Genomic DNA, 56,396 nt, shown 5'->3' with positions numbered 1-56,396 from the left:
CGGCGAGCGCGGGCCTAGCCGTGGGCCCCCCGCCCCTGGTACGAGTCGCCCCGGACGGCCACATCGCCCTCGCCGACCACATCGCCACCGCGGAAGCCCGCTACCACCGCACCATTCGCGACACGCGAACCCTCCCCGCGACCACCGAACCCACCCACCCGCGTCCCACGCTGGACGGGCACGACACCACGCCGCCGAGCACATCGGCCACCACCCCCTTCGAGCCGACAGCCGAATCGGCCACCGGCCCTGCGGTCGCCACCGATTCGGTGCCCACCCGATCGGCCGGTTCAGAGCCCACCCGCTCAGGCAGCACGGTGCTCAGCCGATCCGACGACTCGGCAGCGACCGGGTCCGACGACTCCACAACCATCACGTCCAGTGCCTCGGCAACCACCGGCACCGGCCGACCATCCGGCGACTCGGCAATCACCGGCACCGGCCGCGCAGTGTCACCATCGGAACCTCCAGCGGCGGATCCACAGAACGCAAGGGCCGCAACGGCGATTCGAACCGTGCGCGGTTCGTCCGCGCAATCCGCCCGCTCGGCGACGGTTCCGGGTTCGGCGGATGAGCGAACCGTCGGCGCTGACGGACAGCCCACGGTATTCGTGCGGATGGCCGATGCGGGCGATCTGTATCTGTCCTGGCACTGGGCCGGGGAGGTGGATACGCCTGGGGTGGCGGTGATTCCCGAGGGGCAGGTGGAGGCGGCGGTCGCCCGGTTCGCCGCGGCGCTGCCTCGGCCCGAGATGCCCGGTGGGCTCGAATCCGCCTTCATCAGCGGCGAGTTGGCCACATTCGACGCCGAAAATGAACTGGCCCAGTACCTTTCGCGGGTGTTTCTCCCGTTCCGGTTGGGGGAGCAGTTGCATCGGCTGTGGACGAGCGGGGTGCGGCCGTATGTGCGGTGGCAGCCGTCGCCACGGGTGGCCCGGATTCCGTGGGAGTTGCTCGCACCGGATCCGGAGGTGCGGCTGCTCGATATCGCCGATATCGGCACGCTCGCACCCACGGGATTGGTGCACGCGCCGGGGCGGGTGGCGCGGTCCTGGGCGGCGGATCGCGCGTTGCCGGTCGTGGCCGTACTCGATCCGCGGGTGCCGGGCTTCCGGGCCGACTCCCCGCTGGGTTCGGTGCTGGGCCGGATGGACGGACAGGCCCCGCTGGCGCGCCGCGTCGCGGAATACGGCGACCGGTTGCGGCCGGCGGTCGGCGATCCGGTCGACGCCTTTCGGCGCACCGATATCGATCGCGACTGGCTCGGGCACGCGCTGCGGGCGGGTGCCGCACGGTTGGTCTACGTGGGGCATGTGACGGCGGCGGCGCCGGAATCCGGACGCAGCGAGGAAGCCCGGCTGCATCTGGCGTGCACCGACGCCACCACGGGTTTCGCCCCGGTCGACCGGATCCACCGGCCGCTGTCGGCCAAGGATCTGATCCTGGGCACGCATGCGGCGGCGGCCGATCCGGTCGACGGGTCGCGCATGTGGCCGATTCCCGGCCGGGTTGCGCTGATCGCCTGTGAGAGCGGCGGGGACCTGCGTTTCGGGGAGGCCCTCGGACTGCTCGCGGCGATGATTCACGGCGGCGCCGAGCTGGTCACCGCGAGTCGGTGGACGCTGCCGACGGATCTGGCGTTCCAGCGCTTCGGCGCGGCGGGACCGCAGGCACGGCCGCTGCAGGACGCGGTGTGCGCGATCGATGCGGCGCACGAGCGACCGGACCCGGTCGAGGCGCTGCTGCGCTGGCAGCGCGAGCGACTCGCCGCCTGGCGCGAGACCCGGCAGGTGGTGGATTCACCGCTGTTGTGGGCGGCGTTCGCCACCGTCGACACCCATCGGTGCTCGTCGTAGCGCCCGGTCAGTGCTCGTCGTAGTGCCCGTTGTGCACAGCGTGCCGATGGCCGTCGTGCAGGTAGTCCACATGGTCGCCGTGCTGAATAGCCGCGTGTCCACAACCCTCGCCGTGTACGTGATCGTGTGCGGCGGTGTGCTCGACGTGGCCGGTCGGCTCGCATTCGTCGAAATGCCCCTCGTGCTCCCGGTGCAGATGACCGTCGTGGACGTAGTCCACATGATCACCATGGTGGAACGACTCGTGTCCACAACCGGGACCGTGAATATGGTCGTGATCGGGGTGAACCGCATGTGCAGTAGTCATCGAACCTCTCCTTTTCCAGCGGATTTTCCAGCGGTACGGACAGGTGGAGCCGATAGAACACATTAGTACTCACGCATGTGACGACCCGGTCCCGGGGTGCGAACGCGATCGCCGCGCGGCCCGGGGACCGCGCGGCGATTACCGATCGAAACGTATTCCGATCAGTTGACCAAACCCCAGTGCAGGACCCGGGAGGTGAACAGGACCAGGCCCAGCGACACCGTCGCGACCACGGCCAAGCCGACCACGGCGACGACCAACGGCCGCCAGCCGGTGCGACCCAACTCCCGGAAGTTGGTGTTCAGGCCGACCCCGGCAAAGGTTAGCAGGAAGGCCCAGCGGGACACGTTGGCCAGGTTGGTGATCTGCTTCGCGCTGATCCAGTGCACCGTCGCCAGCGCCGACACCGCCAGGAAGCCGAGGACGAACTTCGGGAACTTCTCCCATACGAACAACGCCTTCGCCCGCACCCCCGGCGCGATGGCATCGGCCTCGCCACGCGCGGACCAGTACAGGCCGAAGCCGAGGACCACGAATCCGATGAGCGCGTTGCGCGTCGACTTCACCAGCACCGCAACCTTGCCCGCCGCATCGGAATACGCGTATCCGGTCGCGGTGGTCTCGGCCGTGTTGTCCACGGCCAGGCCCGCCCACAGACCGAATTCGTGGTTGGTCAAACCGATTCCGTGCCCGATCACCGGAAACAGGAACAGCGACACCGCCCCCAGCGTCAGAATCGCCGCGATCGCGTAACCGACATCCTCGTTGCGGGCACGAATCGCCCCGCGCGAGGCCACAATTGCCGAGACGCCGCAGATGGAGGTGCCGATCGCCAGCAGCGAACCGAGCTTGCCGGACAACCCCAGCAGCCGCGACGCCGCCAGGATGATCGCACCGGCGATGGTCATATCGATCAGGATGATCACGAAACTGGTCCCGCCCAGCTTCGCCACATCACCGAGCACGAACCGGGAACCGAGCGCGACGATCCCGGCCTTCAGCCAGAATTCGTAGGTACCGATACCGGGCTTGAAAATCCGGTGCACGCCAACGGTATTGGCGATGATCAAGCCGAAGACGATGGCCCACAACACATATTCGATATCCGGGAACTGCCAGTGGTGATGTTTGGCGAAACTGTTCACCCAGATCTCGGTGTACTTGCCCAGCAGGCCGATCGCGATCAGCAGCAGAATTCCCGGCAGATACGCCAGGACCCGACCTACCGCGGACTGTGACGTGTCGCCGGAATCCGCAGCGACAGTGGCTGTTTCGGTTGCCATGACGTCACCACGGAATTCTCGGCAGCACGCCGGCGACGGCGAGTACGACGAAAACACCGGTGACGATGACCGCCCACCAGTCGACACCGATCCGCGCGGCAACGGATTGCCGCCGGGGCCCCGGACTACTCATGACCGACTCCTCACCCGTGATGGTCAGCCGCAATGATGGGGCCGGCCATCACGGTGAGGAACGAATGAAATCACCGTGAGCACATGTCCGAATTGCCCGGACAGCGCGCGGAAGCGGCTCTACGATGCTCAGCGCGCGTTGAACTCGTCCCGCCAGCGCACGGCCTCGATCACCTGGGTCAGGTCGTAATCGGGCCCGCCGGTACCGATGGTGAACAACGTCGCGCCGCCGGCCACGAATTCCGCCGCCTGCTCCGGTCCCGGCCACCCCACCGATCGCTCGATACCCGCCGGATCGGTGCCGGCCGCGGCACAGTGATCCGCGAGAATCTTCGACTTGTGCTCCAGCACATCGAGTTTCGCGAAGGAATGCCAGATGTCGGCATATTCGGCGACCAACCGCAGCGTCTTCTTCTCGCCGCCACCCCCGATCAGAATCGGAATATGCCGCAGCGGAGCCGGATTCAACTTCTTCAGCCGCGCATCGATCCGCCCCAGATGCTCCTTCAACAAGGCCAGACGCGAACCGGCCGTACCGAATTCGTACCCGTACTCGTCGTAGTCCCGCTCGAACCACCCCGCCCCGATCCCCAGGATCAACCGCCCACCGGAGATGTGATCGACGGTCCGCGCCATATCCGCCAGCAGATCGGGATTCCGGTACCCCGTACCGGTGACCAGAGCACCCAACTCCACCCGCTCGGTCTGCTCCGCGATCGCCCCGAGCATGGTCCAGCACTCGAAGTGCGCCCCGTCCGGATCCCCGTACAGCGGATAGAAGTGATCCCAGTTGAACACGACGTCCACACCCGCATCCTCGGCCCGCCGCACCGTATCCCGGATCAAACCGTAATCGGGTGCCTGCTGCGGCTGCATCTGAACGCCGACGCGAACCGGTCGAGTCGCCATATCTGCCTCTCCTCGTTCTCGGGTGGCCTGCGTGCCCGACGTTACCCGCGTCCCGCCCCCCACGCCCGATCCACCACCCCGCGTGCGAGACCCCGGCGTCACCGCAGCTCACAGCGACCGAGCATCACCCCACCCCGGGCCGACGCACCCCGGGCCGCTCCCGGCGTACCGGTTCCGGCACCGGCCGGCCGGTCGACGGCGCCGCGCGCACCGGCCCGATATCCGGCTCCACGAATTGTTCCGACCGCGCCGCCGTGGCACGAGTGACCGCTGTGGCACGAACGTGGGAAACCGCCGTGTTCCGCACACTCCCGCGGTCCCGGTCATCCCCGAGATCCCTGCCGACCGCACGTTCCAGAATCACGATCAGGTTCCGCTCGTCCCGGTCGTTAGACCAGTCACGGTCCTTACTGCGGATCATCTGCCGCTCCACATCCCCGTCGGCAATCCACTCACCGACCAGGTTGCGCACATTCGCCCGCCACTCCCCATCGACCCAGTGCTGCAACAACAACTCCCAGGAGTCCTCGTCGACCACACACGACGCACCCGCAACACCCTCCAGCACGGCCGCATACACATGACCACGCAGGTGCACCGCCACCCGCTGGGGAAACAGCGCCGCAACGGACGCAACGGTTATCCGGCAACGCCCGTGATAAACAGACATGAGTCCTCACTCAACCAGCAGAGACCTGTGCGAGGTTTCCGCACACCTGCGCCTCGCCGGCAGTATCCACAGGGGCTAACGTACTGGTCCTGTCACGGAAGACCCCCTCTACTCGGATCGTCCGGCACGTTCCTGCCGGTGAAGGGATTGATTCAGCATGGCCACGGTCACCTTCGACCAAGCGACCCGGTTGTACCCGGGTTCCACCAAGCCCGCTGTCGATCAGTTGAACCTGGAGATCGCCGATGGCGAATTCCTGGTGCTGGTCGGGCCGTCCGGTTGCGGGAAGTCGACCTCGCTGCGGATGCTCGCCGGACTGGAGGATGTCGACGGTGGGCGGATTCTGATCGGCGACAAGGATGTCACGCACGCCGAGCCCAAGGAACGCGATATCGCGATGGTGTTCCAGAACTACGCGCTGTACCCGCACATGACGGTCTCGGAGAACATGGGTTTCGCGCTGAAGATGGCGAAGGTGCCGAAGGCGGAGAAGGATCAGCGGGTGCTGGAGGCCGCGAAGCTGCTGGATCTGGAGGAGTACCTGGGCCGGAAGCCGAAGGCGCTGTCCGGTGGGCAGCGGCAGCGGGTCGCGATGGGGCGGGCCATCGTCCGGCAGCCGCGGGTGTTCCTGATGGACGAGCCGCTGTCGAACCTGGACGCCAAGCTGCGGGTGCAGACCCGGACCCAGATCGCGCAGTTGCAGCGGCGGCTGGGCACCACGACCGTCTATGTCACCCACGACCAGGTCGAGGCCATGACCATGGGTGATCGGGTCGCGGTGTTGAAGGACGGGTTGTTGCAGCAGTGCGCGAGCCCGCGGGATCTGTACCGGGATCCGGCGAATCTGTTCGTCGCCGGATTCATGGGCTCACCGGCGATGAACCTGTTCACGCTGCCGGTGCGCGACGGCGCGGTCACACTCGGCGGCCGTACGCTGCCGGTGCCGCGCAGCGTCACCGATACCGCCGAGGGGTCGGTCGTGGTCGGTATCCGGCCGGAGCATTTCGAGATCGCGGCCGACGGCATCGCGATCGAGGTGGATGTGGTGGAGGAGCTGGGCTCCGACGCCTATGTCTACGGCCGCACGGTCGGTGAGGGTGGCACCGGCGAGACCATCGTGTCCCGGGTCGATTGGCGCAATCCGCCGGCCAAGGGCGAGCGGCTGTCGCTGGGCACGGATGCCGAGCACACCTACTTCTTCGATCCGGGTAGCGGCCGCCGGCTGGCCTGACCGGTCGCCGCCGCGGGCCGCTCGGTCAGCGGCGGCGCCAGGATCTGTTCAGTCGCACCCGCACATTCTCCAGCGGGACCTCGGTGCCGTCGGCGGCGCGCAGGTCCAGCCGCACCGGCTCGCCGGTGTCGTCATCGACCCGTTCCAGCGGCGGCACCCCGTCCTGCAGGTACTTGTCGCCCCACTGCCACAACGCCAGCACCACCGGCAGCGCGTCGCGGCCGCATTCGGTGAGCACGTACTCGTGCCGGGTGCGCTTACCCTCTTCGCGATAGGGCTGTTTACGCAGCAGTCCGGCCTCGGTCAGCCGGCGCAGCGCGGTCGCGGCGGCGGCGTCGGTGATGCCGACCCGGCCGGCGAACCCGTCGAACCGCGTGGTGCCGTACATCGCCTCACGCAGGATGAGTATCGCCGAGCGCGTGCCGATCACATCCAGCGCCTTCGCGATGGAGCATTCGTCGGGTTGCCAGGAGGCGAGATCGCGTAACGGACCTTCCAGAACTACGGCCATGACGGACATCATAGCTCATCTGACTTGTGGCAACTATCGTCAGGGCCTACTCTGACTTTAGATCGGCCGAGTCAGGTAGCCGGCCGATTGCGACAATCGGAAGGACTGGCCATGAGAGACGCAGTGATCGTCGAAGCCGTGCGCACTCCCGTCGGCAAGGGCAAGGCGACCGGCGCCCTGCACGGAGTACACCCGGTGGACCTGCTCGCGCACAGCCTGCGCGAGGTGGTGGACCGCAGCGGAGTCGACGCGGGTCTCATCGACGACGTGATCGGAGGTGTGGTCACCCAGGTCGGCGAGCAGTCGGTCAACGTGACCAGGCGGGCCGCGCTGGCTGCCGGTTATCCGGAATCGGTCCCCGCGACCACCGTCGACCGGCAGTGCGGCAGCAGCCAGCAGGCCATCCACTTCGCGGCGCAGGGCGTGATCGCCGGCGCCTACGATGTCGTGGTCGCCGCCGGCCTGGAGTCGATGAGCCGAATCCCGATGGGCTCCAGCACCATCGGCGCCACCGACCTCAACGGCGTGGCCTTCGCCGAGCGCTATCCGGAAGAGCTTGTGCCCCAAGGCATCAGCGCCGAACTGATCGCGTCCCGCTGGGGTATCGGCCGGACCGCGATGGACGAGTTCTCCCTCGCCAGCCACGAGAAGGCCGCCGCCGCAACGAAGAACGGCCTGTTCGAGGCGCAACTCGCGCCGCTGGCCGGGCTCACCACCGACGAGGGCATCCGCGTCGGCAGCTCACTGGAAACCCTGGGCGGCCTGCGCCCGGCGTTCTACCACGAGGGGTACGGCGCCCGCTTCCCGGAGATCGGCTGGAACATCACCGCCGCCAACTCCAGCCAGATCAACGACGGTAGCGCCGCGGTCCTGATCACCACCAGCGAGAAGGCGAAGGAACTGGGCCTGCGGCCGCTGGCCCGGTTGCACAGCTTCGCCGTCGCCGGTGACGATCCGCTGCTCATGCTGACCGCGGTCATCCCCGCCACCCGCAAGGTGCTGCAACGGGCCGGGCTGCAACTGTCCGATATCGATCTGTTCGAGGTGAACGAGGCGTTCGCCGCGGTGGTACTGGCCTGGGCCCAGGACACCGGCGCCGACCTGTCGAAGGTCAACGTGCACGGCGGCGCGATCGCGATCGGCCACCCGCTCGGCGCCTCGGGTGCCCGCCTGGCCACCACCCTGATCCACGCCATGGCCGAGCGCGGCGCCCGATTCGGCCTGCAGACCATGTGCGAGGCCGGCGGGCTGGCCAACGCGACCATCTACGAACGGTTGTAAGGAACCTCTCGGGTCCGGGGTCTGCGATGCGGATCTCGGACCCTGTTTTAACATCTATGTAGATCCGTTCTACATAGATGGGAGCAGAATGGCGGTCGGGTTCATCGGGCGTGCCAGAGAACTGGCCCTCCTGGACAAGAGGCTGGATCGTGCGGCGCAGACGGGAGCCGCCGTCGCGGTTCGCGGTCGCCGTCAGGTGGGTAAATCCCGCCTGATCCAGGAATTCTGCGATCGGGCCCATGTTCCTTACTGCTACTTCACCGCAACCAAGGGCGCATCGTCGATCGAATCGGTCGGCTGGTTCCTCGACGAGATCCGTGCATCGACATTGCCGGCCGACCGCGAGCTCGTACCGACCCAGGCGCCGGGCGGCTGGCCGGACGCCTTCCGGATCCTGGCCTCCGCGCTTCCCGATACGCCGTCCATTGTCGTGATCGATGAACTTCCCTGGTTGACGGAACAGGATGATCTGTTCGACGGCGCGTTGCAGACGGCGTGGGATCGTCTGCTCTCCCGTCGGCCCGTGCTGCTCCTCCTGCTCGGCAGCGACATTCACATGATGGAGCGGCTGACAGCGTACGACCGGCCGTTCTACGGTCGCGCGGACAATCTGGTCCTGGGCCCACTCAATCCGGCCGAGGTGGAGGATGCGCTGGCACTGAGCCCGGCCGACGCCATCGACGCACACCTCGTGTCCGGTGGAATTCCCGGCATTCTTCGCAGCTGGCCGCAGGGAACATCCGCGCTGGATTTCCTGCGGCAGGAATGCCTCGATCCGGCGGCTCCGGTCTTCGGCATTCCGGAATCGGCACTGCTCGCCGAGTTTCCGTCACCGGACCAGTCCCGCCGCGTGCTCGAAGCCGTCGGTAGCGGGGAGCGCACGCATGCCAATATCGCCGCCGCGGCAGGCAGCCGGGCCGGTGCGATCCCGTCCGGATCGCTGTCGCCACTGCTGCAACGCCTCGTCACGGAAAAGCGTGTGCTCGCGATCGACGAACCGTTGTCCACCACACCTGGGAAACCCGCCTTGTATCGCGTGGACGACAGCAATCTCCGCTTGTATCTCGCTTTTCTGCGCACCGTCCACGAACTTGTCCGGCGGGGACGCCCCGATGCGGCCTCCACTGTGATCACGCGGCAATGGCATACCTGGCGAGGCCGGGCGGTCGAACCGATGGTCCGGCAAGCACTGGAATCGGCTGCGCTGGCCGGGCGGCTACCGTGGCCGGACGTACAGACTGTCGGCGGCTGGTGGAATCGGCAGTTCAACCCCGAGGTGGATCTGGTGGGTGCCGACCGGGCGCCGGTGGCGAGCCGAATCCACTTCGCGGGCTCGGTGAAATGGCTCGGTACCCCATTCGACAAACATGATCTGCACGAACTCCGGCGTGGGGCGGCACAGGTGCCGGGATTCGACGGCAATGGCCTGGTTATCGTCTCGCTGTCGGCATTGGCCGATGACGTGACATTGGGGAGTGACGAGATCGCGTGGGGGCCCGAGCAGGTGCTCGAAGCCTGGCGGGCGTGACCGATGGAGGCTGTTCAGTGGTGGTGGACGGCGATGCCGTCGAGGATCAGGTCGAGGGTGAATGCGAATCGGTCCTCGGCGGTTCCGGCGGTCAGTTCGGCGGCGTAGCGCTTGGTGTTGGGCAGGGAATCGGGGAGGGCCGCGAAGCGCTGGGGTAGTTCGTCGCGGTCGGGTGCCGAGCGGTCGATGAGGGCGTTCTCCAGGCAGAACGCGTTGATGTAGAGGAACAGTGCGTCGATCGCCCAGGCCGCCGTTCGGGGATCGATGCCGCCGGCCAGCACGATGGCGAGCATGCCCTCGCTGACACGCAGGGTCTCCAGATTGGTCGGGACCACGGCGAGGGCCGCCAGAGAGACGCCCGGATAGCGCTGGTATCGGTCGCGCAGCCGGTTGCAGACCTCGATGAGCTGGGTGCGCCAGATGCGTGGATCCGCTTCGGGGAGTTCGATTTCCGCGCACAGCCGCCCGACCAGAAGATCGTCCAGGTCCTCCTTGTTGACGACGTGCGCGTACAGCGATGCGGGGCCCGTCTCGAGGGCGGCGGCCACCCGTCGCATGGTCAGCGCGGCGTATCCCTCTCGTTCGACGATCCCGAGTGCGGTCTCGACGATGGCATCGACGGTGATGGGCTGCTTGCGCCCGGCGGAGGCGCCGCGCCGGGCCGCGCCGGGGTCCTCGGCGAGGGGTTGCTGGTGCCGCGCGGCACGTCGTCGCTGCGGGGGTGATGCCATGCGGGCAGTGTAGCGCCGGACGAGCACGGTTCTGGTTGACACGAACACTGTTCGTCTGTAGAACAGTGTTCGTAAGCGATTTCCGGTCGTTGCCGCGAATCCGTCGAGGAGGGTCCGGGGGCGTCCGGATCGGCTCCGGGTGGTCGGCGATCCCGGTTTGTCATCGAGAACGATTGCGGCGCAGACGATTCGGATTGCGCGTCCGGTCGCACGGCGGAGAGAGAATTCCATGTCGGAGAAGTTCACATCTACAACCCGCACCGATTACGACGTCCTCGTGGCCGGTGCCGGGCCGGTCGGCCTGATGCTCGCCGCGGAACTGCGACTGGCGGGTGTGCGGGTGCTCGTGGTCGAGCGGCGGCGGGAACCCGATACGGCGGTGAAAGCGGGTGGGATCAACACCGCGTCCGCGGCCGCGCTCGACCGGCGCGGGCTGCTGTCCGCCCTGGAACCGGCGGCCGCGAGACGGCCCGCCTTCGCCGGTCATTTCGGCGGGATCCTCGTCCCGGCGGATCCGGTGGATCGCGACGATCCACTCCTGCGCGGCCGCGGCGCGAACGGGTGGTTCCTGGAGATTCCGCAGGTCGAGGTGGAACGAATCCTCGGCGCCCGCGCGGTGGAACTCGGTGCCGAGGTGCGGCGCGGGGTCGAACTGCGCGGATTCGACGCGGACGAGTCCGGTGTCACCGTGCGTCTGGACGGCGGTGACGTGCGCGCGGCCTGGTTGGCCGGTTGCGACGGCGGCCGCAGCACCGTGCGGCGGCTGGCCGGTTTCGAGTTCCCCGGCACCGATCCCGGGATCACCGGCCGTCAGGCGGTCGTGGTCGCGGACGGGACCGAAGGTCTGGGGCAGGGCTGGCAGCACACACCGACCGGCGTCTACGTGTACGGACCGATGCCCGGCCGGGTCCGGACGGTCGAATTCGACGGGCCGCCGGTGGACCGGGACGCGCCGGTCACCGCGGCCGAGATCGAGGCCAGTCTGCGGCGTGTCAGTGGGGTCGATGTCCGAGTCACCGAGATCGTCAGCGGTGCGCGCTTCACCGACAACGCCCGGCAGGCGACGACCTATCGCCGCGGTCGCGTCCTGTTGTGCGGGGATGCCGCGCACGTGCATTCGCCGTTCAGCGGTCAAGGCCTGAATCTCGGACTCGGCGATGCCGTCAACCTGGGCTGGAAGCTCGCCGCGACCGTCCACGGCCGGGCCCCCGAGGGACTGCTCGACAGTTACACCGCCGAGCGGCATCCGATCGGCGGTCAGATACTCGATTGGACCCGCGCCCAGGTCGCCGTGATGCGTGGCGACGCCGACAGCCGCGCGCTTCGTCACGTCGTCACCGATTTCCTCGGCACCCGGGACGGGGCGACCTACTACGCGCAACGGGTCTCCGGTCTGGGCCAGCGCTACGACCTCGGCGACGGCCATCCGCTGGTCGGGACGACGATGCCCGAACTGCGGCTGGACGACGGCACCCGGCTCACCGAACACGCTCGTACCGGCCGGGCCCTGCTGGTCGACCTCACGGGCGATGGCCGGCTGACCGGCATGGCCGCGTCGTACCCCGGCTGTCTGGACCTGATTCGGGGGCGGGCGAGCGGTGCGGGGGTGGGTGCGTTGCTGATCCGGCCCGACGGCTTCGTCGCGTGGGCTGCCACGGATCCGGCCGGCGACCTCTCCGGGCTGGAGACCGCCCTGGTGCGCTGGCTCGGCCGCGCGCGGACCGGTGCGGCAGTGGCGGGGTGAATCCGCCGCGACCCGCAACCGGCGGCGACGATCGTCAGGAGCAGGTACCGCTGCGTTGAGCCTGCGCCCCGGGGCCTCGACCGCCGCCCGGCGTGGGAGGCGTAGACGATGCGCTCCCGGATGTGATCCGACCTCCATCGCCGGTGTCCGCATAATCGCGGGGATCTTCGGCAACGCGCACGGCCCGCCGCGCAGGTGAAGGGTTCGGCGGCAGTCAGCCGGGCACTGCGGTCCGCACCCACTTCGCACCAGGTCCCGCAGCATCCGGGCGGGTCTCCCGGGCTCTACTCTGACTTCATGAACGATCTGCTGGATCCCCGGGCCGCGTTCGTCTACGCGATCCCGCTGCGCACCCGGTTCCGGGGGATCACCGTGCGGGAGGGTGTGCTGATCGAGGGCCCGCTCGGGTGGGGCGAGTTCTGTCCGTTCGCCGAATACGACGATCGGGAGGCCGCCGGGTGGCTGGCCACCACGGTGGAACAGATCACCGTCGGCTGGCCCGCGCCGGTGCGCGACCGGATTCCGGTGAATTGCATCGTGCCGGCGGTGGATCCGGCCCGCGCGCACGCGATCGTCATCGAATCCGGTTGCCGGACAGCGAAAGTGAAGATCGCCGACCATCCCGGTTCGCTGTCGGAGGATCTGGCCCGGGTGGAGGCGGTCCGCGACGCGCTCGGACCCGGCGGTGCGATCCGGGTGGACGCCAACGCGGTCTGGGACGTCGAAACCGCGGTCCATCACATCCAGCTCATCGAGAAGGCCGCCGGCGGACTGGAATACGTCGAGCAACCCTGCCGTGACGTCGAGGAACTGGCGGCCGTCCGCGGTCGTCTGAACGTCCGGATCGCCGCCGACGAGTCCATCCGCCGCGCCGCGGATCCGCTGCGCGCGGCCGTCACGGATGCCGCCGATATCGCCGTGCTGAAATGCACCCCGCTGGGTGGGGTCCGCCGGGCATTGCAGGTCGCCGAGGCGGTCGGGCTGCCGTGCGTGGTCTCGTCCGCACTCGAGACCAGCGTCGGACTGTCGGCACAGCTCGCGCTGGCCGGCGCGCTGCCGCACCTCGATTTCGCCTGCGGCCTCGGCACGATGAACCTGTTCGACGGTGACGTGGTCGTCGATTCGCTCCGCCCGGTCGACGGCTACCTCCCGGTCCCACGCACCCCTCCCACTCCGGATCCCGCTCGGCTGCAACGCTTCCGGCATCCGGACCCGGATCGCGTCGCCTGGTGGCGCACCCGGCTGGAACGAGTGCGCCTGCTGCTGCCTTGAACTCACCGCGATCCCGGTTTCGCTCCGGGCCCGCGATCCCCGGCCCACGCTCCCAACCGGTGCCCCCGGCCCGCACTCCCGGCTGGTGCTCCCCAGCCCCGCACTCTCGGCTGGGGCGTGTCCGTCAATTCCCGACAACCCTGCGGAGTCGTGGTCACTCCTGCTGGTCGACTTGTGCGTCGTAGGCTGCCCGCGCGGCGTCGATGTCGTCGACGGTGGTGAAAGCCCACTCGGTCAACGGCTGAACGGCCCGGCGCAGGCTGTGCCCGGTCTCGGTCAACGAATATGTGACCTGCGGCGGCACCGTGGGGATCACCATGCGTGCGACCAGGCCGTCGCGCACGAGTCGGCGCAGTGTGACAGTGAGCATGCGCTGGCTGATCCCGGCCACGGCCCGCCGGGCCTGATTGAACCGCAGTGGGCCTTGCCCCAGAGCGGCCACAACGTAGAGCGACCACTTGTCCGAAACCAGGTCCAGGACCTCCCTCGCCCGGGTCCCGCCTTCCCCGCAGATCTGGTCCGTATTGTCGTTGACCTGCATGGTTACCTCCAGAGAACCACAGCACTCGAAAGTGCCTTCTTGACCATCCCTAGGTGGTTATCCAAAGTTACCAGGGAACTATTGGTAACTAACCGGCTTCTCGTCCCGCCCAGGGAAGAGGCCGTTCCTGAAGGAGTTCTCTTCGTGCCTACCATCGCTGTCATCGGCGCCGGCCCCGGTATGGGCCTGGCCATCGCCCGCACCTTCGGCTCCCACGGATTCGACGTGGCGCTGCTGTCCCGCAGCAAGGCCAATCTCGACGCACACGCCGCGACTCTTTCCTCGGAAGGCGTCATCGCCAAGGGGTTTGCGGCCGACGTCCTGGACACAGCTTCCCTCACCCGCGCACTCGAGTCCGCAGCACAGCACTTCGGTGGAATCGACGTGCTCGAATACTCCCCAGGCGGCCCCGAGCCGAGGTTCCTCACACCCACCAGGGTTACCGCCGCGGATGTGGATCTGCAGATGCGGTACCTGGCCTACGGCGCGATCGCCGCCACCGGAGTGGTGCTACCCGCGATGCGAAAGGCGGGTGCCGGCACGTTGCTGTTCACCACCGGAGCCGGGTCGGTCGATCCCACCCCGATGCTCGGTGACATCAACACCGCCGGCGCCGCCCTGCGTTCGTGGGTACTGAACTTGCACAAGGAACTCGCACCCGAGGACATTCAGGCCGCGCACGTGGCCATCGGGGCATGGATCGGTGACCGCGCACCGGAAGGCACGCCCAGCGCCACCGCGGATCAGATCTCCCCGCTGTACTGGGACCTGCATATCCAGCGTGACCAGGCCGAGAAGATCTTCACCCCCTAACCGGTACACCCGAGGCCATCGATACCTGGATGAAGGAGTAGCCCATGAACGTCGCCTTGTGGATCGTGGCCGGGGTCCTGGCCTTCGTGTTCGCAGCTGCCAGGGTGATGAAGACCACTCAGCCCAGGGACGAGCTCGCCGAAAGGCTGCGGTGGGTCGAAGACGTCTCCGCCGGTGCGCTCCGGCTGATCGGCGTGGCCGAGAGATGCTCGGCGCACTCGGTCTGATCCTGCCTGCGTGTACTCCGGCTCGACGCTGGCAGGCCCCGCACGACCCCGACGGCACTGCTCGGTGACAAGGCACACTCCTCGAAGAGGATCCGGAAGGACCTCAGGGCCCGCAGTATCAAGGCTGTCATCCCCGAACCTCGCGACCAGCAGTCGAACCGGAAGCGACGTGATTCTGAAGGCTGGCGTCCGCCCGCTTTCGACGCTGAGTTTCACAAGGGCCGAAACGTCGTCGAACGATCTTCAACCTGCTCGCGGTGGTCCTGACCTGGGCCAAGATTTAGCGGACATGCCCTAAGTGCTCTCGGCCCACACTCTCGGCTGGTGCTCCCGGCCCGCACCCGACTGGTGCGCTCTGCCCACGCTCCCGGCCGACGAGAGGCCGGTAGCTCCGATGCCTGCCACACCGAGGAATAGTCAGCCCAGCCGCGCTCCGCAGCCGAGCAATGTGGTGCGCAGTACGAGCGCGGCCTCGGGGCCGACGATGCCGTCGACCAGGTCGATGTACCGGGTGCAGAATTCCGGGCCGTGCGGGGCCAGGTCGTCGCCGGACGGTTCCAGGTGGTGGGCCAGTTCGTGCAGGATCACCAATTCGCGCAGGGCCCACGCGGTTTCGCCGGTGTGCAGAGGGACCGCGAGTACCGCGGTCTCGAATTCGTAGTGTGCCGCCGCGGCCCCGGCGCGGGACCGCACCCGGATCGGCACGGTGGCCCGTTCCCATTGTGCCCGTACCCAATTCAGGGCCAGCACCTTGTCCGCATAGCTCTGTACCGACTCGACCGAGGCGAACCTCCGCTCGATCGGCAGGGTCAGGTGCGAACCGTGTAGTTCCACCGCGCGCGTGCCGTACTCGTCGGCGCGGTCGAACATCCGGCGCACCAGCCCCTCCGCGTCGTACACCCGCGACCGCTGGACATCGCGTTCGCCGCTCATCGGAGGCTCATCCGGCCCGTCGCCCACAGATGCCCGTGGCGTATCCGGGACAGCCGGAGTTCACCGGCCCTCGTCCAATTGCCCGCGTGCGGCACCCAGTTCGGGGGCGGTGCCGAGGCGGGCCGCGCGGCCGGCTCGGTCGCCGGCGCGGCGGGCCGCGGCCGAATAGCCCGCCGACTCCTGCGGGCCGCGCCACACCCCGCGCGCCTGCGAGGTGCGGGAGTAGAAGTCGGTGAGCTCGATATCCTTGTCGCGCAGCGCGATCGCGGTACCGGGGGCCGTATCCTCCTCGCGCAGGGCCTCTTCCCGGACATCGGCCTGTACGGAGGACAGTCGGCGGCCGACCCTGGCGGCGAAGGCCATCTGGAAGTTCAGCCGGGCCGTCACCGCGGCGACCGGGGCCTGCACCCGTCGTTGCACCTTACGGCCCCAGCGGGATTCGACCACGATCTTCTCCACGGTCGCCGACTTGTACGCACCCGATTTGATGTACTGGTCGGAGGCCCGCACCATCTGCACCAGCAGACTCGCGTACAGCGCCTCGCAGGTGGCGATGTCGGTGTCGAATCCGTAGGCGTACACCTGGGTGGACGTGCGCGCCACATCACAGCGCACGTCGTTGGCGGTGGCGATCGCCACGAAAAGCTGCACGTAGGTGCGCAAACCGCGCTTACCGGGCTCGCCGATCGGGATCATCCGCTGGATGGGGACCGCGCGGCGCTCCCGTCCGGCCACATGGGCCCGCGCCACCGCCAGATCGATCGAGGAGCGGGTGGCCAAGCGTTGCGCGGCGGCGAGGAACGCCTCGGCCTCGTGCTCGTTGTCGGTCGACTCGGCCTGCCGCAACAGGCCGCCGATTCGGGTCAGCAGCTTGTCCTGCGTCGCGGTGCCGGTCTGAGTGGACATGGCGGCCAGGATACGAGAATCCACCGACACTCCTCGGGCGGGAGAAGTGACGACCATGTATCTTGCCATGTGCACCCGGCTGAGTGTGCTGGCGCTCACGTCTCGACCCTGGAGTATCCGCGATGGCTTTGAACAAGATGGCGCCCCGGCGTCGATCTCTCGTGTCCCGAGCCGCGCTGGCGGCAGCGTCGGCAGCACTACTGACCGCCGCGTTCACCAGCGCCTGCTCCAGTTCCGGCAGCAGCAATCCGCTGGCCGAGAATCTCTCCGGCCGCGGGCCCATCACCTATGTGGAGGGCAAGGACACCACCGAGACCGGCGTGGTGAAGCAGCTGGTCGAACGCTGGAACGCGGCGCACGCGGACGAGAAGGTCACCTTCAAGGAACAGTCCAACGACGCCTCCCAGCAGTACGACGACCTGGCCCAGCACCTCGGCGCCAAACAGCCGGACTACGACGTGATGGCGCTGGACGTCCCGTGGACCGCCGAATTCGCGGCCAAGGGCTGGATCCAGCCGTTGAAGGACTCGTTCTCGATCGATACCTCCACGCTGCTGTCCCCGACGGTGGCGAGCGCCACCTACAAGGGCACGCTGTACGCCGCGCCGCGCAACACCAACGGCGGCCTGCTGTTCTACCGCAAGGATCTGATCCAGAGCCCGCCGAAGACCTGGTCCGAGCTGCTCGCCGACTGCAACGTCGCGAAGTCGCACGCAATCGACTGCTACGCCGGGCAGTTCAAGAACTACGAGGGCCTCACCGTGAACGCGGCCGAGGTGATCAACGCCTACGGCGGCACCTTCGTCGGCCCGGACGGCAAGACCCCGACCGTCAACAGCCCGCAGTCCCGCGCGGGTCTGCAGGTACTCGTCGACTCGTTCAAGGACGGCGACATCCCGAAGGAGGCCACCTCCTTCACCGAGACCGAGAGCCAGAACGCCTTCGCCCAGGGCAAGCTGCTGTTCCTGCGCACCTGGCCGAGCTTCTACGGTCCCGCCAACGCCGATTCCGCGGCGACCAAGGGCAACACCGGGGTCGCGCCGCTGCCCGGTAAGGACGGCATCGGCGCCTCCACCCTGGGTGGCTACAACGCGGCGATCAGCGCCTACTCCAAGAACAAGGCCACCGCGCTGGACTTCCTGCGCTTCCTGATCAGCGAGGATGCCCAGCACATCGTCGCCGACGGCGCGCTGCCGTCGGTGCGGGCCTCGCTGTACGACGATCCGGCGCTGATCGCGAAGATGCCGTACCTGCCCGCGCTGAAGGATTCCATCGCCAGCGCGGTCCCGCGGCCGGTGACCCCGTTCTACCCGGCGGTGTCGAAGGCCATCTCGGAGAACGCATATGCTGCCCTGACCGGGAGCAAGTCGGTCGACGACGCGATCACCGGCATGCAGAAGGGTATCGAGGCCGCCGGTTCGTAACCGTCGTCCCCGTTCCCGTCGAGTCGTTCCCGTAGGAGAGAGTCACGGTGTCAGATCCTTCGGGAACCACCGAATCGGCCGCGCCTCCCGCCGCGCCCGAGAAACCCGCACGCAGCGGCCGGATCCGGCTCCCCGGTTCGGGACGGGCCTGGGTGTTCGTCGCACCCGTGCTGCTGGCGCTGGCCGTGGTCATCGGCTATCCGGTGGTGCGAGCGGTGGTGATGTCCTTCCAGAAGGACTCCGGACTCGACGCCGCGACCGGCATGTTCGTCCAGGGCGGCGGCGCCGGCTTCGACAACTACACGCACTGGCTGCTGCAGCAGTGCCAGTTGCCCGACGGCAGCGTCGAATCCTGTCCGACCGGCAATCTGGGCTCGCAGTTCTGGGCGGCGATCGGCATCACCCTGCTGTTCACGGTGGTGACCGTCCTGCTGGAGACCGCCCTCGGGCTGGGGATGGCCTCGGTGATGGGCAAGACCTTCCGCGGCCGCGCGGTGCTGCGCGCGGCGGTGCTGATCCCGTGGGCGATCCCCACCGCGGTGACGGCCCGGCTGTGGGAGTACATGTTCCAGTACGACGGCGTGGTGAACCACCTCTTCGGCACCCACATCCTGTGGAAGACCGATCCGTGGCCGTCGCGGTTCGCGGTGATCGTGGCCGATGTGTGGAAGACCACGCCGTTCATGGCGTTGTTGCTGCTGGCCGGGTTGCAGGTCATTCCGGGCGACGTCTACGAGGCGGCACGGGTCGACGGCGCCTCGGCCTGGCAGCGGTTCACCCGGATCACGCTGCCGTTGCTCAAGCCCGCACTGCTGGTGGCGGTGCTGTTCCGGACCATGGACGCGCTGCGGCTCTACGACCTGCCCGCGATCATGATGCAGGGCAATCCGTCCACCCGGACGATCTCGATGCTCGTCGTCGATCAGGTGCGCCAGGGCCCCAACAGCGCCTCGGCACTGTCGGTCATCACCTTCCTGATGATCTTCGCGGTCGCGTTCCTGCTGGTGAAGGTGCTCGGCGCGAATGCCGTCGCCACCCAGGAAGAGCAGCGGAAGGCGCACTGATGACGAAACGACTGAAATCCGCGCGGATCTACGTCGCCGCGCTGATCGTGCTCGTCTGGGGGCTGGGCCCGTTCTACTGGATGGCGGTCACCGCGTTCCGCGACCCGGCCTACACCTTCGACAGCACCCCGTGGCCCACACACGTCACGCTGGCCAATTTCCAGCACGTATTCGACACCACCCGGGGTAACGACTTCGGCCGCGCGCTGGTCAACAGCGTGATCATCGGCGCGGCCACCATGGTGATCGCGCTGCTGCTCGGCATGCTCGCCGCGTACACGCTGGCCCGGGTGAACTTCCGCGGCAAGGGCGTGGTGTCGGGGCTGATCCTGTCGGCCTCGATGTTCCCGGTCGTGGTGCTGGTGACCCCACTGTTCCAGCTGTTCACCGATCTGGGCTGGATCGGCCACTACCAGGCGATGATCATCCCGAACATCTCGTTCGTGCTGCCGATGACGGTGTACACGCTGGCGTCGTTCTTCACCGAACTGCCGTGGGAGCTGGAGGAGGCGGCCCGCATCGACGGCGCCGGCCGGCTCCAGGCGTTCCGGCTGGTGATGCTGCCGCTGGCCGCGCCGGCGGTGTTCACCACGGCCATCCTGGCGTTCATCGCGGCGGTCAACGAATACCTGCTGGCCCGGCTGCTGTCGGCGGACAAGACCGAGCCGGTCACCGTCGCGATCTCCCGGTTCTCCGGCAACGATCCGAAGGTGCCGCCGTATGTGGAGATCATGGCGGCGGGCACCCTGGTCACGGTGCCGCTGGTGATCATGGTGCTGATCTTCCAGCGCCGCATCATCGCCGGTCTGACCGCGGGCGGCGTCAAGAGCTGAGCCCGGCTCGCTGTCGGACCCCGCTGCTACGATCGCGAATCATCTTGGCGCGGTGGGGTTGTGTGCACGGTAGCAGGCACGAGGGCTGGGTTATTCTTCGTTCGTGGTGCTATTCCACCGGTAGCTCGTACAGGTTCACCGATTTCTCCGGGAGGAGATGACCGTGAGCTCGATCCGCAAGCGGCGCCGCTCCGGCACGCCGCCGACGCAGGACAGCGGAGATTCGCGCGCACGGTACGACGGTGCTCCGGCGGCCGGCGACGCATCGGATCCGGCCGGTGGCCACCACGGCGATGAACAACCACCCGCGACCCCACCGGTCGTCTCGACGATCGCCGGCTGGAAAGAGATCGAATCCGTCACCGCGCGCCGCCGGGCGGCCGCGGCCAAGCGCTCCCGCACCCCGTTGCAGCGTCGTCTCAAACCGGCCGGCGACCCCTCCGCGCCGCGGACGCCGCGCACCCGCCGTCAGCGCATCCTGCGGGCGGTGGCCGCCGTATTCCTGATCTTCGTGGTGATCCCCTCGATGCTGCTGGCCCTGGCCTACTGGAGTGCGGAGATCCCCGATCCGGCCGCGGTCCGCAGCAACCAGATCGCGACCGTGCTCGCCGCCGACGGCAGTACCGTGCTGGCGACGGTGGTGCCGCCCCAGGGCAATCGCACCCCGGTCCCGCTGTCCGATGTGCCGCAACCGGTCCGCTACGCGATGCTCTCGGCCGAGGACCGGCACTTCTATACCAATCCCGGCTACGACACCAGCGCCTACCTGCGGGCCGCGCGCGACAATCTGTTCGGCCACGACGATGCCGGCGGCGGTTCCACCATCACCCAGCAGTACGTGAAGAACGCGTTCCTCACCTCGGATCGCACCCTGTCGCGGAAGATGCGCGAGCTGATCATCTCCGCCAAGATGGCCCGGCAGTGGAACAAGGACGACATCCTCGCCGCCTACTTCAACACCATCTACTACGGCCGCGGCGCGTACGGTATCGCCGCCGCCGCGCGCGCCTATTTCAACAAACCGGTTCCGGAGCTGACCCTGGCCGAGGGCGCGGTACTGGCCGCCGTGGTCCGCACACCGGCGCTGCTCGATCCGGAGACCCACCCGAACCAGCTGAAGGCGCGCTGGGCCTACGTACTCGACGGCATGGTCGAGATGAACTGGCTGCCGCCCGGCACCCGCGACACCCTGGTGTTCCCGCCCATCGCGCCGATCGCCCCGCCCGCCGACGACGGCACCCAGGGACCCGCCGGCCTGATCCGCACCGAGGTGCTGCACGAGCTGCGGGAGGCCGGCATCAGCGATCAGGAGGTGGACACCGGCGCGCTGCGCATCGTCACCACGATCGACGCCCGTGCCCAGCAGTCCGCCCTGGACGCGGTGCACGCCTCGCTCGGCGGTCAGTCCGCCGATCTGCGCAGCGCGGTGGTGTCGATCGATCCGCACACCGGCGCGGTCCGCGCCTACTACGGCGGCGAGGACGGGGTCGGCTTCGATTTCGCGCAGGCGCCGTTGCAGACCGGCTCCGCGTTCAAGACCTTCGCGGTGATCGCCGCCCTGCAGCAGGGTATGCCGCTGTCGTATCAGCTGGACAGCTCGCCGGTGACCGTCAACGACACCAAGGTCACCAATGCCGAGGGGGATTCCTGCGGCGTGTGTTCCATGGCCGAGGCCTTCAAGCGCTCGCTGAACACCAGCTTCTACCGGCTCACCGAGGCGGTCGGGCCGAAGGCGGTCGCCGACGCGGCGCATCAGGCCGGTATTCCGGAGCAGATTCCGGGCGTACCCGGCCGCACCCTGACCGAACCGGACGGTATGCCCACGCCCTCGATCGTGCTGGGCTCGTATTCGGTGCGGCCGATCGATATGGCGTCGGCCTACGCCACGATCGCCGCGGACGGCATCTATCACAAGCCGTACTTCGTGCAGCAGGTCGTCGCGGGCGACGGCCGGGTTTTGCTGGATCGTGGCACGGAGGGTGCGAAGGGTGTGTTGCCGCCCGGCCAGCAGCGGCTGCCGCGGACCATCGCCGACACCACGATCCAGGCGATGCTGCCGATCGCCGGCTACTCCAACGGGCACACGCTCGCGGGCGGGCGGGCGGTCGCGGCCAAGACCGGGACCACCCAGCTCGGCGACACCGGCGCCAACAAGGACGCCTGGATGATCGGCTTCACCCCGTCGCTGTCGACCGCGGTGTGGATCGGCACCGCGCAGTCCGAGGCCATCCGCGCGCACGGCGCGGCGATCTGGGGATCCACCGTGCCGGCCGACATCTGGAAGCACACCATGGACGGCGCGCTGCGCGGCACCCCGGTCGAGGAGTTCCCGGCCCCGTCCGAACCGTCGATCGCGTCGGGGCCGTTCTGGTCGATCGCCCCCACGACACCCAGCGTGCCCACCGCACCCACCGCGGCCCTGCCGAGTACCTCCTCCGCACCCGGTCAGGGCCCGTTCGACGTCCTGGCACCGCCGAGTTCGCCGCCACCGGTGATCAGCTTCCCACCGGCCCCGGAGACCGCGCCGGCCCCGGAGCCGCAACCCGAGCCGTTCCCGGGGGAGATCTTCCCCGGACTCCACGTCCCCGGCCTAAGGTAGGCACAGCGCGAACTCGTTATCCGACCATCGTGCTCGGCGCGCCGATAGGGTGGGATGCGTGAAGCGTGGTGCGCCAGGGGTTCTCGGTGCTTCTCCGAGCTGCCGCCGCGCGATGCGATGGGCCGATACGGCGCGACGGTGGCAGGATGCGGAAGGATGTGCGCGACAGTGATGGACCAGGGAGCCGGGTGGGATTCCATACAGCACGAGACATAGGGGCGACACCGATGGACTTCAATGTCGTTGAGCGCCACGAGACGCTGGTAGCCGGGACGGTGCTGCGCAGTCCGGCCCTGGCGGTCGAGGGACCGCGCCGGCTGAAGGTGGAGGAGGCGTGGAAACGCAATCTCGCCCGCTCCCTCCCCGGCGAGCCGGCCACCGCGTATGTGGACCACGCGCCGGAGATCGGCTCGTACCTCACCCATATCGTCGGCTACCGCTGCGAGAGCCTGACCGATCTGCAGCCCGGCGACGTGCTCGCGCGCGTGCCCGCCGGACGCTTCGCCCAGTTCCTGAGCACCGGTGACAATCTGGGCGACACCGTCGTGTCGATCTGGCGGTCGGTGTGGGATCTCGAGGCCGCCGGCACGCTGGTGCGGGCGTACACCGGTGATTTCGAGCACTATCCGGATTCGCACACCGTCGAGGTGTTCGTCGCCCTGGCCGACGAGACCGTGACCGGGAACAGGTAGGGGTACGCGTGGATTTCGAAATCGTGCGGTTGGCGGAGAGCCTGGTCGGCGGTCTCACCGTGCCCCTGGCCGGCCGTGAGGTGACCGCACGCGATCTGGATCTGGTGAACTTCACCTGGGATCGGTACCTGGCCCGCCAGAAGGACGCGGCCCGGGTGGCCGCCTATGTCGGCCAGAACGACCACGCCGTCGCGGTCCTGGGCTACGAACTGTCCGCCCTGGACGAGCTCGACACCGGCGATGTACTGACCCGCATCCCGGCCGGCCGCTACGCGCGGTTCGTGGTCACCGACAAGCCGTACGACCTGCTGCGCACGGCCTGGGCCGCGGTGGCGCGCGCCGAGAGCGCGGGCACGATCACCCGTTCGCACACCGCCGAGATCGAGCGCTACACCGGCCCCGCCTCGGTCGAGGTCTACGTCTCCCTGGACTGAGACGGCGAAGCCGGCCGGGGATTCCCCGGCCGGCTTCCACGCGCGGCGGACTACTCGGCGCCGATGATGAACGCTTCCAGCTTCGTGCGGGCGATGTCGTCGGCCATCTGCTCCGGCGGCGACTTCATCAGGTAGGCCGAGGCCGGCAGGATCGGGCCGCCGAGGCCGCGGTCCTTGGCGATCTTCGCGGCCCGGATGGCGTCGATGATGATGCCCGCCGAGTTCGGCGAATCCCACACCTCGAGCTTGTACTCCAGGTTCAGCGGCACATCGCCGAAGGCGCGGCCCTCGAGCCGGACGTAGGCCCACTTGCGGTCGTCCAGCCAGCCGACGTGATCGGACGGGCCGATGTGCACGTCGCCCGCGCCCATCTCCTTCTTCAGGTTGCTGGTGACAGCCTGGGTCTTGGAGATCTTCTTGGACTCCAGCCGCTCGCGCTCGAGCATGTTCTTGAAGTCCATGTTGCCGCCGACGTTCAGCTGCATGGTGCGATCGAGCTGGACGCCGCGATCCTCGAACAGCTTCGCCATCACCCGGTGGGTGATGGTGGCGCCGACCTGGCTCTTGATGTCGTCACCGACGATCGGGACGCCGGCGTCGGCGAACTTCTGCGCCCAGACCGGGTCGGAGGCGATGAACACCGGCAGCGCGTTGACGAAGGCGACGTTCGCGTCGATCGCGCACTGTGCGTAGAACTTGTCGGCCTCCTCGGACCCCACCGGCAGGTAGGAGACCAGGACGTCGGCCTTCGTATCCTTCAGCGTCCGCACCACGTCGGCGGGATCGAGCTCGGACAGCTCGATGGTCTCCGCGTAGTACTTGCCGATCCCGTCCAGCGTCGGGCCGCGCAGCACGGTCACGCCGGTCGGCGGCACGTCGGAGATCTTGATGGTGTTGTTCTCGCTGGCGAAGATCGCGTCCGACAGGTCGAAACCGACCTTCTTGGCATCGACGTCGAACGCGGCGACGAACTTCACATCGCGGACGTGGTAGGGGCCGAACTTGACGTGCATGAGGCCGGGCACGGTCGCGGTCTCGTCCGCATCCTTGTAGTACTGCACACCTTGGATCAGTGAGGACGCGCAGTTACCCACACCTACGATGGCAACGCGAATCTCGTTCGCGTGTTCAGCCGTGTTGACATCACTCATGGCCGATATTTCCCTCTTTCTGTGGTGCCGCGTTCAGTGATTGCTCTGCTGCAATCAACTCGTTGAGCCAGCGCACCTCGCGCTCGCTCGATTCGAGGCCGAGCTGGTGGAGCTGGCGGGTGTAGCGATCCAGGGTTCCGCTGGCCCGTTTGATCGCCTCGCGCAGTCCTTCTCGGCGCTCCTCGACCTGCCGTCGCCTGCCCTCGAGAATCCGCATGCGCGCCTCGGCGGGCGTGCGGTTGAAGAAGGCGAGGTGGACGCCGAAGCCGTCGTCGGTGTAGTTCTGCGGGCCGGTGTCGGCGAGCAGTTCGCTGAACCGCTCCCGGCCGGTGGCGGTCAGCTGGTAGACCCGCCGGGCGCGACGGGTGATCGCCCCGACCGGGCTCTCCTCGGCGAGTAATCCGTCCTCCTGCATACGGCGCAGGGTCGGATACAGCGATCCGTAGGAGAAGGCCCGGAACGGCCCCAGCAGGCCGGTGAGCCGCTTGCGCAGCTCGTAGCCGTGCATGGGCGACTCCAGGAGCAGCCCGAGAATCGCCAGTTCGAGCATCGGGCCCCACCTCCTGACTGTTGTACAGACCTAACCGATCAATACGATTACCCACTATATCGGAGCGATACATCTTCGCGCAGGGTGTTCGAGACCACCGCGCAGCGGCCCCAAAGCGCCACACCCGGCGTCGGCGCGGGCAGCTACTCTGGGTGGCGTGCAAATCCAGCGGCAGGTGGTCGACTACGCGCTCCGGCGCCGGTTGCTGCTGTCCGAGGTCTATGCGGGCCGCGTCGACGTGGCCGAGGTCTGCGACGCGAATCCTTATCTGCTGCGAGCGGCGAAGTTCCACGGCCGGCCGAGTGAGATCACTTGCCCCATCTGCCGCAAGGAACAGCTGACCCTCGTATCGTGGGTCTACGGTGACGGACTGGGCCCGATGGCCGGCTCCGCGCGTACCCCCGAGGAGCTGGCCCGGCTGGCCGAAACCCGCGAGGAATTTTCGGTACATGTCGTCGAGGTGTGCCGGACCTGCAGCTGGAACCATCTGGTGCAGTCCTACCTCCTCGGTCGCGCGCCGACGCCTACTCGCCGGCGGGCCGGCAGCCGTCGGACCGCCGCCGAATGAAGAGGACCTTCGGCTGAGATGGGGGGCACCTGTGTGCCCACACCCAGTGCCACCCGGACCGACTTCGAGTAATGGAGATCCAGCCTGTGACTTCGCCCTACGACGATGGACCGCAAGGCGGACGCCCCCCGCGGGGCCCACAACCGGGCCCGGGTGGTTATCCGCCACCCCGACCGGCCGGGCCGCCGCCGGGTCGTCCGCTGCCGCCGGTTCGTCCAGGGCAGGGTCCCGGCCCCCAGGGCGGCCCGCCGCCCCCGCCGCCGGGGCCTCCCGGCGGCCCGCCGCGCGGTCCCGGCCGCCCGCCGCAGCCCGCTGATCCCACGGTCCGCCGCGGCCCGGCCGACGGCGACCCCCGGCGTCCCCAGCCGCCGCGCGGACCCAACGGCCAGCCGCCACGCGGCGGACAGCCCCCGCGCGATCCGAGCCGCCCCCCGACCGGGCCGTCGCGCCGCGCCGAACCCCCCGGGCGCCCCGGCGTGCCGCCGAACGAGGCCCAGGCCACCCAGAAGATCCCGAAGGACGCGCTCGACAGCCCCACCCGCCGGGTGCAGCGCGCCATGCGCCCCGCCGACGCCGGCGCCCCGCCGCGCGGCCCGGGCCGGGGCGGCCGCGGACCGGGCGGCAGACCGCCGGGCAGACGCCGCTCGACCTGGCGGATCGTCCGCCGGGTCTGCTACGTCCTGATCGCACTGATGTTCATCGCGCCCAGCGCGATGTTCCTGCTCTCGTACAGCACGGTGAAGGTGCCACAGCCGGACGACCTGAAGACCAACCAGGTGGCGACCATCTTCGCCGCCGACGGCACCAGCGTGCTCGGCAAGGTGGTGCCGCCGCAGGGCAACCGCACCGATGTCACCATCGACCAGATCCCGCCGCACGTGCGCAACGCGGTGATCGCGGCCGAGGACCGCACCTTCTACACCAACCCGGGCTTCTCCATCTCCGGCTTCGGCCGCGCGTTGTACCGCAACGCCACCGGCCAGGACGATGCCGGCGGTGGTTCGACGATCACCCAGCAGTACGTCAAGAACGCCATGGTCGGTAACGAGCACTCGCTGTCCCGCAAGGTCCGCGAGCTGGTGATCTCGTCCAAGATGGCGCAGCAGTGGAGCAAGGACCAGATCCTCACCGCCTACCTGAACACCATCTACTTCGGCCGCGGCGCGTACGGCATCGACGCCGCGTCCAAGGCCTACTTCGACAAGAAGGTGCAGGACCTGTCGGTGGCCGAGGGCGCGGTGCTCGCGGCCACCATCCAGCAGCCCTCCAACCTCGATCCGGAGAAGAATCCGAAGGGTGCGCAGGCGCGCTGGAACTACGTGCTGGACGGCATGGTCGCCGGCGGCAACCTGCCCGCGGCCGACCGGCAGAAGCTGGAGTACCCGCAGGTCGTCACCACGGCTCAGACCAACAACGACGGCCTGGGCAGCGGTCCGGAGGGCCTGATCAAGACCCAGGTGCTGGACGAACTGTCCGCCGCGGGCATCAACGAGCATCAGCTCAACACCCAGGGCCTGACCATCACCACGACCATCGACGCCAAGGCCCAGCAGGCCATGATCGACGCGGTGAACAAGGATATGGACGGCCAGCGGCCCGAGGTGCGCACCGCCGCGGTGTCGATCGATCCGAAGACCGGCGCCGTCAAGGCGTACTACGGCGGTGACAACGGCCAGGGCTTCGACTTCGCCAACGCCGGCCTGATGTCCGGTTCGACGTTCAAGGTGTTCGGCCTCGCGGAGAATCTGGAGCTGGGCAAGCCGCTGTCGACGCTGTACGACAGCGCCGACCTCAACGTGAACGGCATCAAGATCACCAACGCCGAGGGTGAGACCTGTGGCACCTGCACGATCGCCGAGGCCCTCAAGCGGTCGCTGAACACCAGCTTCTATCGCATGGAGCTGGATATGCAGAACGGCCCGGAGAAGATCGCCGCGATGGCGCACAAGCTCGGCATCCCGGACACCATCCCGGGCGTCGGCAAGACCCTGACCGAGTCCGACGGCAACGGCCCCAACAACGGGCTCATCCTGGGCCAGTACCAGGTCCGCCCGCTGGACATGGCGTCGGCGTACGCGACGATCGCCGCCTCCGGCGTCTACCACAAGCCGCACTTCGTGCAGAAGGTCGTGGCCGCCGACGGCACGGTGTTGCTCGACCGCGGCCAGGTGCCGGGCGAGCAGCGGGTCTCGGCCGCGGTGGCCGACAACGTGGTCGCCGCGATGGAGCCGATCGCCGCGTGGTCGCTCAACCACAACCTGGCCGGCGGCCGGAAGTCCGGCGCCAAGACCGGTACCACCCAGCTCGGCGACACCGGCCAGAACCGTGACGCCTGGATGATCGGCTTCACCCCCTCGCTGGCGACGGCCGTCTGGGCCGGTACCGAACAGGGTGTCGCATTGAAGACACCGGGCGGCGCGATCATGTACGGCTCGAACCTGCCGTCGAACATCTGGAAGGACACCATGGACGGCGCGCTCAAGGGCACGCCGAACGAGGACTTCCCGAAGCCCGCCGCGATCGGTGGCCAGGCCGGTGTGCCGTCCTGGTCCGCGCCGTACACGCCGGCGTCGACGACCCCCCGCGCGCCGTTCGAACCGCCGGTGGTGGTCACCCCGTCGCAGGTGGAGATCCTGCCCGGCGTGAAGATCCCGGTCCCCGGACTCGCACCCAATCCGCGGCAGCAGCCGCAGCAGCAGCAACCGGACGACCAACAGGATCCGGGGCCCGGTCCGTTGCCCGGTCAGCCGATGGCCACCTCGGAGGGCGCGGCGCCGAGTACGGCCGGTGGCGGCGGTGGTAACGGTTATTCCCAGGGTGGTACCGGGAACGGGACCTACGGGACCGGGACGTATCCCACCCGGCAACGGTAGCCTCTGGTCCCGTGACCGAGCAGCAACTGGTGCGGACACCGGCAGTGAACGGCGCGCCGGTGTCGGGGGAGACGTCGCCGGTGCCGCCGGCCGCGGACCTACGGTCGGTGGACCGGCGGGACAAGCCGAGCCGCACCGATACCGTGACCGCACAACTGTCCCCGCTCGTGGGCGGACCGGTCGGTGAGCACGCCCTCATCGGCCGGGTCCGGTTCTGGACCCCGCTGCGCGTCCTGCTGGCCTTCGCGGTGGCGTTCCTGGCGCTGGGCTGGGCCGGTAAGGCCGCCTGTATCCAGCAGACCACCGACAGTTCCGGCCAGCTCACGCTGGACTGGTCGAACGGCCGGCAATACGTGGCGATGTGCTACTCGGATACCGTGCCGCTCTACGGCGCCGAACATCTCAACGAGCTCGCCTTCCCGTACCACAAGCAGTGGACCGACTTCGACAGCGACGGCCGCCCGCACACCCGGTACATGGAGTATCCGGTGCTGTCCGGGCTCTACCAGTACGGCGCCGCGGAGGTCTCGTACGCCTGGAGCCGGATCCGGCTCACCCCGAAGGCGCTGCCGGTGGTGCTGTACTTCGACACCGCCGCACTGGGTTTGGCGATGGCCTGGCTGGTGACGGTGTGGGCCTCGTCGCAACTGGCCGGACGGCGGGTGTGGGATGCCGCGCTGGTGGCGCTGTCGCCGCTGGTGCTGGTGCACATCTTCACCAATTTCGACGCTCTGGCCACGGCGTTCGCGGCCACCGGCATGCTGGCGTGGGCCCGCCGACGGCCGGTACTGGCCGGGGTCCTGCTCGGGCTGGGCGGCGCGGCGAAGCTGTATCCGCTGCTGCTGCTCGGCCCGATCGTGCTGCTGTGCCTGCGCACCGATACCCGGCAACGACTGCCCGGACTGCGGGATCTGCTGTGGCACAGCGATTTCGGACCCATCGACGCGATCCGCGAATATCTCGCCGGCGCGCGGATCCGCCCGCTGCGCGCCGCGGGCCTCGCCGTCGCCGGCGCCACGGTCGCGTGGCTGGTGGTGAATCTGCCCATCGCCGTGCCGTTCCGGGCCGGTTGGTGGGAGTTCTTCCGGCTCAACACCGAACGGCACGCCGACCCGGATTCGCTCTACAACGTGGTGACCTCGTTCACCGGCTGGCAGGGTTTCGACGGTGCGTTGCATCCGGAGCAGACCCCGACGCTGCTGAACGCGGTGTCGCTGTTGGTGTTCCTGGCCGCGTGTGCGGCGATCGCCTACATCGGGCTCACCGCACCGCGGCGGCCACGGCTGGCGCAGTTGACATTTCTCGTGGTGGCGGCCTTCCTGATCACCAACAAGGTGTGGAGTCCGCAGTATTCGCTGTGGCTGGTGCCGCTGGCGGTCCTGGCGTTTCCGCATCGGCGAATCCTGTTGGCGTGGATGACGATCGACGCGCTGGTCTGGTTCCCCCGGATGTACTACTACCTGGGCACCGACCGGAAGGGCGTGCCGGAGCAGTGGTTCACCGGCACGGTGGCGCTGCGGGATCTGGCCGTACTCGGACTGTGCGCGCTGATCGTCCGGGAGATCTACCGGCCCGCAACGGATCCGGTGCGCCGCGGCGGGGTCGACGACCCGGCGGGCGGCATCCTGGACCGCGCGGTCGACCCGCTGCTGCCCTGGTTGCCGCTCGCATTGCAGCCGCGGCCCGCACCGCCGCCGTTCAGGCCGATACCGATTCCCGAACCAGCCGTTGCCATTCCCACGGATCGTGGGCACTGATCGGGGTCACCTCGGCACCGTGGCGGCGCACGAGTTCGCGCAGCCGGGCCTGGGTGCCCAGCCGCAGGTCCCGGTGCACCTCGAAGCCGGTCTGGACCAGGTCCAGGATCGGATGCGGATGCGGCTCCGGGGCGAGTTCGCGATGGTAGTAGTAGGCGTCCCCGCAGTGCAGCAGCCAGCCGTCGCCGTCACGCACCGCGACGCCGGTATGTCCCGCGGTGTGCCCACCCAGCGGGATCAGCAGGAATTCCGGCGGTAGCCCGGCGGGCTCGATCGCGTCGAATCCGAACCAGTCCCGGTCGCGCCGCGGGGCGTGGGTGACCCACTCGGGTCCGTGTGCCCAGTGCGCGGGCCGGTAGCGCCGCGAGGGCGCCTCCGCCAGCGCGGCATCGAGTTCGGGTGCGAGCACATGGATCCGGGCCCGCGGGAAGTCCGGCAGGCCGCCGCAGTGGTCGACGTCGAGGTGGGTCAGCACGATGTGGCGGACGTCCCCGGGCTCGTAGCCGAGCCCCTGCACCTGCCGGATCGCCGTCTCGGCCTCGTCCAGCGCCGGCCCCGCCATCGCGACCCATTCCGCGCCGAGGGTGCCGTCCGGATCGCGCACGTCGTCGAGGCCCATACCGGTCTCCACCAGCACCAGGCCGTCGTCGGTCTCGACCAGCAGGCAGTGGTTGACGGCCGCGGCGGGCTCCGGGCCGGGATAGGTCGCTTCGATCCGCCGGACGGATCCGCAGTTGAGGTGATGAATCGTCATGTCCGCTAGTGTGTGACTTGAACTGCACTTCAAGTCAAGGAGTCGCGATGGCATCCGATCTGCTCGATATCGCCGAGGTCGCGGCCCGATCGGGGCTCGCGGCCTCGGCCCTGCGCTTCTACGAGAAGAAGGGCCTGATCACCTCCACCGGCCGCAACGGACTGCGCCGCAGCTACGACCCCGGCGTGGTCGACCGCCTGGCGCTGATCTCCTGCGCCCGGCGCGCCGGATTCACCATCGCCGAGATCGCGCGCGTACTGCGGGCGACGCCGGACGATACGGCCCTGCGCGAACGGCTCGCGGCGAAGGCGCGCGAGGTGGACGAGGACATCGCCCGGCTGGTCCGGATGCGCGACGCACTGGGTCATGCGGCGGTCTGCGACCACGCGCTGCTGGTGGAATGCCCCGAATTCAAGCTGGCGTTGCGGGATCCGGCGACCGTCGCGGCCTGAGTGCGCTGCCCCGTCGAATCGGGATTCCGGCGAGCCGCCAGCACCAGCCCCGCCACCCCGACGGCCAGCCCGGCGATCGTCAGGGCGTGCACCGGCTGACCGATCACCAGCCAGGCCAGGATCGCGGTGACCGCCGGGGTCGCGAAGAACAGCTTGCCGACCCGGGTGGTGTCCCAGCGCCGCAACATGGCGTTGAGCAGCAGGAACGCACCCATCGCATTGACCAGCACCATCCACACCAGCGCACCGGAGAAGCGCACCGGATCCGAGAGGTGGAAATCGTGCTGCGTCAGGGCCAGTAGACCCGCCACCGGCGCGCTGGCCAGCGCGTGTACCGCCGTGGCCGATCGCGAATCGACCTCGGGGGTGAACCGCTTCTGGTACACCGTGCCGAGGCTCAGACCCAGCAGGCCGACGACGCACAGCAGCAGGCCCGCCACCGAGAACGCCGACCGATCGGCGACCGCGAGCCCGACGCCGACCCCGCCGACGGCGAACCCGAGCCACTGCCGCCGCGATACCCCCTCCCCCAGGAACCGGCTGGCGAGGACCGCGATCACCACCGGGTTCAGACCCTGGACCAGCGAGACCACCGCCGCCGAAACATGTTCGGCCATCGCGGTGTAGAACGCGCCGAACTGGACGATCTGCATCAGCAGACCCGCCACCACGGTATGTGCCAGCTGCCGCCCCCGCGGCCATTCGGCATGTACCGCAACGGCATACGCCGCGAGCGCCGGGCCGGCCAGCCCGAATCGGCAGAGCAGCAACAACATCGGCGGCGCCGCACCCACGCCGATGACGCCCGCGACGAACGCGCTGCTCCACATGAGGACGAACGCCGTCGGCGCCGCCACCGTCGATGCCCGAGTCTGCATCGGTCCTCCCAAGTAACCTGCTCGACTGGTTACTACTGTCACATCGCCGCAGTAACCTGTCAAGGAGGTTATGATCGTGGTGTGTTCACCTTCGTCAGCGGGAATCTCGCTCTGGACTACGCCGGAACCGTCGAGGCACGCACCACGGAGTACCGGGACAGGCTGGTCACCGGCCCGGATCTGGCGGACTGGCTGGTCGCCGCCGGACTGCTCGACGACCCGCCCGCCTGCGACGCCGAGACGCTGCGGCAGGCGGTGGCACTCCGCGAGGCGATCTACCGGCTCGGCGCCGGCGCCCTGCACGGCGAACCGGCCGACCCCGCCGATCTCCGGCGGCTCAACGAGGTCGCCCGGAACTGCCCGCCCCGGTCGGAGCTGACCGCCGACGCCACCGTCCGGCGCACCGGCACGGTCGCAGACGCACTGGCCGCGATCGCCCGATCGGCGATCGAACTGCTCGGCGGCCCGGACCGGCCCCGCGTCAAACAGTGCGGCCGGGACGCCTGCACCCGGCTGTACATCGACACGTCACGCGGCGGCTCCCGCCGCTGGTGCGATATGACGATCTGCGGCAATCGCGCCAAGAGCGCGACGTTCCGGCAACGGCACGGGGTGTGACCGCCGGGTCAGCGGCCCACCGGCACCAGTTCGTCCGCCGGGCGGCCGGCCGCGATCGGCTCGGACTCGTCGCGCCGGGCCCGAGCCCGCGCGAAGGCGAAGAAGAAGTACACCAGCAGGATCGCGCGGCCCCAGACACCGAATTGGACGATGTTCTCCTCGATATCCGCGACACCGGTCGTACCGAGTGTGTAGAAGTACCGGAACACGCCGATCCCGATCGCGAGATCGGCCACCAGATACAGGCCGATCGCCGTCCAGGGCACATCGAGCAGGATCACGAACGGCAGCAGCCACAGGGTGTACTGCGGCGAGTGCACCTTGTGGAAAAGCAGGAATCCACACAGCATCGCCCCGCTCACCCCGACCCACGGGAAGACGCCGGAGGTCTGGAATCGCCGCCATCCCAACCACATCGCCAGTACGAACGAGAGCATCACCAGCACCGGTGAGGCCACCGCCACCAGGTCCTGGAAGGACTGCTCGCTGCCCGGCAGATCCCCGAACATCGGCCGTATCCCCCAATACCAGACGGAATTGGTGGTGATGTCGGCCTGCCGGATCTGCTGGAAGAGGATGGAGGCCCGCCAGCCGCGGTATCCGGCCAGCGCGAACGGCAGATTGATCAGTACCACCGTCGTCACCGCGGCCAGCACCACCGCCACGGCCGAGCCGACGTCGTAGCGCCGGCGTGCCGCACGGTCGTCCTCCTCGCCGCCGGTGAGGACATAGGCCAGCAGGGGCAGTACGAAGATGCCGGGATAGAGCTTCAGGCAGAAGCCGATCCCCAGCAGTACGGCCGCGATGATCCCGCGGGTGCGCAGCGAATATCGGGTCAGCGTGGCCAGCACGTACACCGCCCCGACCGCCGTGGCGACCACCGGCAGCTCCCAGTTGTGGAAGGCGTAGAGCACCAGCGGCGGGCCGGCCGCCCACAGGAACGCCGCCGAACCGGACAACCGGCCCAGCATCCACGCCGTGAGCAGCGCGAACGGCGCCAGCAGCAGGGCCGAGTGCAACAGGAATTCGGCGTCGTTGCCCGCACCCGCCGCGCCGAGCCACATGAACAGGCCGCTGAGCACCGGATATTCCACCGCCCCGCCGATCAGCGTGCCGTCCGGGGTGATGTCGCCGTGGATGTACGGAAAGACGTGCAGGTCGATGTCGCGGCCCAGCCAGAGATACTGGATATCCGAATAACAGACCGCGGAATCCTTGATCCGGTCGAACCGCAGGCTGCGGCCGTCCGCGGTGAAAGGCGCTCCCACACAACGGGCTTTGTTCAGATAGGCGAACAGCAGGGTCACCGCGCAGAGCAAGACCGCGGTCACCGGGAGCCCCCGCCGCACCGTGCGGGCGGTGACGCCGGCAGCGGGTCGACTCGACATGGGCACCACGATAGGGGGACTACCCGATCAGCGCCGCCTACTTCTTTCCCCGGTGCCCCGATTTCGGGGATGTACCTGCGCTCATGTAGCCTTACCGGGTTGCCGACGCAACGACCCCTCCTGCCACGGACCGTCCGTGGCCGTTTCCAGTCCACAGGAGGTGATGGGTTCCCGTGCGTCATTATGAAGTGATGGTCATCCTCGATCCGACCCTGGACGAGCGCACTGTCGGTCCGAACCTGGACAAGCTGCTCTCCGTGGTCCCGCAACAAGGCGGCAAGATCGACAAGGTCGACATCTGGGGCCGGCGTCGCCTGGCCTACGAGATCGCCAAGCAGAGCGAAGGCATCTACGCGGTCGTCGATCTGACCGCCGAGCCGGCCACCGTGAGTGAGCTCGACCGCCAGCTGGGGCTGAACGAGACCGTGCTGCGCACCAAGGTCCTGCGCCACGGCAAGTAAATCCCCTGTGTTCGCGTGACCGCACCGGTTACACGTCGGAGTCTGTCTCTAGGCTCTAGCGCAACCGACGGGTGCACGCGGACTGCACCGGAAAGCAGGAGGAACCCATGGCAGGCGACACGGTCATCACCGTCATCGGCAATTTGACGGCGGACCCCGAGCTTCGATTCACACCCGCGGGCGCGGCGGTGGCCAATTTCACCGTCGCCTCGACCCCGCGCGTGTTCGACCGGCAGAGCAACGAGTGGAAAGACGGCGAGGCACTGTTCCTGCGCTGCAACATCTGGCGCGAGGCGGCGGAGAACGTCGCCGAGAGCCTCACTCGCGGCTCACGTGTCATCGTCAGCGGACGGCTGAAGCAGCGCTCATACGAGACCCGCGAGGGTGAGAAGCGCTCGGTCGTCGAGCTCGAGGTCGACGAGGTGGGTCCCTCCCTGCGTTACGCCACCGCGAAGGTCAACAAGACCACGCGTGGCGGAGGTGGAGGTGGCGGCGGCTTCGGCGGCGGCAACTCCAACTCCAATTCCAATTCCGGTGGCGGAGGTGGGGGTTTCAGCGGCTCCGGTGGTGGTCGCGGCCAGAGTGCCGGCGACGACCCCTGGGGCAGCGCCCCTGCGGCCGGCTCCTTCGGGGGCGGCCAGATGGACGACGAACCGCCGTTCTAGACGGCTTACGCTCGGGTCCGCGGATGCGGCTCCCAGACATGACGGAGTAGAGAAAAATGGCCAAAGCACCGGCGCGCGAAAAGGTGCTGAAGAAGAAGGCGTGCACCTTCTGCAAGGAAGGCAAAGGCAAGGCCGTCGAGATCGACTACAAGGACACGGCGTTGCTGCGCAAGTACGTCAGCGACCGCGGCAAGATCCGTGCCCGTCGGGTCACCGGCAACTGCGTGCAGCACCAGCGTGACATCGCCATCGCGGTGAAGAACAGCCGCGAAGTGGCGCTGCTGCCGTACGTGTCCACGGCTCGCTGAGAGGGAGGCACACGATGAAGCTCATTCTTACCGCTGATGTGGACAACCTCGGCGCTCCCGGCGACGCCGTGGAGGTCAAGGACGGTTACGGCCGCAACTACCTGCTGCCGCGCGGCCTGGCGATCGTCGCCACTCGGGGCGCGGAGAAGCAGGTCGCGGGCATCCGCCGGGCCCAGGAGGCCCGTCGCGTGCGCGATCTGGACCATGCCAACGAGCTGAAGCAGGCCATTCAGGGCCTGGAGTCGGTCTCGCTGACGGTCAAGACCGCGGGCACCGGCAAGCTGTTCGGCTCGGTCACCCCGTCCGACGTCGCCGCCGCGCTCAAGTCGGCCGGTGGCCCGGTCGTCGACAAGCGCAGCATCGAACTGCCGAAGGCGCACATCAAGAGCACCGGCAAGCACACCGTCTCGGTGCACCTGCACCCCGACGTGGTCGCGAAGTTCGACCTGCAGGTCGTCGCCGGCGAGTGATGCTGCGGCGGTACTCGTTCGGGTACCGCCCGCTCGCCCGGTGGCGCCGCCACCCTTTCGGACAGGCCACCTCCGTATCTCGGTACGGGGGTGGCTTTCTCCTGCGCGCGCTCTTTATTTGCGGATAGTTAGCCGGTGATTCACAGATGACCCGTCACAGATCACTGCCCGGCGAATTGTGACCCACGCCGCATCGGCGCCGCATTTATCCGCAGGTCCTGCGGATATGTGGACAACTCGAGAACCGACCGACCGTATTGTGTCGGCAGTCACACAGCGCGCGCACACTTGTTAACCCAACACGCCCGGCCGTTCACCTCGAACGACACGCCGTAGGGAATTTGATCCACAAATGCACAACCCACAGAACACAGATCTACCTGGAGTTCGTGCAGGATTCGAGCCAGTTGTCCCCAAGTAGTGCACAGGGGGTGCACAACAGCAGGTGAACTGTGCCCAGTTTATCCACAGGTCTGCACACAGAAGCGTTTGTAGTCCCCAGCCCGGTCCCCTAGGTTCTTCCCCGGTGCGGTGATCGGACGCTCGGAACAGGGCATTCGGCGAAGCTTGCACCGCGCACCCTCGGTTTGCTGCGACTGCCCTGCGGGAATGCGGCTGCGGCCGAGGTGACGCGCGGGCAGCGGCGCGAATGTCAGTGCCCAGGCGTACAACATCATCGTCGGATGTCGTCGCCGGCGGCATCGGAAGGTCCGCGAGCCGGGCGTGGTGAGAGAGGACGGTCGAGTCTGGTGGCAGTCGTCGATGATCGCGGGCACTCGGAGTATTCGGATGCTCCCGGAGAGGATTTCGGCCGGCAGCCACCCCACGACATGGCGGCCGAGCAGTCGGTACTGGGCGGCATGCTGCTCAGCAAGGACGCCATCGCCGACGTCGTGGAAGTGTTGCGCCCCGGCGATTTCTACCGACCGGCCCACCAGGCCGTCTACGACTCCATCCTCGACCTGTACGGCCGCGGCGAACCGGCCGACCCGGTCACCGTCGCCGCCTCCCTCGACCGCCGCGGCGAACTCAAGCGCATCGGCGGCCCGCCCTACCTGGTCACCCTGACCCAGACCGTCCCCACCGCCGCCAACGCCTCGTACTACGCGGAAATCGTTGCGGAGAAGGCGATCCTGCGCCGCCTCGTCGAAGCCGGCACGCGCATCGTGCAATACGGCTACGCCGGCGCCGACGGCCAGGACGTGGCCGAGGTCGTCGACCGCGCGCAGGCCGAGATCTACGAGGTCACCGAACGGCGCTCCAGCGAGGACTACAGCCCCCTGGAAGAACTGCTGCAGCCCACGATGGACGAGATCGACTCCATCGCCAGCCGCGGCGGCATGTCCCTCGGCGTCCCCACCGGTTTCACCGAACTCGACGAGATCACCAACGGCCTCCACCCCGGCCAGATGATCATCGTCGCGGCCCGCCCGGGCGTCGGCAAGGCGCTCGCCCTCGACACCCCCCTGCCCACACCCACCGGCTGGACCACGATGGGCGAAGTCGCGGTCGGCGACCGATTGCTGGACGCGCACGGCCACCCGACCCGCGTCGTCGCAGCCACCGAGACATTGCTCGACCGGCCCTGCTACGAGGTCGAATTCTCCGACGGGACAGTCATCGTCGCGGACGAGCAGCATCAATGGCTGACCGAGACCCGGGCATCCCGGCGGTCGGCCCAGCAGGCCGCGAGCGGATACGGCCGATACCGCGACCAGCGAACCTTCGCGGCCGTCCGCACCACCGCCGAGATCGCCGCCACGCTGCGCTGCCCCACAGCCGACCGGCGTCTCAACCATTCGGTGACCAATACCGCCCCACTGCAACTGCCGCACCGGGATCTCCTCGTACCGCCGTACACCCTCGGCGCCTGGCTCGGTGACGGCACCTCGGCAGCGGCCCGACCGACCACAACCGACCCGGAGATCGTCGCCCGCATCGAGGCGGAGGGCATCGTCGCGGGGCCCTCCGGCACCGTAACCCTGGGCGTACTGCGCGCCGAGCACATTCCGATCCAATACCTCCGCTCCTCCGAGGCCCAGCGACGAGCCCTGCTCGCCGGGCTGCTGGACACCGACGGAACCGTGACCCACGGCGGCTCGGTCCAATTCGCCGTGACCGATCAGCGGTTGGCACAGGATGTCGAGGAATTGATCGTCGGCCTCGGCTACCGTTGCCACCGCACCACCGAACGGGTTCGCGGACGATCGGAAGCGTCGTCGACCGCTGTCACACTGACCTTCGCCACCGACGATCAGGTCTTCGGATTGCATCGGAAGCACCTGCTGCACAAGGAACGCCGCGCCGCCGGCAACCCCGCGCGATCCGGCTCCCGGTATGTGGTCGACGTCCGGCTCGTCGAGAGCGTCCCGGTGCGCTGCGTCGAGGTCGACAACCCCGACCACCTGTACCTGGCCGGCCGCGCCATGATCCCGACCCACAACTCCACGCTGGGAATGGATTTCATGCGGAGTTGCTCGATCAAACACGGGTTGGCGAGTGTCATCTTCTCGCTGGAAATGAGCCGCACCGAGATCGTGATGCGTCTGCTGTCGGCGGAGGCGAAGATCAAGCTCGGTGACATGCGGTCGGGGCGGATGAGCGACGACGACTGGACCAAGCTCGCGCGGCGGATGAGCGAGATCAGCGAAGCCCCACTGTTCGTGGACGATTCGCCGAATATGACCATGATGGAGATCCGGGCGAAGGCCCGGCGGCTCAAGCAGCGGGCCGACCTACGCCTGGTGGTGGTCGACTACCTCCAGCTGATGACCTCCGGTAAGAAGGTCGAATCCCGGCAGCAGGAAGTCTCGGAATTCTCCCGAAGCCTCAAGCTGCTGGCGAAGGAACTCGAGGTTCCGGTGGTCGCGATCAGTCAGCTGAACCGTGGTCCCGAACAGCGAACCGACAAGCGGCCCATGGTCTCCGACCTCCGTGAGTCCGGTTCGCTGGAACAGGACGCCGACATGGTCATCCTGCTGCACCGCCCCGACGCGTTCGAGCGCGACGACCCCCGCGGCGGCGAGGCCGACCTCATCCTCGGCAAGCACCGTAACGGCCCGACCGCGACCATCACCGTCGCCCACCAGCTGCACCTGAGCCGGTTCGTCGACATGGCCCGCGGATAAGCTCCCCGGCTATCATCTGGGTGGGCTCGGGAATTCGTCTGCACGGGGGTGGGTATGGAGCCGATATCACTCGGTATCGCGGCGGCGGCACTGCTGGCGTCGAAGTTCGGGGAGGGCTTCGCGAAGGACGCCGGCGAGAGCGGATGGAACGCGATGAAGCATCTGCGTACGGTGATCGCCGCGAAACTGCACGGTGATACCGAGGCCGAGACAGCCGTCGCGAGGTTGGCGACCACCCCCACCGAAGCCGACCGCTCGGCAGTCGCGACCCGGATCGCCGATGCGGCCCAGGCAGATCCGGACTTCGGCTCCGAGGTCGTCCGACTCGTCTCACTGGCCCGGCGAGACCCGGTGGCCGACGGATTCGTCGCACAGGCCTTCGACCACGCCAAGCAGATCAACATCCGCGGCGACAACTTCGGTTCGATCAACCTCTGAACCGGATCGAACGACGGTCGTGGCTGTGTCACGACGCGGGGCGGTCGCTGACTTCCGCCGAACAGGCCCGGGTACGCTCCCGGCCCGCGCTGTCCGACCCGCTGTCCGTGACGCACTACGATCTGAATCCGCACGCCGTCCGGCAACAGAGCAGGCGGACCGACCCGGCCCGTCCGCTGTCGCCGCGGAATCCCGGAAAAAATATCGGCGGGGATGTCGAGAATGTGGTGACGGCTCCGTTCCAGGGGTGAGCGATCAACCGGATCGTGACTCGACAGGAGAATGTCATGGCAAAGTACCTGCTCCTCAAGCATTACCGTGGCGCGCCGGTGCCGGAGAACTGTGCGCCGATGGATCAGTGGACGCCCGATGAGGTCGCGGCGCATATCAAGTACATGCAGGATTTCTCGGGGCGGCTCGTGGAGACCGGGGAATTCGTCGATGCGCAGGCGCTGGCGCCGGAGGGGGAATGGGTCCGGTACGACGGGCCCGGTAAGCCGGCGGTCACCGATGGTCCGTTCGCGGAGACCAAGGATCTGATCGCGGGCTGGATGGTCATCGATGTGGACTCGCACGAGCGGGCCGTCGAACTGGCCGGGGAGTTGTCGGCGGCGCCGGGGGCGGGTGGCGCGCCGATCCACGAATGGCTGGAACTGCGGCCGTTCCTCACCCACCCGCCGACCGTCACCGAATGACGGGCGCCGACGCGGTGGACGCGGGCCGGCTGCGGGAATTGATTCCCGGTGTGCTGACGGCCCTCGTCCACCGCGGGGCGGATTTCGCGACCGCGGAGGATGCCGTCCAGGAGGCGCTGATCCGGGCCGTCGAGACGTGGCCGCGGCGGCCGCCGGCCGAGCCGCTGGGCTGGCTGATCACCACCGCGTGGCGCTGTTTCCTCGACCTCACCCGCTCCGACACCGCACGACGCCGCCGCGAACAACTGGTCGCGGACGAGCCGCCGCCGGGACCGGCCGTCGCGGTGGACGAGACGCTGCGGCTCTATTTCCTGTGTGCGCACCCGCGGTTGTCGCCGGCCGCGGCGGTCGCGTTGACGCTGCGGGCTGTCGGCGGCCTCACCACCCGGCAGATCGCGCAGGCCTATCTCGTGCCGGAGGCGACGATGGCCCAGCGGATCAGCCGGGCCAAACGGACCGTCGGCGACGTGCGGCTCGATCGACCCGGAGATCTGGCCACCGTGCTGCGGGTGCTGTATCTGGTGTTCAACGAGGGGTACAGCGGTGACGTCGACCTGGCCGCGGAGGCGATCCGGCTGGCCCGGCAGCTGGCCGCGATGACCGATGCCCCGGAGGTCGCGGGGTTGCTGGCGTTGTTCCTGCTGCATCATGCTCGGCGCGACGCCCGCACTCGCCCCGACGGCAGCCTGGTACCGCTGGCCGAACAGGATCGCGGCCGGTGGCGGCGCGATCTGATCGCCGAAGGGGTCGGCATCCTGCAGGCGGCGCTGGCCCGCGATCGGCTCGGCGAGTATCAGGCGCAGGCCGCGATCGCGGCGCTGCACGCGGATGCGCAGGCCGCGGACGAGACCGACTGGGTGCAGATCGTCGAGTGGTACGACGAACTGGTCCGCATCACCGGCAGCCCGATCGCGCGGTTGAACCGCGCGGTCGCGGTCGGCGAGGCGGACGGCCCGCGGGCGGGTCTCGCCGCCCTCGCCGAACTCGATCCGGAACTGCCCCGCTACACCGCTTCTGCCGCCTACCTGCACGAACAAGCCGGTGATCGCGATACCGCGGCCGAACTCTATGTCCGGGCCGCCGCGCAGGCGCAGAACCTCGCCGAACGCAATCACCTCACGCTCCGGGCGGCCACCCTGCGCCACCGCCGTGACTGACGGGATCACCCTTCACCGGGAACACCACCGTAACCTGTTGCCGCCGTTGATCATTGCGGAGCCGTGGTCAGCATCCAGTGGCTGAAGGCCGCGTAGGTCTCCGCGAATTCCGCTGCGTCGGCGGTGTTCTCGACCGATTCGGAGAATTCGCGGATCCGGTCGAAACGGGGGATGCGCGCACGCTCGTAGGCGGGCAGGGCCGCGGCCGGATCCGGGCTCGCCGACAGCGCGGCCCGGAGGACGCCGACATCCTCGATGCCCAGCGTGCCGCCGGCCGCGATGTGCGGGGACAAACCGTGCGCGGCATCGCCGATCAGAGCGACGCGGTCCGAAGTCCAGTGCGGCAGTGCGGGAACCCGCATGATCCGGTTCTCCAGGATGGCGTCCTCGGGGGTATCGGCGATCATGCGGAGCAGATCCTCGTGCCAGCCGGCGTCGGCCAGCCGGTGGGCGCGTTGTAGAGCGCGGTCGCGTTTACCGCCGGTGAGCGGCCCGGCGTCGAATTGGTTGACCATCCACATGGTCCGGTCGGCGGCGACGCGAGCGTAGCCGCCGCGGGTTCGTCCCGGGCCGACGGTGAGGACGGTGCCCTCGGGTCGCCCGGCGGCGGGAACGATTGCGCGCCAAGCGTAATGGCCCTGATGTACCTGAGCCTCGCTGCCCGGCAGCAGGCCGGCCCGGATGCGGGAGTGCACGCCGTCGGCGCCGACGAGCAGGTCGGCACGCAGCGGGTCGCCCTCGGCGAGCCGGACGACGACCCCGCCGGCGTCCTCGGTGTATCCGGTGACCTTGGCGCCCACCGTGATTCGGTCGCGGCCGACGTGATCGGCGAGCAGTGCGTTCAATTCGGGCCGCGGGACCAGCAGGAAGCTGTGGTCGGACGCGTCGCGACCGGGGGCGCGCAGCGGGTGACCGGCCGGGTCGAAGAACCAGGTCTCGATCCCCTGGCCGAGGGCACGCACCCGGGTGCCGATCCCGAGTTCGTCGAGTTCCCGTAAGGCGTTGTCCCACAGGCCGATACCCGCTCCGACGGCACGGATCTCCGGTGCCTGCTCCAGCACCGTGACCGTATGCCCGATGTGCTGCAGGGCGGCCGCGGTGGTCAGTCCCACCAGTCCGCCGCCGACGACGATGGTGTGCATCGTCCACTCCTTTCGAGAAGGGTTGTCGCACTCCATTCAAGGGCGGCGTCGATATGCATTCAAATGCATAGATCTGATCGGTAGGATTACCCGGGTGCATATGGATCTGAATCTGCTGACCGCGCTGGATGTACTGCTCGAGGAGGGCAGCGTCGGCGCGGCGGCCGACCGGCTGCATCTCTCGCAGCCGGCGATGAGCCGGACGCTGGGGCGGATCCGGCGGGCGACCGGGGATCAGATCCTGGTCCGGTCGGGCCGCTCGATGCTGCCGACGCCGTATGCCGAGCAGATCCGCGCCGAGGTGCATCAGCTCGTCACGCGCGCGCACGGGGTGCTCACCCCGGCCGCGGATCCGGATCCCGCCACGCTGGCGCGCACGTTCACCATCCAGTGCAACGACGTGATCGCGAGCGCGCTGATCCCGGAGCTCGTCACCCGCATCGCCGCCACCGCACCCGGTGTCGAGTTGCGGATGCTCGCCGAGGCCGAGACGGATCTCGACGAATTACGCAGGGGCCGAGTCGATCTGCAGGTGACCGATCGGGTCGGGCCGGGCGCCGACGTACGATCGGCGACCGTGCTCACCGACAGCCTGGTCGCGATCGGCCGCCGGGACTTGCCGGCGGATCCCACGACCCCGGCGGGTTTCTGCGCGCTGACCCACGTGGTGGTCTCGCGCCGCGGCCGGCGGCACAATCTCATCGATGAACTGCTCGAGGCCCGGGGACTGCGCCGGCGGGTGGCGCTGACCGTGCCGACCCTGGCGATGGCGCTGACCGCGGTCGAGGCCGCCGGCCTGATCACGGTGGCCCCCGCGAAACTCGGCCGGCTCGGACCGGGGCTGCGCAGCTACCCGCTGCCGATACCGACCCCGGACATCCCGGCGGTGCTGACCTGGCACGCACGCCACGAACGCGACGGCGGGCACCGCTGGCTGCGCACACTGGTCGGCGAGACGCTCGCCACGATCGGCGGGGGATCCTGAACCCTCTTCCCCTTCCACCATATATCCCCACCCGGGGCTTGCGGCAAGGCCCGGGGTACCCCGCATAATCGCTGGTCGACGCCGGAACCTGCGGATATGGGAGGGGTATGTCGGTGCACGAGTACCAGGACGAACTGCGGTCGGAGGGCGACTACGTGGCCGAGCTGTACACGCGGCTCGATGCCGAGCGGGCGGGTGCGAACCACCGGTACCGGGCCGCGCTGCGCGCGAACGACGGATCCCTGGTGGACCGCGACGCCGAGGTGCGGGCGCTGGCCCGCGAGGTGAAACGGCTGGATGTGGCCGACAACGGGCTGTGTTTCGGCCGCTTGGACACCGTCGCGGACGAGCCGTCGTACATCGGCCGGATCGGCCTGTTCGACGCGGCGAACGAATTCGAGCCGCTGCTGCTGGATTGGCGGGCGCCCGCGGCCCGCCCGTTCTACGTCGCGACCGCCGCCAGCCCGGAGGGGATGCGGCGCAGGCGGCAGTTCCACTCCCGCGGCCGGCGGGTGGTCGATTTCACCGACGAGGTGTTCGGACGTCCCGGCGACAGCGACCGTGGTGACGCGGCCCTGCTCGCGGCGGTGAACGCGCCGCGCGGCGAGGGCATGCGCGACATCGTCGCCACCATCCAGGCCGAACAGGACGAGATCATCCGGCTGGAGCATCCGGGCGTGCTGGTCATCGAGGGCGGACCGGGCACGGGGAAGACGGTGGTGGCGCTGCATCGCGTCGCCTACCTGCTCTACACCCAGCGGGAACGGATGGAACGCGATGGGGTGCTGGTGGTCGGGCCGAATCCGGCCTTCCTGCACCACATCGGCCGGGTGCTGCCGTCGCTGGGCGAATCGAATGTGGTGTTCGCCACCACCGGCGATCTCGTACCGGGCCTGCACGTCACCGCCGAGGACACGCCGGAGGCCGCCCGGCTCAAGGGTTCGCTGCGAATCCTGGACGTGCTCGCCGCAGCCGTCGCCGACCGGCAGCGGCTACCGGAGCAACCGGTGACCATCGAGTTGTCCGATATCCCGGCGCGGATCGACGCCGCTGTCGCGCAATGGGCCCGGGAGGAGGCGCGGGCCAGCGGCCTGCCGCACAACGAGGCCCGCGCGGTGTTCGGCGACATCATCGCCTATGTGCTCACCGAGCGGACCATCGCGCGCGTCGGCCGCGGCTGGCTGACCCGCGACGACCGCGAGGACTGGGAGCGGCTGCGCGCGGATCTGCGTGCGGAACTCGACGGCAACGAGGCATACGCGGCGGTGCTCGACGAGCTGTGGCCGATCCTCACCCCGCAGGCCCTGCTGGCCGAATTGCTGTGCAGCCCGGCACGATTGCAGGCGGCAGGCGCCGACCCGGCATTGCTGCGCGCCACGGGCGACGCCTGGACGGTGTCGGATGTACCGCTGCTCGACGAACTGGTGGATCTGCTGGGCCCGGACAAGCCCGCGGATCGATCGGCCGAACTGCAGCAGCGGGCGGAGGCGGCGTATGCCGCGGGTGTGCTGGATCTGATGGTCACGCGCGAGGATTCGATGGACGACGAGGACCATCTGTTCGCCACCGACCTGCTCTACGCCGAGGACCTGGCCGAGCGTTTCCTCGAACGCGATACCCGCGAATTGGCCGAACGCGCTGCGGCGGATCGGGATTGGACCTACCGGCACATCGTGGTCGACGAGGCCCAGGAACTCTCCGAGATGGACTGGCGGGTACTGATGCGGCGCTGCCCGAACCATTCCTTCACGGTGGTCGGCGATCTCGCACAGCGCCGCTCACCGGCGGGGGCGACATCGTGGGATTCGATGCTGGCACCGTATGTTCCGGGCCGCTGGGTGTATCGCGCACTGACGGTGAACTACCGCACCCCCGCCGAGATCATGGCCGTGGCCGCGTCGGTGCTCGCCGAATTCGCGCCGGCGATCCGGCCGCCGGATTCGGTGCGCGCCTGCGGGGTCCGGCCCTGGGCCCGCCGGGTCTCCGACGACGAATTACCCTCGGCCATCGAGGAATTCGTTCGCGACGAGGCCGACCGCGAGGGTACCTGCCTGGTGATCGGCCCGCCGGGGGTGCCGGGTACGGTGCCCGCGTCGCAGACCAAGGGTCTCGAATTCGACGCGGTCCTGGTGGTGGACCCGGATCGGATCCTCGCCGACGGCCCGCGCGGCGCGGCCGAACTCTACGTCGCCCTCACCCGCGCCACCCAGCGCCTCGGCGTCCTGCACCGGGGTGCGCTGCCGGCCGCGCTGACGGGATTGCGCGACGCCGGGCCGAGGTCCGCCACCGACGCACGACGGCCCGCCTGACATCGCGAGCCGACTTGCGTTGCCCCGCAATCGTTGCCGACCTACCGGATCACGGGTGGGCCGCCGCCCAGCTCGGATCACGGCCGATGAATCCCAGCAGCCGATCCTGCACATCGGCCGTGTCCGGCACCTCGACCCGGGGACCGTACTGGCCGGAGGTGCGCAGGATCTCCTCGATCGGTTCCATCCCGGCCAGCAGATCCGCACAGTGCTCGGGATCGAGCCGATCGTGCTGTCCGGTGGCACGGGCGAGGTCCCAGGTGTGCAGGAACACGTCCGTGGTGTAGAACTGGTCGACCGCCCGATCCAGTGGCAACTCGCCGATATGCGGATTGACCAGCACCCGGTCGGCGGTGGCCGGGTCATCCAGCAGGGCCTGCACCGCGTCGGCGCGGGCTTTCCAGGCACCCACCGGGTCGCTGTCGACCGAGGGACCGCCGGGCAGCGATACACCCGCCCCCTCGGACAGCAGGCTCGGCAGCCATTCGATCAAGTGCCGCACCACATCCCGCGCGACCCAGTCACCCACCGGCGACTGCGCCTCCCAGTCCGTGACGCCTTCGACCCGTTCGGTGAACTGTCCCGCGATCCGGCGGTGCCGCTCGGCGGGCCGGTCGGATATCGCCATCGAGGATCATCCCTTCGAGCTCGGCGCACCCCGGGTGACGCCGGTTCCATGCCGCAGGCCAACCGAGCACCCCGGCCTTCTGTCGACCGGCGACTGCACCCGCAGCCGCCGCAGACCTCGAACCGAGTCTCTGCAACGCGACACCGTCCTGCACACCTCCGCGGGTGAAGGTTCTGCACGATCCGGTCGGACCGCATCGGATCGGCCTCGTGGTCATTGGCATCCTGCTCCATTTCCGCGCGGACCGCATCCGGTTCGGTTGCGGAGCGGCCACCGCCGCGAAACCGGTCCGTGGGCCGGACAACCGCGCGCGTGGCCGAAAACTCCGCGTCAACGGTTTCGAGTGACGATCGCGCGCGGGCGGATGCGCGTGCCCGCGGTGTACTCCTCCAGAGCGTGAGCGAGCCAACCGGCGGTGCGGGCGATGGCGAAGAGGGTTTCGCCCGAGCCGGGCGGGAGATCGTAGACGGCGCCGAGCAGGGCCAGCGCGAAGTCGATATTGGCCGCGGGCCGCCGCCGGATCCGCAGTTCGTCCCGGATCGCCTCTGCCACCGCGGCTTTCGGGTGATCGGGATGTAGCGCCAGGATCCGATCCAGCAGATGGGTGCCGCGGGCGTCGACGATGTAGACCGCGTGCCCGAAGCCGGGGATGCGGTCGCGGCGGCGCAGCCGGTCGTCGACGAGCTGTATCGCCGCGGCGGGGGTGTCGGCCTCGGCCAGCAGGCGTTCGGCGGCCACGGAGGCGCCGCCGTGCATCGCGCCGCTCACCACCCCGAGCCCCGAGCCGACCACGGCGAACGGATCGGCCGACACCGATGCGGCCACCCGGGCGGCGAAGGTCGAGGCGGCCAGTTCGTGATCGGCGAGCAGGATCAGCGCGGTGTCCAGCAGGGCCGGATCCGGTCCGCGATCCGCCGGATGCCCGGTGAGCCGCGAGCGCAACAGTGCGGCGATCGAGTCCCCGGCCGGTTCCGACCGCTGTGGCAATGCCTGGACCATCCCCGCGATCAGGCCACGGGCGAGCGCGGGCACCGACTCGGCATCGCGGCGCGTCCGCAGGGGATCACCGATCGCGAGCGTGGACACGATGATCGGCAACCGATCGAATACCGGTGTGCCGCTGGGCAGATGGCGCTGGGCGAGCCGCGCGGCGGCGAGCCCCTCGGGTCGCGCTACCCACGGGCCGGTATCGCGGCGGTCGCCGGTCCACAGCCATTCGGCCACCTCCTCGAATCGCGAGGTATCCGCCAATTGGAGGGCATCCAGGCCGCGGTAGTACGGGCGATCGTCGCCGAGTTCGGTAACAGCCGATTCGATGACGATCTCGGTCGGAGCGGGCCGGCGTCGTGGCCTGCCGCGGCGGGCGAGTCGCTCGATATCGACAGGATCGAAGAGACTGCGCCGACGTCGCGGATCATAGTGGCGACGCAGAACACCACGGCTGACATAGGCGTACAGCGTCTCCGGCCGTACGCCGAGCCGCTGCGCCGCAGCCCCCGTTTCCAACCACCGCTCCGTACCCGCGACCGGCTCCGCTACGACCGATGCATCCAGTTCCGCATCTACCGTCGCGGCATTCGGTCCCCGCCTCGCGGCCGTGGGGGCCGGTTCGTACTCCGCCATGGGTTGATGATAATCAACATTGATTATGTCGGAGCGGACGCGGGAGAGTACTCGCATGGATCTCGACAGACAGTTCGATCTGCAGGCGCGAGCCTGCGAACGACTCGGATCACCGCTGTACGCCGCCCTGTGCCGATCGATGATCGACGATATCCGCGACGGTGGACCGTGCGCCCGGGTGCTCACCGGATACGAGCAATCGGAGTTGGCCGCCGCGGTGCCGTTGCGGCTGCTGGCCGCGGTGCACGCGCTGGCCCTGTCCGGTGCGGCACCGGAACTCGCGGCCTGTTATCCGAGTGCCGGCGGGAAGTCCGAGCCGGGCTCGGAACCGTTGGTGTGGAAGGCTTTTCGTGAGGTGGTCGACACCCGGGAGGAATGGATCCGGGACTGGCTGACCCGGCCGCCGCAGACCAACGAGGTGGGACGGTCGGTTCCGTTGCTGGCCGGTCTGCTCGCGGCGGTGGACGCGACGCCGCTGCCGATCCGCCTGCTGGAGTTGGGCAGCAGCGCCGGGCTCAATCTGCGGGCCGACCATTTCCGTTGGCGCGCAGGCGATATCGCATGGGGCCCGGAGGGCTCGCCGGTCACCGTGCCGGATGCGTGGCAGGGGCCGGTGCCCGGCTGGCTGGCCGAGGCGGTGCGCCGCCATCCGAGCGTCACCGTCGTCGAGCGGCGCGGCTGCGACCCCACCCCACTGGATCCGGCCTCGCCGCGCGATGCGCTCGCGCTGCGTTCCTACGTCTGGCCGGATCAGGTGGAACGGTTCGCGCGGCTGGACGGCGCGTTGCGGGTCGCCGCGCGGGTTCCGGCCGAGGTCTCGCGGATCGGGGCCGCGGATTTCCTGGCCGGGATCGAACCGATCCCCGGAGTGCTGACGGTGGTGTGGCATTCGGTGATGTGGCAGTACGTGCCGAAGCCGGAATGGGCCGCGGTCAGCGCCGAACTCGATCGGCTGGCGGCCACCACCGGACCCGGCTCGGGCTTCGCCCACATCGCGTTCGAACCACAGGACACCAGCGACGACCGTCACGGATTCCGGCTGACCGCCCGCATCGGAACGCAACCGCCGATAGTGCTGGCACGCGCGAAACCCCATGGGGTACCGGCGTTCCTGTATTCCGGCGACCAGCCGGAACCCGCCCCGAGCTGAGTCCCTGCAACCCGCCCCTGACCGAGCCGCCGGAGCTGACCCGGCTCCCGTTGCGGCCGGGCCACCGTCGGGACACGCGGCAACCTCAGTCATCGGAACCCGCCACCGGCTCGGTCACCGGACTCACCTCCGGCGCGAGTTGCAATCGCCCCGACTCGACCGAGCCGGGGGCGGCGGCAGCCGAATCAGACGGCGCTGGTCAGGGCGGGGGTGAACAGGTGGCCCCACTCCAGGTGGGCGGCCAGTGCCGCCGGGTCGGTGGCGGTGTCGGCCGTGCCGTCGGCGAGTGCGACCAGAGCCCCGGCCAGCGCGAGCGCGGGTACGGAATGCCGGTGCGCGACGCGCAGAATCTCATCGAAGGCGGCGGGGACGCTGCATCGGTGCAGAGCCACCAGGACGCCTTTGGCGGTGTCGAGCATGCGAGCGTTGGCGGACAGGGTGCTCATCGAATTTTCTCCTGGACGGGGCTTGCCCGAAACATATTGCGTGCCAGCCGGTCCGCAAGTCAACTAATTACGTTCCCACAGCAACAACAGGGTGTAGGCGGCCACCGTGTGCGCGTCGGTGATGACGCCGTCGCGGATCATCGTCTCGACCTCGGCCCGCTCGAACCAGGCCGCGCGCATGTCCTGCTCCTCCGGCTCGCGTTCGGGTTCGCCGGGGGTCAGATCGGTGGCCAGGTAGACGCTGCCGTGCTGGTCCAGGGTGGCCGGGGCGGCGTCGAGACGGCCCAGGTAAGTGAGCGTGCCGGCGCGCAGGCCGGTCTCCTCGCGCAGTTCGCGGCGGGCCAGCTCGACCGGATCGCCGGTCTCGTGGCCGGGGAGCGTGCCGGCCGGAAACTCCCAGCAGCGCTGCCGGATCGGGTAGCGGTACTGCTCGACCAGATGCAGCCGGGTGCCCTCCAGCGGCACCACCAGGGCGAAATCGGCACGGCGGACCACCCCGTAGATGCCGGTGCTGCCGTCGGAGCGGCGGATGCTGTCCTCGCGGACCTCGATCCAGGGATTGCGATAGATGTGCCGGGAATCCAGTTGTTCCACCCGCGCCTCCCCCGTCGTCACCGAACACCGTCCGCCCCAGCATAGGCGGGCCGTCCGGACACCCGTCGATGTCGGGGGGCGCACCTAGACTGCTCGGCGATGATGGATTCGAGCGCATTGCTGCCCACGCAGCAGGCATACGACGAGGTCGCGGAGCTCTATGCCGACCTGTTCGCGAAAGAGTTGGACAGCAAGCCGTTCGAACGGGCGATGCTCGCGGCGTTCGCGGAATCGGCCGGTGCCGGACCGGTGGCCGATCTCGGCTGCGGGCCGGGCCGGATCACCGGGCATCTGCACTCCCTGGGCCTGGACGCCTTCGGCGTGGACCTCTCGCCGGAGATGATCCGGCTGGCCCGCGCCGCGCATCCGCGGTTGCGGTTCGAGCTCGGCCCGATGCAGCAGCTGCACGCGGCCGATGCCTCGCTGGCCGGAATCGTGGCCTGGTACAGCATCATTCACACCCCGCCGCAGTTGCTGCCGGAGGTGTTCGCCGAATTCGGCCGGGTGCTGCGGCCGGGCGGCCCGCTGCTGCTGGGCTTCATGGCCGCCGACGCGCCGCACGAGGTGCAGCCGTACGACCATCGGGTGGCGCCCGCGTTCCGCTGGTCGACCGGCCGCATCGAGGAGTTGCTGCGGCCGCACGGATTCGACATCGTCGCCCGGCTGATCCGGGAACCGGTGGATCCGGAAAGGTGCCCGCAGGTACATCTCCAGGTCCGGAAGAACTGAATTCGCTTTTCCGCGCCGAAAATCGGCCGGACGGTACCGCGGGTGCGGACCGTCCGGCCGATATGTAGCGAAAGAAACTATCGGAGAATTATTTCGGGGGCTGCGGCAGCAATGTCATGCAGGGTTGCAGGGCCTGCTCCTGTTCGGCGGTCAGGCCGGGGAAATGCGGTACACCCGACGGTGCGGCCGCAGCCGAGCCGCCGGGGGCCTGTGTTCCCGACGGTGGCGCCGGGCGATCCGTCGGCGGCGTCCCGCCGTCGTGCGCACGCTGGTGACCGGCGGGTCGTTCGGGCAGGGTCACGCCCTGTTGTGCCGCGCAGGTCCGGAACGCGCTCATCGCACCGTCATCCGGTCTGCCGGTACGGGATTGCGCGGCGCCGGAGGATGCCGATGTGGAGCCCGAGCCGTGGTCGCTGCCGCACCCCGCGAGCAGCAGCGTGGCCCCGGCGAGCACTACCGCGGCACCGAACCGGGCGGCCGTATATTTCGTTCGCACAGTCGATTGCTTTCTATTGTCCATTCGACGGAGCGGTGTACTCCGCTGTTCGGAAACAGTAGGCATTCGAATAGCGGAAACATATCCCCTTCAACGTTTTCCGATCCGATCCGCAGCAATCTGACAGTTTCACAGCGGGCACATATATTTCCGAACCCGACACTCCCGGCGAGGATCACAACCCGGGCGCGGCACCGTGATATCCAGAGCAGATGCGTTCCTCCTACGACGTGGTGATCGTCGGCGCCGGCCACAACGGACTGGTCGCGGCGGCCTATCTCGCGCGGGCCGGACTGTCGGTGCTGGTCCTCGAGCAGCGATCGCACACCGGCGGCGCGGCCGTCTCGGAACGGGTCTTCCACGGTGTCGACGCCCGGCTGTCGCGCTACTCGTACCTGGTGAGCCTGCTGCCGCAGCAGATCGTGCGTGATCTGGGCCTGCGCTTCACCACCCGGCGGCGGCGGATCTCCTCGTACACCCCGGTCGGCGCGGGCGGCCTGCTGATCGACACCGGCGACGCGGACCGCACCCGCGACAGTTTCGCGACGCTCACCGGCTCCGATGCGGAATACGAAGCGTGGCAACGGTTCTACGGCAGCACCGGCCGGCTGGCGCAGCGGGTGTTCCCGACCCTGTTGCAGCCGTTGCCGTCCCGGGCGCAGCTGGAGCGGCTGGTGGACGATCCGGCGCTCTGGGAGGCGGTGTTCGAACGTCCGCTGGGTGCGACGGTGGAGGCCCTGTTCGCGGACGACATCGTGCGCGGGGTGGTGCTCACCGACGCGCTGATCGGCACCTTCACCCATGCCCACGACCCCACGCTGCGGCAGAACCGCTGTTTCCTCTACCACGTCATCGGCGGCGGCACCGGCGACTGGGACGTCCCGGTCGGCGGCATGGGCGCGCTGACCGACGCGCTGGCCGACGCGGCCCGCGCCGCCGGCGCCGAACTGGTCACCGGCCGCACGGTCGAGTCGATCCACGCCGGGGTGCGCACCGCCGAGGTCCGGTTCACCGGCGGCACGACCGCCGCCCGGCACGTGCTGGTGAACGCGGCGCCGTACCGGCTGGCCGAACTGCTCGGCAGTCCGGCGCCACCGAAACCCGAAGGCGCGCAACTGAAGGTGAACATGCTGCTGCGCCGCCTGCCGCGCCTGCGGGACCGTGTCGATCCCCGCGACGCCTTCGCCGGAACCTTCCACATCGCCGAGGGTTACGGCGAACTCGAGCGCGCCTACCGGGAGGCCGCGGCCGGTCGGCTACCGACGGCGCCGCCGTCGGAAATCTACTGCCACACTCTCACCGACCCGTCGATCCTGGGTCCCGAATCGGCCGCCGTCGGCCTGCACACCCTGACACTGTTCGGATTGCACACGCCGGCAAGCCTGTTCGAGGGCGATCCGGCGGGAGCCAAGGCGGCCCTGCTGGAATCGACCCTGACCACCCTGGATTCCGTTCTGGCCGAACCGATCCGCGACTGCCTCGCCACCGACGCCGACGGCCGCCCCTGCCTGGAGGCGGTGACCCCGCCGGAGCTGGAGCACGAGATCGGCCTGCCCGGCGGCCACATCTTCCACGGTGACCTGTCCTTCCCCTACCGCCTCGACGACGATCCGGACCCGGCCGCCCGATGGGGAGTGAGCACCGGGTACTCCACCGTATTCCTCTGCGGCGCGGGCACCGTCCGCGGCGGCGGGGTGAGCGGCATCGGCGGCCACAACGCGGCCATGGCGGTGCTGGAATCGCGCTGACCGCCGCAGCGCGGGTGGCGTCCACCCGATCGCCTGACGCAGTACCGCGGTGCTGTCACCCGGCTGCGCTTCGGTAGCGCAGCGGCACTTTCTCAGCGCGGTTGCCCGGCACCACCTCGGTACGGATATCCGCTACCCCCTCAGCGCGGATGTCCGCCACCGCCTCTGTGCGGATGTCCGCCATCGTCCCGATATGGCCGTCCATCGCCCCACCGCGACTGCCCCGCTCCGCCCGGGTACGACTGCACGGCACATCGTCGGTCAGCCAGGGCATTCGGGTGAGGAGACGGTCGCGCAGTTCGGTGAGCGCCGCGATGCGGCGGTTCAGTTCGGCCACCCGTGGCGGACCGACCCGGGCGTAGCCGGTGACGCAGCGGGGTTCGTACGGAAACACCTCGGGCACTTCGTGATCCAGGTACGGCAGGAAGGCGAGCACATCGTCGAGGGTGAACCCGAGCCACAACAGCTCCCGGATGTTGCGCACCCGTCGCACCGCGTCCTCCTCGAAGGTCCGATATCCCGCCGAGGTGCGACCGCTGACCAGCAGACCTCGTTCCTCGTAGAAGCGCAGCGCCCGGGTGGTGGTGCCGGTGCGTGCGGCCAGTTCACCGATCAACATGAAAACTCCTTTGCCGGTGCCGGATTCAACGCGTGAGCCGGACCACCGTCTTCCCGAGATGGCGGCCGCGGACCAGGTCGAGCAGCGCGCCCGGCGCCTGCGCCAGGCCGTCGATCACGGTCTCGTGCTGCACGATCGCACCGTCGGCCAGCCAGTTCCGCAGCAGCGCTTCGTATTCGGGGGCCAAGTCGAGATGGTCGAAGGCGCTGAACCCGCGCAGCGTCAGGCGTTTACCGATCACCGGCAGCAGATCGCCCGGTCCACCGTCGGGCGTTCCTCCGGCGTGCTGCCGGGTGAGCGCCCCGCACAACGCGATCCGGCCGCCGGGGTTCATGACCTCGATCGCGGCCCGGAGATGATCGCCGCCGACCAGGTCGAAGTAGACGTCGATGCCCGCCGGCGCGGCCGCGCGCAGATTCGGCAGCAGCCCGTCGTGGTAGTCGAACACCGCGTCGTAGCCCAGCACGTCCCGGGCATGCGCCACCTTCGCCGCCGAGCCGACGCTGCCGACGACCCGGCCCGCGCCGAGCAGCCGGGCGATCTGCCCGGCGAGACTCCCGGTGGCCCCGGCCGCGCTGGACACGTACACCGTGTCACCGGGCCGCATCCCGGCCACCGCGGTCAGTCCGGCGTAGGCGACCAGCCCGAATCCCAGATGCCCGGACGGGGACGGGAAGCGGTCGTGGGGCACCACCCGCACCTCCGCCGACGTGGCGACGGCATGCTCCCGCCAGCCGAGGCGGTGCCGGACCAGCGCACCGACGGGGACGGAAGGTACCCGGGAAGCGACCACCTCGCCGACCGTGTCACCGGTGAGCGGCTCCCCGATCATGTACGGCGGCATGGGAATTCCGGGATAGTCACCGATCAGCATGAGCATCCCCGGATCCAGGGACATGTACAGATTGCGGATCAGCACCTGCCCGGCCGCCGGTTCCGGAATCGAGTGTTCGACGAGGCGGAAGGTCGCCGGATCGGGAAGTCCGTCGGGCCGGGCGGCGAGCAGAACCGTATGCGTGGTGGTCATGTCCGCGACGCTAGGGATTGACGTACACGTGAAGGTCAAGCGAGGACGGCGCGGATCACCCAGGTGCGCAGCGGGACGTCGAATTCACCGGTGGCGGTTTCGGGCCGGCTGCGGAGGAATTCGGTGAGCCGGACAAGCAGTTCGGCGCGCTCCTCGTCGCCGATCACCAGGGTGTGGGAGTGGGTGCCGATGGTGGCCACCAGGGATTCCGCGGTACGGCGCTGGACATGCGGAAATGTGATGTGCTCGAAGTGCGCGAACAGCGGATGCACGGGCAACACGTCCGGCGTCATCGCAGGTAAGGAGGCATTCGACCGGGAGATCCGGCCGAGTTGCCGGACCCATTCGACGCTGTCGTCGGTCGTGTTCCAGAAGGCGGCGACCACCCCGCCGGGCCGCAGCACCCGGGCGATCTCCGGGAATGCGCGGACCGGATCGAACCAGTGGAACGCCTGTCCGACCACTACCGCATGCATCGAATGATCGGGCAGCGGAACGGATTCCGCGGTGCCGGGGAAGATCGGGGTCTCGCGGAAGCGACGGGCGAATTCGGCGCGCATCCCCTCGTCGGGCTCCACCGCGGTCACCCGCGCTGCCAGCGCGAGCAGGCCCTCGGTCAATTTGCCGGTGCCGGCGCCCAGATCGAGTACCTCCGGATGCCCGGCCTC

General features: G+C 68.8%; 57 protein-coding genes (2 of these 57 cut by a window edge). 33 read left to right on the top strand and 24 right to left on the bottom strand.

The features are described 5' to 3' along the window. A protein-coding gene (locus G361_RS51995; protein ID WP_019932181.1) for a tetratricopeptide repeat protein crosses the window boundary here: on the top strand, positions 1-1,856 show its 3' portion. The gene continues 1,363 nt to the left of window position 1, outside the view; 1,856 of the gene's 3,219 nt are visible here — the last part of the coding sequence; the start codon falls outside the window, past its left edge; its stop codon occupies positions 1,854-1,856. Positions 1,857-1,863: 7 nt separating this feature from the next. On the opposite strand, the gene G361_RS0136915 is transcribed toward G361_RS51995, so the two are convergent. The 5 genes from G361_RS0136915 to G361_RS0136895 form a co-directional block, all read right to left on the bottom strand. Beyond that, a complete protein-coding gene (locus G361_RS0136915) occupies positions 1,864-2,163 on the bottom strand; it encodes a hypothetical protein (protein ID WP_026343954.1) in 300 nt (99 codons plus the stop codon). Positions 2,164-2,324: 161 nt separating this feature from the next. Continuing rightward, positions 2,325-3,446 carry a YeiH family protein gene (locus G361_RS0136910; RefSeq protein WP_019932179.1) on the bottom strand — a complete coding sequence of 374 codons (1,122 nt, stop codon included), beginning with the start codon at positions 3,444-3,446 and terminating at the stop codon, positions 2,325-2,327. A gap of 4 nt (positions 3,447-3,450) precedes the next feature. Next, positions 3,451-3,579: a hypothetical protein gene (locus G361_RS51550; RefSeq protein WP_255359893.1), complete on the bottom strand. Its 129-nt coding sequence runs from the start codon at positions 3,577-3,579 to the stop codon at positions 3,451-3,453. Positions 3,580-3,707: 128 nt separating this feature from the next. Further along, entirely contained in the window at positions 3,708-4,487 is a 780-nt protein-coding gene (locus G361_RS0136900; protein WP_036496210.1) for an LLM class F420-dependent oxidoreductase, read from the bottom strand. Between the two features lie 124 nt (positions 4,488-4,611). Continuing rightward, positions 4,612-5,157, bottom strand: coding sequence for a hypothetical protein (locus G361_RS0136895; RefSeq protein ID WP_155981967.1), 546 nt, complete (start codon positions 5,155-5,157; stop codon positions 4,612-4,614). A gap of 157 nt (positions 5,158-5,314) precedes the next feature. Between G361_RS0136895 and G361_RS0136890 the strand changes: the two genes are divergently transcribed. Beyond that, the gene (locus G361_RS0136890; protein ID WP_019932175.1) at positions 5,315-6,388 is read left to right on the top strand and encodes an ABC transporter ATP-binding protein; all 1,074 of its coding nucleotides are present in this window, start codon (positions 5,315-5,317) and stop codon (positions 6,386-6,388) included. 25 nt (positions 6,389-6,413) lie between these two features. On the opposite strand, the gene G361_RS0136885 is transcribed toward G361_RS0136890, so the two are convergent. Beyond that, complete coding sequence (locus G361_RS0136885) at positions 6,414-6,911, bottom strand: winged helix-turn-helix transcriptional regulator (RefSeq protein ID WP_019932174.1); 498 nt, start codon at positions 6,909-6,911, stop codon at positions 6,414-6,416. A gap of 99 nt (positions 6,912-7,010) precedes the next feature. Between G361_RS0136885 and G361_RS0136880 the strand changes: the two genes are divergently transcribed. Beyond that, complete coding sequence (locus tag G361_RS0136880) at positions 7,011-8,180, top strand: thiolase family protein (RefSeq protein WP_026343953.1); 1,170 nt, start codon at positions 7,011-7,013, stop codon at positions 8,178-8,180. Positions 8,181-8,268: 88 nt separating this feature from the next. Continuing rightward, positions 8,269-9,708 carry an ATP-binding protein gene (locus G361_RS0136875; protein ID WP_019932172.1) on the top strand — a complete coding sequence of 480 codons (1,440 nt, stop codon included), beginning with the start codon at positions 8,269-8,271 and terminating at the stop codon, positions 9,706-9,708. Between the two features lie 14 nt (positions 9,709-9,722). Here G361_RS0136875 and G361_RS0136870 read toward each other — a convergent pair whose 3' ends face one another. After that, on the bottom strand, positions 9,723-10,439 hold the full coding sequence (locus tag G361_RS0136870; protein ID WP_019932171.1) for a TetR/AcrR family transcriptional regulator: 717 nt from the start codon (positions 10,437-10,439) through the stop codon (positions 9,723-9,725). Positions 10,440-10,668: 229 nt separating this feature from the next. On the opposite strand from G361_RS0136870, the gene G361_RS0136865 reads away from it, so the two are divergent. Both G361_RS0136865 and G361_RS0136860 read left to right on the top strand, forming a co-directional pair. Then, complete coding sequence (locus G361_RS0136865) at positions 10,669-12,183, top strand: FAD-dependent monooxygenase (protein WP_019932170.1); 1,515 nt, start codon at positions 10,669-10,671, stop codon at positions 12,181-12,183. Positions 12,184-12,480: 297 nt separating this feature from the next. Further along, positions 12,481-13,455 (top strand): o-succinylbenzoate synthase, encoded by a 975-nt coding sequence (locus G361_RS0136860; protein ID WP_019932169.1) that lies wholly within the window; start codon positions 12,481-12,483, stop codon positions 13,453-13,455. A 154-nt stretch (positions 13,456-13,609) separates the two neighbouring features. On the opposite strand, the gene G361_RS0136855 is transcribed toward G361_RS0136860, so the two are convergent. After that, the gene (locus tag G361_RS0136855; protein WP_019932168.1) at positions 13,610-13,996 is read right to left on the bottom strand and encodes a helix-turn-helix domain-containing protein; all 387 of its coding nucleotides are present in this window, start codon (positions 13,994-13,996) and stop codon (positions 13,610-13,612) included. Between the two features lie 144 nt (positions 13,997-14,140). Between G361_RS0136855 and G361_RS0136850 the strand changes: the two genes are divergently transcribed. From G361_RS0136850 to G361_RS51990, 3 genes are read left to right on the top strand one after another with little or no spacing between them, the layout of a single operon-like run. After that, positions 14,141-14,809, top strand: coding sequence for an SDR family oxidoreductase (locus G361_RS0136850; RefSeq protein WP_026343951.1), 669 nt, complete (start codon positions 14,141-14,143; stop codon positions 14,807-14,809). Between the two features lie 44 nt (positions 14,810-14,853). Continuing rightward, positions 14,854-15,036 (top strand): DoxX family protein, encoded by a 183-nt coding sequence (locus G361_RS46040; protein ID WP_036496208.1) that lies wholly within the window; start codon positions 14,854-14,856, stop codon positions 15,034-15,036. A 6-nt stretch (positions 15,037-15,042) separates the two neighbouring features. Next, positions 15,043-15,303 (top strand): transposase, encoded by a 261-nt coding sequence (locus G361_RS51990; protein ID WP_081635780.1) that lies wholly within the window; start codon positions 15,043-15,045, stop codon positions 15,301-15,303. 150 nt (positions 15,304-15,453) lie between these two features. Here the strand turns inward: G361_RS51990 and G361_RS0136840 are convergent, their stop codons facing one another. Then, complete coding sequence (locus G361_RS0136840) at positions 15,454-15,969, bottom strand: TIGR04338 family metallohydrolase (protein ID WP_019932166.1); 516 nt, start codon at positions 15,967-15,969, stop codon at positions 15,454-15,456. 60 nt (positions 15,970-16,029) lie between these two features. Beyond that, positions 16,030-16,875: a DUF2786 domain-containing protein gene (locus G361_RS0136835; RefSeq protein ID WP_019932165.1), complete on the bottom strand. Its 846-nt coding sequence runs from the start codon at positions 16,873-16,875 to the stop codon at positions 16,030-16,032. A gap of 122 nt (positions 16,876-16,997) precedes the next feature. Between G361_RS0136835 and G361_RS0136830 the strand changes: the two genes are divergently transcribed. From G361_RS0136830 to G361_RS0136805, 6 genes are all read left to right on the top strand, one after another. After that, complete coding sequence (locus G361_RS0136830) at positions 16,998-18,299, top strand: ABC transporter substrate-binding protein (RefSeq protein ID WP_036496206.1); 1,302 nt, start codon at positions 16,998-17,000, stop codon at positions 18,297-18,299. A gap of 47 nt (positions 18,300-18,346) precedes the next feature. Next, positions 18,347-19,363, top strand: a complete 1,017-nt coding sequence (locus G361_RS0136825) for an ABC transporter permease subunit (RefSeq protein WP_019932163.1) — start codon at positions 18,347-18,349, stop codon at positions 19,361-19,363. Further along, positions 19,363-20,196 carry a carbohydrate ABC transporter permease gene (locus G361_RS0136820; RefSeq protein WP_019932162.1) on the top strand — a complete coding sequence of 278 codons (834 nt, stop codon included), beginning with the start codon at positions 19,363-19,365 and terminating at the stop codon, positions 20,194-20,196. The genes G361_RS0136825 and G361_RS0136820 overlap by 1 nt, the downstream gene beginning before the upstream one ends. 157 nt (positions 20,197-20,353) lie before the next feature. After that, positions 20,354-22,795: a transglycosylase domain-containing protein gene (locus G361_RS0136815; protein ID WP_019932161.1), complete on the top strand. Its 2,442-nt coding sequence runs from the start codon at positions 20,354-20,356 to the stop codon at positions 22,793-22,795. 227 nt (positions 22,796-23,022) lie between these two features. Then, a complete protein-coding gene (locus G361_RS0136810; RefSeq protein WP_019932160.1) occupies positions 23,023-23,487 on the top strand; it encodes a GyrI-like domain-containing protein in 465 nt (154 codons plus the stop codon). Between the two features lie 8 nt (positions 23,488-23,495). Next, positions 23,496-23,921: a GyrI-like domain-containing protein gene (locus G361_RS0136805; RefSeq protein WP_019932159.1), complete on the top strand. Its 426-nt coding sequence runs from the start codon at positions 23,496-23,498 to the stop codon at positions 23,919-23,921. A 50-nt stretch (positions 23,922-23,971) separates the two neighbouring features. Here G361_RS0136805 and G361_RS0136800 read toward each other — a convergent pair whose 3' ends face one another. Continuing rightward, positions 23,972-25,072, bottom strand: a complete 1,101-nt coding sequence (locus tag G361_RS0136800; RefSeq protein WP_026343948.1) for an inositol-3-phosphate synthase — start codon at positions 25,070-25,072, stop codon at positions 23,972-23,974. After that, a complete protein-coding gene (locus G361_RS0136795) occupies positions 25,065-25,622 on the bottom strand; it encodes a PadR family transcriptional regulator (protein WP_019932157.1) in 558 nt (185 codons plus the stop codon). Before G361_RS0136795 ends, G361_RS0136800 begins: the two co-directional genes overlap by 8 nt. Positions 25,623-25,779: 157 nt before the next feature. Here G361_RS0136795 and G361_RS0136790 point away from each other — a divergent pair, with 157 nt between their 5' ends. From G361_RS0136790 to G361_RS0136780, 3 genes are all read left to right on the top strand, one after another. After that, complete coding sequence (locus G361_RS0136790; RefSeq protein ID WP_019932156.1) at positions 25,780-26,190, top strand: DUF5318 domain-containing protein; 411 nt, start codon at positions 25,780-25,782, stop codon at positions 26,188-26,190. Positions 26,191-26,666: 476 nt separating this feature from the next. After that, the gene (locus tag G361_RS0136785; RefSeq protein ID WP_019932155.1) at positions 26,667-29,063 is read left to right on the top strand and encodes a transglycosylase domain-containing protein; all 2,397 of its coding nucleotides are present in this window, start codon (positions 26,667-26,669) and stop codon (positions 29,061-29,063) included. 11 nt (positions 29,064-29,074) lie between these two features. Further along, the gene (locus G361_RS0136780; protein WP_019932154.1) at positions 29,075-30,820 is read left to right on the top strand and encodes a glycosyltransferase 87 family protein; all 1,746 of its coding nucleotides are present in this window, start codon (positions 29,075-29,077) and stop codon (positions 30,818-30,820) included. Here the strand turns inward: G361_RS0136780 and G361_RS0136775 are convergent. Then, complete coding sequence (locus G361_RS0136775; RefSeq protein ID WP_019932153.1) at positions 30,762-31,574, bottom strand: MBL fold metallo-hydrolase; 813 nt, start codon at positions 31,572-31,574, stop codon at positions 30,762-30,764. The genes G361_RS0136780 and G361_RS0136775 overlap by 59 nt on opposite strands. 47 nt (positions 31,575-31,621) lie before the next feature. On the opposite strand from G361_RS0136775, the gene G361_RS0136770 reads away from it, so the two are divergent. Further along, positions 31,622-32,026: a MerR family transcriptional regulator gene (locus tag G361_RS0136770; RefSeq protein WP_019932152.1), complete on the top strand. Its 405-nt coding sequence runs from the start codon at positions 31,622-31,624 to the stop codon at positions 32,024-32,026. On the opposite strand, the gene G361_RS46030 is transcribed toward G361_RS0136770, so the two are convergent. After that, positions 31,939-32,904, bottom strand: a complete 966-nt coding sequence (locus tag G361_RS46030; RefSeq protein WP_052172952.1) for a DMT family transporter — start codon at positions 32,902-32,904, stop codon at positions 31,939-31,941. The two genes, G361_RS0136770 and G361_RS46030, sit on opposite strands and share 88 nt — an antisense overlap. An 81-nt stretch (positions 32,905-32,985) precedes the next feature. Here G361_RS46030 and G361_RS0136760 point away from each other — a divergent pair, with 81 nt between their 5' ends. Beyond that, positions 32,986-33,522 carry an ABATE domain-containing protein gene (locus tag G361_RS0136760; RefSeq protein ID WP_019932150.1) on the top strand — a complete coding sequence of 179 codons (537 nt, stop codon included), beginning with the start codon at positions 32,986-32,988 and terminating at the stop codon, positions 33,520-33,522. 8 nt (positions 33,523-33,530) lie between these two features. Here G361_RS0136760 and G361_RS46025 read toward each other — a convergent pair whose 3' ends face one another. Further along, positions 33,531-34,910, bottom strand: coding sequence for a glycosyltransferase 87 family protein (locus G361_RS46025; RefSeq protein WP_019932149.1), 1,380 nt, complete (start codon positions 34,908-34,910; stop codon positions 33,531-33,533). Between the two features lie 173 nt (positions 34,911-35,083). On the opposite strand from G361_RS46025, the gene rpsF reads away from it, so the two are divergent. From rpsF to G361_RS0136710, 8 genes are all read left to right on the top strand, one after another. Further along, positions 35,084-35,371 carry a 30S ribosomal protein S6 gene (gene rpsF, locus G361_RS0136750; RefSeq protein WP_026343947.1) on the top strand — a complete coding sequence of 96 codons (288 nt, stop codon included), beginning with the start codon at positions 35,084-35,086 and terminating at the stop codon, positions 35,369-35,371. Positions 35,372-35,478: 107 nt separating this feature from the next. Next, the gene (locus G361_RS0136745) at positions 35,479-36,036 is read left to right on the top strand and encodes a single-stranded DNA-binding protein (protein WP_026343946.1); all 558 of its coding nucleotides are present in this window, start codon (positions 35,479-35,481) and stop codon (positions 36,034-36,036) included. A gap of 56 nt (positions 36,037-36,092) precedes the next feature. Beyond that, positions 36,093-36,344, top strand: coding sequence for a 30S ribosomal protein S18 (gene rpsR / locus G361_RS0136740; protein WP_019932146.1), 252 nt, complete (start codon positions 36,093-36,095; stop codon positions 36,342-36,344). 14 nt (positions 36,345-36,358) lie between these two features. Further along, positions 36,359-36,814 carry a 50S ribosomal protein L9 gene (rplI, locus tag G361_RS0136735; RefSeq protein ID WP_026343945.1) on the top strand — a complete coding sequence of 152 codons (456 nt, stop codon included), beginning with the start codon at positions 36,359-36,361 and terminating at the stop codon, positions 36,812-36,814. Between the two features lie 749 nt (positions 36,815-37,563). After that, a complete protein-coding gene (dnaB, locus tag G361_RS46020; RefSeq protein WP_036496203.1) occupies positions 37,564-39,942 on the top strand; it encodes a replicative DNA helicase in 2,379 nt (792 codons plus the stop codon). Positions 39,943-39,996: 54 nt separating this feature from the next. Beyond that, positions 39,997-40,380, top strand: coding sequence for a hypothetical protein (locus G361_RS0136725; protein WP_019932143.1), 384 nt, complete (start codon positions 39,997-39,999; stop codon positions 40,378-40,380). A gap of 287 nt (positions 40,381-40,667) precedes the next feature. Then, positions 40,668-41,075, top strand: a complete 408-nt coding sequence (locus G361_RS0136715; protein WP_019932141.1) for a YciI family protein — start codon at positions 40,668-40,670, stop codon at positions 41,073-41,075. After that, positions 41,072-42,232, top strand: coding sequence for an RNA polymerase sigma factor (locus tag G361_RS0136710; protein ID WP_019932140.1), 1,161 nt, complete (start codon positions 41,072-41,074; stop codon positions 42,230-42,232). The genes G361_RS0136715 and G361_RS0136710 overlap by 4 nt, the downstream gene beginning before the upstream one ends. 50 nt (positions 42,233-42,282) lie before the next feature. On the opposite strand, the gene G361_RS0136705 is transcribed toward G361_RS0136710, so the two are convergent. Continuing rightward, positions 42,283-43,410 carry an NAD(P)/FAD-dependent oxidoreductase gene (locus G361_RS0136705; protein ID WP_255359885.1) on the bottom strand — a complete coding sequence of 376 codons (1,128 nt, stop codon included), beginning with the start codon at positions 43,408-43,410 and terminating at the stop codon, positions 42,283-42,285. 64 nt (positions 43,411-43,474) lie between these two features. Between G361_RS0136705 and G361_RS0136700 the strand changes: the two genes are divergently transcribed. Next, the gene (locus G361_RS0136700) at positions 43,475-44,359 is read left to right on the top strand and encodes a LysR family transcriptional regulator (protein WP_019932138.1); all 885 of its coding nucleotides are present in this window, start codon (positions 43,475-43,477) and stop codon (positions 44,357-44,359) included. A 107-nt stretch (positions 44,360-44,466) separates the two neighbouring features. Continuing rightward, positions 44,467-46,668: an RNA polymerase recycling motor ATPase HelR gene (helR, locus tag G361_RS0136695; protein ID WP_019932137.1), complete on the top strand. Its 2,202-nt coding sequence runs from the start codon at positions 44,467-44,469 to the stop codon at positions 46,666-46,668. Positions 46,669-46,717: 49 nt separating this feature from the next. Here helR and G361_RS0136690 read toward each other — a convergent pair whose 3' ends face one another. Continuing rightward, positions 46,718-47,296: a TIGR03086 family metal-binding protein gene (locus G361_RS0136690; RefSeq protein WP_019932136.1), complete on the bottom strand. Its 579-nt coding sequence runs from the start codon at positions 47,294-47,296 to the stop codon at positions 46,718-46,720. A 330-nt stretch (positions 47,297-47,626) separates the two neighbouring features. Beyond that, the gene (locus tag G361_RS46015; RefSeq protein WP_036496470.1) at positions 47,627-48,802 is read right to left on the bottom strand and encodes a citrate/2-methylcitrate synthase; all 1,176 of its coding nucleotides are present in this window, start codon (positions 48,800-48,802) and stop codon (positions 47,627-47,629) included. 172 nt (positions 48,803-48,974) lie between these two features. Between G361_RS46015 and G361_RS0136675 the strand changes: the two genes are divergently transcribed. Beyond that, complete coding sequence (locus G361_RS0136675) at positions 48,975-50,069, top strand: DUF2332 domain-containing protein (protein WP_019932133.1); 1,095 nt, start codon at positions 48,975-48,977, stop codon at positions 50,067-50,069. A 185-nt stretch (positions 50,070-50,254) separates the two neighbouring features. Here the strand turns inward: G361_RS0136675 and G361_RS0136670 are convergent, their stop codons facing one another. Continuing rightward, positions 50,255-50,515, bottom strand: coding sequence for an ANTAR domain-containing protein (locus tag G361_RS0136670; protein ID WP_036496200.1), 261 nt, complete (start codon positions 50,513-50,515; stop codon positions 50,255-50,257). A gap of 63 nt (positions 50,516-50,578) precedes the next feature. Beyond that, positions 50,579-51,130 (bottom strand): NUDIX hydrolase, encoded by a 552-nt coding sequence (locus G361_RS0136665; protein WP_231387199.1) that lies wholly within the window; start codon positions 51,128-51,130, stop codon positions 50,579-50,581. 78 nt (positions 51,131-51,208) lie between these two features. Here G361_RS0136665 and G361_RS0136660 point away from each other — a divergent pair, with 78 nt between their 5' ends. After that, the gene (locus G361_RS0136660) at positions 51,209-51,838 is read left to right on the top strand and encodes a class I SAM-dependent methyltransferase (protein WP_019932130.1); all 630 of its coding nucleotides are present in this window, start codon (positions 51,209-51,211) and stop codon (positions 51,836-51,838) included. A gap of 88 nt (positions 51,839-51,926) precedes the next feature. On the opposite strand, the gene G361_RS49970 is transcribed toward G361_RS0136660, so the two are convergent. Beyond that, entirely contained in the window at positions 51,927-52,175 is a 249-nt protein-coding gene (locus tag G361_RS49970; RefSeq protein WP_155981966.1) for a hypothetical protein, read from the bottom strand. A 371-nt stretch (positions 52,176-52,546) separates the two neighbouring features. Between G361_RS49970 and G361_RS0136650 the strand changes: the two genes are divergently transcribed. Continuing rightward, positions 52,547-54,082: an NAD(P)/FAD-dependent oxidoreductase gene (locus G361_RS0136650; protein ID WP_019932128.1), complete on the top strand. Its 1,536-nt coding sequence runs from the start codon at positions 52,547-52,549 to the stop codon at positions 54,080-54,082. 55 nt (positions 54,083-54,137) lie between these two features. On the opposite strand, the gene G361_RS49965 is transcribed toward G361_RS0136650, so the two are convergent. The 3 genes in view from G361_RS49965 to G361_RS0136635 are tightly spaced (at most 35 nt apart) and all read right to left on the bottom strand, a layout consistent with a single transcriptional unit that may run on beyond the window. After that, positions 54,138-54,701, bottom strand: coding sequence for a MerR family transcriptional regulator (locus G361_RS49965; RefSeq protein WP_019932127.1), 564 nt, complete (start codon positions 54,699-54,701; stop codon positions 54,138-54,140). 25 nt (positions 54,702-54,726) lie between these two features. Next, on the bottom strand, positions 54,727-55,728 hold the full coding sequence (locus tag G361_RS0136640) for an NADP-dependent oxidoreductase (protein ID WP_019932126.1): 1,002 nt from the start codon (positions 55,726-55,728) through the stop codon (positions 54,727-54,729). A 35-nt stretch (positions 55,729-55,763) separates the two neighbouring features. After that, positions 55,764-56,396: the 3' portion of a class I SAM-dependent methyltransferase gene (locus G361_RS0136635; protein WP_231387198.1), read on the bottom strand. The gene runs 159 nt beyond the window's last position; the window shows 633 of its 792 coding nt (coding positions 160-792); its start codon lies off the right edge, out of view — the gene reads right to left on this strand; its stop codon occupies positions 55,764-55,766.

This window comes from Nocardia sp. BMG111209 (genome assembly GCF_000381925.1).
Taxonomy (GTDB): Bacteria; Actinomycetota; Actinomycetes; order Mycobacteriales; family Mycobacteriaceae; genus Nocardia.
This window is presented reverse-complemented; position numbering and strand designations above follow the sequence as displayed.

Bases quoted from the DNA above. Each gene is read 5' to 3' on its own strand.
- G361_RS0136915 (WP_026343954.1), bottom strand. From the start codon at position 2,163: ATGACTACTGCACATGCGGTTCACCCCGATCACGACCATATTCACGGT.
- G361_RS0136910 (WP_019932179.1), bottom strand. From the start codon at position 3,446: ATGGCAACCGAAACAGCCACTGTCGCTGCGGATTCCGGCGACACGTCA.
- G361_RS51550 (WP_255359893.1), bottom strand. From the start codon at position 3,579: ATGAGTAGTCCGGGGCCCCGGCGGCAATCCGTTGCCGCGCGGATCGGT.
- G361_RS0136900 (WP_036496210.1), bottom strand. From the start codon at position 4,487: ATGGCGACTCGACCGGTTCGCGTCGGCGTTCAGATGCAGCCGCAGCAG.
- G361_RS0136895 (WP_155981967.1), bottom strand. From the start codon at position 5,157: ATGTCTGTTTATCACGGGCGTTGCCGGATAACCGTTGCGTCCGTTGCG.
- G361_RS0136890 (WP_019932175.1), top strand. From the start codon at position 5,315: ATGGCCACGGTCACCTTCGACCAAGCGACCCGGTTGTACCCGGGTTCC.
- G361_RS0136885 (WP_019932174.1), bottom strand. From the start codon at position 6,911: ATGATGTCCGTCATGGCCGTAGTTCTGGAAGGTCCGTTACGCGATCTC.
- G361_RS0136880 (WP_026343953.1), top strand. From the start codon at position 7,011: ATGAGAGACGCAGTGATCGTCGAAGCCGTGCGCACTCCCGTCGGCAAG.
- G361_RS0136875 (WP_019932172.1), top strand. From the start codon at position 8,269: ATGGCGGTCGGGTTCATCGGGCGTGCCAGAGAACTGGCCCTCCTGGAC.
- G361_RS0136870 (WP_019932171.1), bottom strand. From the start codon at position 10,439: ATGGCATCACCCCCGCAGCGACGACGTGCCGCGCGGCACCAGCAACCC.
- G361_RS0136865 (WP_019932170.1), top strand. From the start codon at position 10,669: ATGTCGGAGAAGTTCACATCTACAACCCGCACCGATTACGACGTCCTC.
- G361_RS0136860 (WP_019932169.1), top strand. From the start codon at position 12,481: ATGAACGATCTGCTGGATCCCCGGGCCGCGTTCGTCTACGCGATCCCG.
- G361_RS0136855 (WP_019932168.1), bottom strand. From the start codon at position 13,996: ATGCAGGTCAACGACAATACGGACCAGATCTGCGGGGAAGGCGGGACC.
- G361_RS46040 (WP_036496208.1), top strand. From the start codon at position 14,854: ATGAACGTCGCCTTGTGGATCGTGGCCGGGGTCCTGGCCTTCGTGTTC.
- G361_RS0136840 (WP_019932166.1), bottom strand. From the start codon at position 15,969: ATGAGCGGCGAACGCGATGTCCAGCGGTCGCGGGTGTACGACGCGGAG.
- G361_RS0136835 (WP_019932165.1), bottom strand. From the start codon at position 16,875: ATGTCCACTCAGACCGGCACCGCGACGCAGGACAAGCTGCTGACCCGA.
- G361_RS0136830 (WP_036496206.1), top strand. From the start codon at position 16,998: ATGGCTTTGAACAAGATGGCGCCCCGGCGTCGATCTCTCGTGTCCCGA.
- G361_RS0136820 (WP_019932162.1), top strand. From the start codon at position 19,363: ATGACGAAACGACTGAAATCCGCGCGGATCTACGTCGCCGCGCTGATC.
- G361_RS0136815 (WP_019932161.1), top strand. From the start codon at position 20,354: ATGACCGTGAGCTCGATCCGCAAGCGGCGCCGCTCCGGCACGCCGCCG.
- G361_RS0136810 (WP_019932160.1), top strand. From the start codon at position 23,023: ATGGACTTCAATGTCGTTGAGCGCCACGAGACGCTGGTAGCCGGGACG.
- G361_RS0136800 (WP_026343948.1), bottom strand. From the start codon at position 25,072: ATGAGTGATGTCAACACGGCTGAACACGCGAACGAGATTCGCGTTGCC.
- G361_RS0136795 (WP_019932157.1), bottom strand. From the start codon at position 25,622: ATGCTCGAACTGGCGATTCTCGGGCTGCTCCTGGAGTCGCCCATGCAC.
- G361_RS0136775 (WP_019932153.1), bottom strand. From the start codon at position 31,574: ATGACGATTCATCACCTCAACTGCGGATCCGTCCGGCGGATCGAAGCG.
- G361_RS0136770 (WP_019932152.1), top strand. From the start codon at position 31,622: ATGGCATCCGATCTGCTCGATATCGCCGAGGTCGCGGCCCGATCGGGG.
- G361_RS46030 (WP_052172952.1), bottom strand. From the start codon at position 32,904: ATGCAGACTCGGGCATCGACGGTGGCGGCGCCGACGGCGTTCGTCCTC.
- G361_RS46025 (WP_019932149.1), bottom strand. From the start codon at position 34,910: ATGTCGAGTCGACCCGCTGCCGGCGTCACCGCCCGCACGGTGCGGCGG.
- G361_RS0136745 (WP_026343946.1), top strand. From the start codon at position 35,479: ATGGCAGGCGACACGGTCATCACCGTCATCGGCAATTTGACGGCGGAC.
- rpsR (WP_019932146.1), top strand. From the start codon at position 36,093: ATGGCCAAAGCACCGGCGCGCGAAAAGGTGCTGAAGAAGAAGGCGTGC.
- rplI (WP_026343945.1), top strand. From the start codon at position 36,359: ATGAAGCTCATTCTTACCGCTGATGTGGACAACCTCGGCGCTCCCGGC.
- G361_RS0136725 (WP_019932143.1), top strand. From the start codon at position 39,997: ATGGAGCCGATATCACTCGGTATCGCGGCGGCGGCACTGCTGGCGTCG.
- G361_RS0136715 (WP_019932141.1), top strand. From the start codon at position 40,668: ATGGCAAAGTACCTGCTCCTCAAGCATTACCGTGGCGCGCCGGTGCCG.
- G361_RS0136710 (WP_019932140.1), top strand. From the start codon at position 41,072: ATGACGGGCGCCGACGCGGTGGACGCGGGCCGGCTGCGGGAATTGATT.
- G361_RS0136705 (WP_255359885.1), bottom strand. From the start codon at position 43,410: ATGGAGTGCGACAACCCTTCTCGAAAGGAGTGGACGATGCACACCATC.
- G361_RS0136700 (WP_019932138.1), top strand. From the start codon at position 43,475: ATGGATCTGAATCTGCTGACCGCGCTGGATGTACTGCTCGAGGAGGGC.
- helR (WP_019932137.1), top strand. From the start codon at position 44,467: ATGTCGGTGCACGAGTACCAGGACGAACTGCGGTCGGAGGGCGACTAC.
- G361_RS0136690 (WP_019932136.1), bottom strand. From the start codon at position 47,296: ATGGCGATATCCGACCGGCCCGCCGAGCGGCACCGCCGGATCGCGGGA.
- G361_RS0136675 (WP_019932133.1), top strand. From the start codon at position 48,975: ATGGATCTCGACAGACAGTTCGATCTGCAGGCGCGAGCCTGCGAACGA.
- G361_RS0136670 (WP_036496200.1), bottom strand. From the start codon at position 50,515: ATGAGCACCCTGTCCGCCAACGCTCGCATGCTCGACACCGCCAAAGGC.
- G361_RS0136660 (WP_019932130.1), top strand. From the start codon at position 51,209: ATGATGGATTCGAGCGCATTGCTGCCCACGCAGCAGGCATACGACGAG.
- G361_RS49970 (WP_155981966.1), bottom strand. From the start codon at position 52,175: ATGAGCGCGTTCCGGACCTGCGCGGCACAACAGGGCGTGACCCTGCCC.
- G361_RS0136650 (WP_019932128.1), top strand. From the start codon at position 52,547: ATGCGTTCCTCCTACGACGTGGTGATCGTCGGCGCCGGCCACAACGGA.
- G361_RS49965 (WP_019932127.1), bottom strand. From the start codon at position 54,701: ATGTTGATCGGTGAACTGGCCGCACGCACCGGCACCACCACCCGGGCG.
- G361_RS0136640 (WP_019932126.1), bottom strand. From the start codon at position 55,728: ATGACCACCACGCATACGGTTCTGCTCGCCGCCCGGCCCGACGGACTT.